Below are 53,640 nucleotides of genomic sequence, written 5' to 3' on the forward strand. Positions count from 1 at the left end.
CCGTGATCGTGGTTCCCGTCGGGCTCAGCGTCAGCGTATGGCTCGACTGTTTGCCGGAAAGAAAGGCGGTATCCCATCCCGCCCCCCCATCCAGAAGATCATCGCCGGCACCGCCCGAAAGGGTGTCCTCGCCGGCGAGGCCGCGCAACGTATCCGCACCATTGTCACGCGTCAGGCTGTCCGCACTTCCGGTCGGTAACCTGACAGGCCCGATCGTGGCCACCTGCGCCGCGCCGAGGGTTTCGAAGAACACGATGCTGCCGTCGGGAAACGCCACCATCGCGCCACGCGCGGTATCGGCGGCCGAGGCGAGCGCGCCGAGGATATCGGCATCCGCGCCATTCAGGCCACCAACGTCGAGGTCATCTTCACCGATCCGGAAATCGGTGATCACATCCGTGCCCCCGTTGGCGACGGTCGGCGCCGGCATGTTTCCGGGATCAAAAACCGCCGTACCTCCACCGGACCCGCCATCGAACCTCACCTCGGCCGGATCGATCATCGCGACCTCTGCGGCCGACAGCGCCTGGAACACCACGATATCGTCATCCAGAAACACGGCGGCGCCATTGCCCGTATCCACCGCTGCGGTAAAGGCGGTTGCGATTTCGCGACCCGTCATGCCGACACCGTCAAGAACCAGACGGTCCGTCGTGACATCGAAGTCCGGGATCAGGACGGGACCACCGCGACTGCCGTCCGCAGATGTTCCCCCGAGGCTGAACCTGTCGCGACCTGCCCCGCCGGTCAGCGTGTCGTTGCCATTACCGCCGACAAGGGTATCGGCACCGCCCGAGCCGTCGAGGCGATCATCGCCGTCATCGCCCATCAGGCTGTCATCGAAAGGCCCGCCTTCAAGCAGGTTGCCGTCGTCGTCCCCGAAAACTGTCGCCATGAAAATCGTCGGCTCCCATCCGTGTTACGCCACCCCGCCGCAAGCATAGCCGGCAAATCCTTAACGAATTGCCCAACATGGCCGGTGACTCACTCACGACAATGCAGGGCGTGCCGGCCGCGACCGCCATTCTTGGCCCGGTAAAGCGCGCGGTCGGCGGCCTCCTTCAGTTCCGCCGCAGGCGCCGCCGGACAATCACCCGACAGGACGGCCCCGATACTCGCCGACACGACACAGGTCTGCCCTTCGAAATCGATCGGTTCCTCAAGCCGGGTGATGAGCCGCGCCGCGATCCGTGCCAGCCGTGTCCGATCCGCCAGGCCGTCGAGAATCAGGATGAACTCGTCGCCGCCCACGCGTGCCACCATGTCATCGCCGCGGGTCTCCTCGACCATGCGCCGCGCAACCTCCTGCAGCACATGATCACCCGCGGCGTGACCCAGCCGGTCATTCACGCCCTTGAACAGATCCAGGTCCAGCGCCAGCAAGGCGAAATCCCGTCCCCCCGCAAGCTGCCGGTACAAAACGCAGTCCAGTGCGCGACGGTTCTTGAGCCCGGTCAGCGTGTCGGTAAAGGCCTGTTCCTCTGCCGCGATCTTGGCCCCCTCGAGACGCAGATTGAGCTTGCGCGACGCCTCCATCGCCGCCGATTTGGCCTCCACCAGATACAACATCTCGATGGTCAGGTCCGTGGCCGCGAAATCGGCGCTGGTAAGGGCGTAGTCGCGCACCGCCTCCACCACCGAGATGCCCAGCGACAGGTCGATCACCGCACCGGCCCCGTCCGGCAGCGGCGCCAATACACCCTTGAGTTGCGTATGCGGACGGTCCCGGAGCCGCAAGTGAAGCTTGCGCCCGGCCGCCGCCATCAGCGCACTCATCGAGCCATCGCCGCGCGGACGGCGCAGTTCCATGACTTCGAGAAACCGCATGCCCTCAAGGCGATGTCCGGGGCGCAGCTTGCACAGCGTCGGACCCGCATGGAGGATATGCCCTGTCGGGCCGAGCCGCGCATGCATCGGGCAAAGCAGATCAAGAAGCGCCGTCACCGCGGAGCCGTCGAGATTCGGCGCGGTAGTCATAACACCGCTCCGCCAAGATCGAAGGCGCGCCCGTCCGAGAAACCGGCCTCCAGGAGACGGATCTCCACAATCTCGTCGGGGCCGCGCGCACCCTTGTGCTCGATGAGCACCAGCGCGCCGTAATCATCTGCCATGGCCCGCAGCAAACCCACCACCACATGGCCGAAGCCGCGCACCTGGCCGCGACAGGCGATACTGAACGCCCCTGCGCCATGTTCGTGGAGGTCCAGTTCCGGCAGGCCGAGGTCGGGCACCGCCAGCCGTGCCCGTTCGGGCAGATCGTCAAGCGACTGCAGGAACTCCTCGAAATCCACGCCGCCGAAACGCAAGAGCCGACGAAGCGTTTCCAGCGCCGGGTGCGACACCAGATAGGTGCCTATATCCTCAAGGATATCAGCCCGCGGCTTGCCAAGGGTCGCGCACAGCGCGTCGAGAACACGCACTGTCGTACCCTCCGGGTAGGTCATCATCGACTCGAATTCGTCGGTGCCGAGCTCCGCGCGGCGGGCCACCTCGGGCCAGGTTTCGGGTCCGTAGGTGTCGCGGGTGAACCGCTCGATCGCCCGGTTTATCAACCCATGCATGGCCCACTCCGCGAAAGTTCGGGGTCAGCCTCGCAGGATCGGGTTAAATTTCAGCGAACGGCCCCGGGTGGAACCAAATCCGGCCAAGCGGCCCGCTCACCGGCCTGTGCGGTCCGGCTTGCGTCCTGTCCGGAGGCCTGTTATGCGGAGCTCATCCGTTGGGGTGCCCCGCTGGGGCTGAGAGGCGACACCGCCAACCCACCGAACCTGATCCGGTCAGTACCGGCGGAGGGAACGGAGCATCCAAAGGGCACGCAGGCGTGCCGCTCTTCCTCCATCGCTGACCCGGCAACGCGAGGAAGATACGATGCAGATTGCGATTCCGCACCCTCATGCGCGCCCCGCGTCCTGCCGGCCTCATCCGATGGACAACCCGACGGAGACGCACCAGGAACCGCAATCCCGAGGAGACCCAGAATGAAACCTTTGGCCCCACTGGCCGCCGCGCTGCTGGCAGCGCTGACCACGTTCAACCCGCTGCCCGCCGCCGCGCAGGACAAGATGACCGTCGTGCTCGACTGGTTCGTGAATCCCAATCACGGCCCCCTGATCATCGCGCAGGAGAAAGGGTATTTCGCCGATGCCGGACTCGAGGTCGAGATCATCGCACCCGCGGACCCGTCCGCGCCCCCGCGCATGGCCGCCGCCGGCAAGGCCGATCTTGCCCTGTCCTACCAGCCACAACTTCACCTGCAAGTGGCCGAGGGGCTGCCGCTCAAACGCGTCGGCACCCTGATTGCCAGCCCGCTGAACTGTCTACTGGTTCTTGAGGACGGACCGATCGAGACAGTGGCCGACCTGAAAGGACACAAGATCGGTTTTTCGGTCGCCGGTGTGGAGGAAGCGTTGCTCTCCAAGCTGCTCGGAGACGCGGACCTGTCGCTCGACGACGTGGAACTGGTCAATGTCAACTGGTCGCTCTCGCCCTCTCTGATGTCAGGGCAGGTCGACGCGGTGATCGGCGCCTACCGCAATTTCGAACTCAACCAGATGGAAATCGAGGGGGTGCCGGGCAATTGCATCTATCTCGAGGAATCCGGTGTGCCCACCTATGACGAACTGATCTATGTCGCCAACCCGGACACCGTGGACCACGACCGGGTGCGCCGCTTCCTGAAAGCAACCGAACTGGCCACCCAATACATCGTCAACCATCCCGATGCGGCCTGGGATATCTTCGCGGCGACCGCGGAGGAATTGCAGGACGACCTCAATGCGAAAAGCTGGACCGACACGATCCCGCGCTTCGCGCTGCGCCCGGCGGCACTCGATTTCGGACGCTATGCCAACTTCGAGGCTTTTCTGCACGAAGCCGGCCTGATCGAAACCGTCCACCCGGTTTCGGACCTCGCGATCGACCCGGCGGCAACGCAATGACACCACCCCCCGCCCTGCGCTTCGAGGGCAGCGCCCGGATCGGCGGCACGCCGGTCTTCGGGCCGATCTCGCTATGCGCCGGGGCGGGGGAATGGACCTGCCTTCTCGGAACCTCCGGGGTTGGCAAGACGACCTTGCTGCGCCTTATCGCCGGCGTCGACGAGGTGACCGAGTTCAGCGGAATGATCCGCGCCTCCGACGGGGTGCCACTGCACGGGCGCCTGGCACTGATGGCCCAGGACGACCTGCTGATGCCGTGGCTCTCGGTCATCGACAACGTGCTGCTCGGCGCCCGCCTGCGCGGTGAGCAGCCCGACCGCACCCGCGCGGCAAAGGTACTGGACCAGACCGGCCTCACCAGGCATGCGGGCAAGAAACCACGGGCACTCTCGGGCGGGCAGCGTCAGCGCGCCGCGCTGGCCCGCACACTCATGGAGGACCGTCCCGTGCTGCTGCTCGACGAGCCCTTCTCGGCACTGGACGCCGTGACACGCGCGCAAATGCAGGATCTCACGGCACGTCTCCTCCGGGGGCGTACGGTTCTGATGGTTACGCATGATCCGGCCGAGGCGGTGCGCCTGGGCGATGCGATCCAGGTTATGGCACCGGACGGCCTGAGCGCCGTCCCGCCGCCATCCGGCCCGGCGCCACGCCCGGCCGACGCCTCCGAAGTGCTCAAGGCGCAGGCCGCCCTGCTCGCGAGTCTGAGGCAGAGCGCATGACCACCGGCAGCACCTTTCCCCGGCAGGCGCGCCGCGCGGCCTGGCTCCTCGGGTCCCTTGTTCTGGCATTGGGACTCTGGCAATCGGTGGTGTGGCTGGCGGTGCCGCCCCCGTACATCCTGCCCGGCCCCGTCGAGGTGGCGGCCGAATTCATCGCCAGCGGCCAGATGATCCTGCGCCACGCCGGCTTCACCCTGACCGAGGTGATCCTGGGGCTGCTGCTGGGCACCGTGCTCGGGGCCGGCTCGGCCGTGGCGCTGGCGGCCTCGCGAGTCGCGCGCGCCCTTTTGCGGCCGATCATGGTCTTCAGCCAGGCCATACCGGTCTTTGTCATCGCCCCGATCCTGATGCTGTGGTTCGGTTACGGCATCTGGCCAAAGGTGATGATGGCCCTGCTGATCATCTATTTTCCCGTCACGTCGGCTTTCTTCGACGCGCTGATGCGCACACCCCAACCCTGGCTGGATCTCGCCCGCGTGATGGGCGCGCACCGCGGCCGGGTCATGCGCCATGTCCGCATTCCCGCTGCTCTTCCCGGTCTCGCCTCGGGCTTGCGGCTGGCCGCCGTCTATGCCCCCATAGGAGTGATCATCAGCGAATGGGTCGGCGCCTCGCGCGGAATCGGCTACCTGGTGCTCTGGGCCAATTCACGCTCGAAGGTGGATCTGATGTTCGCCACGACGATGACCCTGGCGGCCATGACCCTGCTCCTGTATGCCGCCGTGGATGCCGCTTGCCGCCGGTGGCTCGATCGTCCCGGCTCCTGAATACCGGTCTCCATTGGCGGAGCGCGCCAGGGGCGCGCGCAGTCCTGTCTCGTTGCCGGCCTTCGGCCACCGCCTCGGGATGCCTCCGGCGGGAGTATTGCGGGAAAGATGAAGACGGACCGGGGGCCTTCATCTTTCCCTAAATACTCCGGGGGAGGTTGTCGTTGTCCCGCCAATGACGCCGGAAACGGAGGCGACGATCAGCGCCCACGGGGTCTGCGTGGGCCGAACGCAAAACAGACTTGGGTGGCGCAGCCGCGCCTTGAGATCACGCCGAATCTATCCTTCGGGCCGGCGGCGGGCACCGTCATGTACCCTCACGGCACCGTATCAGAAATCGGTCGGCGCCCCGCCTTCGGCCTTGCGGCGGGCCACGAAGTCAGACAGCTCTTCCCGGTTTGTGCTGTCCATCGGCGGCGCCTCGAAGCTGGCAATGATATCCCGGAAGGTCTGGTGCGCGCGCTCGGCGGTCCAGATGCCGCCCGCCGCCTCCCACGCCTCGTAGTTGCGCCAGTCGCTCAGGAAGGGCTGGTAGAACGCCGTGGTGTAGCGGTCCTGCGTATGCTGGATGCCGAAAAAATGGCCCTGCCCGCCAACTTCCTTGATAGCCTGCACGGCGATCTCCTCGGGACCGGTGGCACAGATCGCCGGATCCATGTAGCGCTGGATATGCTGAAGGATCTCGCAATCCATCACGAATTTCTCCGGGCTGGCAATCAGACCGCCCTCCAGCCAACCGGCAGCGTGGTAAACCATGTTCGCCCCCGCCTGGACAGCTGACCAAAGGCTGTTGGACGTTTCCCACATCGCCTGTCCATCGGGCACGTTGGCCGCGCAGACACCCGAGGCCCGCATCGGCAGCTTGTAATACCGTGCCATCTGCCCGGTCATCTGTGTGGCGCGCATGTATTCCGGCGTTCCGAAGGCAGGCGCGCCGGATTTCATGTCCACGTTCGAAGTGAAGGTCCCGATCGCACAGGGGCATCCCGGATTGATCACCTGGGCCAGCACCACTGCGCTGAGCCCTTCGGCGAGCGACTGTGCCACGGCCCCGGCCATGGTCACAGGCGCCATCGCACCCGCAAGGGTGAACGGAGTCACCACGAGGCCCTGGCCACGCCGCGCCAGCCGCATCCAGCCATCCATCATCGGCAGGTCATGCTTCAAGGGCGATGTCGAGTTGATATTGGTGTACATGCGCGGACTGGCATCGAAGTCCTCGTGGCTGAGGCCGCCGGCGATGCGCACCATTTCCATCACGTCCTCGACCCGTTCACGCCCCAGCGAATAGGTATGCGCCACCTTGTCGGTCAGGGTGAGCTTGTCATAAAGCACATCGAGGTGCCGCACACCCGCATGGATGTCCTGCGGCTCCACCGGGTAGCCGCCGACGAAATGGATGCAGTTGAAATACTGGCTGAGCTTGAGGAGGTTGGCACACATCTCGCGGGTGCCGGTCATCTTGCGCCCCAGCGACAGGTCCCAGTAGCTCGGCGGCGAGGAAACATTGCCGAACAGCATCTGCCGCCCGCCCATCGTGACAGCGCGGTCCGGGTTGCGCGGCGTGATCGTCCAGGTTTCCGGCGCCTTGCCGATCATCTCCATCACGAAATCGCGGCCCATGCGGACGTTCTCGCCCTCGATCGTACAGCCACCCGAGCCGCGCAGGATCTCGATTGCCTCCGGATTGAGGAATTCGATCCCGATCTCTTCCAGGATGCGCATGGCGCCGTCATGGACTGCGGCGATCCCGTCCTCGTCGAGCGGCTCGGTCGGGCGGTCCACGTTGACCGGCGGGTTCCAGGGCATCTGCTCGATAACCGCCGTGCCGCGCCGATCGGCGTTTCCGGCGCGCCCGCCGCTTCGTTTCCTGCGTCTGCTTTCCGCGGCCATGCTGTCCTCCCGGTTCACGTCTCCTGCACATGGAAGCACCGGCCACCGGCCCGGGTATGCCACTTTACGACGCGATGTGTCGCATTCCAGATACTGCATGTCGGGTTTCAGGCTCCGCACCGTCATGGCCCCGGGAGCCGCGGTCACATTGCCCGGCGCCGCGCCCGGCGTCCGACCAGCCCCAGATAACCCGCGAGACTGCCCACCACGATCATTCCGCCAAGGATCATCGCCGGGGTCGGCACCTCTCCCAGTCCCAGCCAGACCCAGAACGGGCCGAGGACCGTCTCCAGAAGCATGATCAGGCTGACATTGGAAGCATGCGTATGCCGGGAGGCGAGCGACAGGCCGAAAAAGGAGCATGGCAGGATCACAAGGCCGGTGATCGCGATCGCCCAGACCGTACCTTCGGTCATCGCCGCGGGGCCGGTCACTACCAGGCCGGTTCCCCCCGCCAGGCAGGCCCCGATACCGATCACCAGCAGGATCGGCAGCGTCGGGCGCGCGCGCAGGATCACGAAATTCAGGGCCAGGGCCATGGCCACACCCAGCCCCGCCAGCGCCCCCAGAAGGGTGGCCCGGTCAAAGGTGAGGGTGCCGGCTTCACCACCCAGGACCGCGATGCCGATTCCGCTCAGCACCGCGATAATCGTCACCCATGTTGACGGGCGCGTGGGCTCACCGATGATGATCCTGGCGAAGATCGCAGCGAAGACAGGCACCGTGGCGACACCGAACAGGACTACCGGCACCGGCGCCACGGCGATGCCGGTGGCAAAGAAGGTGGCGTTGAAATACTGGCAGGTCACGATCACCAGCCCGCCCCCCGAGAAGAGCGCCACGAGGTCCGCCCCGCGTTTCCGGCTTGTGGCCGCCCAGGCCAGCAGGAGCACACTGCCCATCAGAAGGCCGCGCCATCCAACCATCTGGTATCCACCCATCCCCGAGGCCCGCATCAGAAGAGCGTCCGGCGTCAGGACCAGGGCCGCCGCGGTGGCCAGGGCAAGACCGAAGAGCGGATGATGCCTCATGCGGCGATCCAGGCGGTCAGGTGCCCGATATCAGGAAAAACGTCATCGGCATGCGGGGCCAGTTCGGCGCGTGCCGCCATACCGGTCAGGACACCGAGCACCTGCATGCCCGCAGCACGCCCGGCAAGAAGGTCATGAGTGCTGTCGCCCACCATGACGATCCGCTCGGGTGCAAGACCAGATTGCGACGCGAAGGCCAGCAGCGGACCGGGATCCGGCTTGGCCCCGTAGCCGCTGTCAAATCCGGCGATGAAATCGAAATGCGTCTCGACACCCGCCACCGAAAGATGCGCGCGGGCGCCGTATTCGGTGTCGTTTGTCATCACGCCAAGGCGCAGTCCGACGGCCTTCAGGCCGCTCAGAAACGGGGCCAGCGGGACCGCGGGGGCCAGGGGCGCCTCGGCCGAACTCAGCATCAGGAAACGCTCGATCTCCTCCACGTTGCGCCCGGGCAGGGCCGCGGCGGCGCATTCGGCCGCCTCGCGGTTGGTTCCCGCGATGACGGGGCTTTCCTTTTCGAACCTCCCCGCATCAAGATCGTAGAGAAGCGCCGAGGCGATGCGCCGCGCCGCGGTTTCGTCATCGCCGGCCAGCTCACGGATCGCCTGAGCGGCCCAGACATTCCAGGTTCCGTGGAAATCAAACAGGGTGCCGTCCTTGTCGAAAATGATCCCGTCGACCCGATTGGCGGACCGGGCAGACGTCGCATGCCTGCCGCCGGTCATGTCCAGTTGACCTGTGTGCCGCCGGGCAGGGCCGCGCGGGCCTGCATCGGAACCTCGGGGGCGAGGCCGGCCCCGGTGCAGAAAGCCATCACCCAGGCGTCGTCCATCATCACGAAGTCCAGCACGGACCCCAGGAATTCAGGGTCCGCGGCACGGTCGCGAAGATCGTTCTCGGAGGCGCCCGTAGCGCCGAGGAAAACCGGCAGAAGAACATCATTGGCAGCCAGCCACCCAAGGCAGGTCAGCGCGACGGTCTCGGCCCGGTCCTGTGTCATGGTCATCTCGGTTAATTCCCGGAAAGGATTTCTTAACCTCTGCCACGGATATTGGCGACAGGCAAAGGGCAAGTCAGAAAGGCGCAAAGCCTATGTCAGGAAGAATTCTGATCGCGGACGATGTCGCCACCAACAGGATAGCCCTCAAGGCGAAGCTGTCGGTGGCCCATTATGACGTGCTGCCGGCCGCTTGCGGGGCAGACGCGATCGCCCGGGCCGAAGCCGAGCACCCCGACCTTATCCTCGCCAGCGCCCGGATGGCCGACATGGACGGGGCCGACCTGATCCGCGCCATACGCTCCCGTCCGGCGCTGGCCGACCTGCCGGTGGTGCTGATTCTTCCCGGGGACACGGCAGCGGCCCGTATCGCCGCGCTGCGTGCAGGGGCCGATGACGCGATCACCAAACCGGTCGGCGACCGGATGCTTCTGGCCCGGCTGCGCGGGCTGCTCCGGCGCCACCGCGGCACCCGGGAACTGCGGATCAACGCCGGGACAAGCGGCACCCCGGGCCTTGCCGAGGCCGCCACCGGATTCGACAGCCGGGGACGGGTCGCGGTAATCGCGGCCGACCAGGACCGTGCGCTGTGCCTTCGCACGCGCCTCAAGCCCCATTGCGGGCACGAGCTGACCACCATCGGCACGCATGATCCGGTGGGGGCGCTGGCATCCGGCCTGCGGGCGGATGTCTTCGTGGTCATGATCGGGGCGGACAAAGCCGGTGACGGGCCGCGCCGGATGGCCGAATTGCGCGCCGCGCCACATGCCGGGCACAGCCGGATCGTCGCGGTCATGCCGCGCGAAACGGAGACGCTTGCCGCCGCGCTCCTCGATACCGGCGCCGACGATGTCGTGACCGCGGGCCTCGACCCGCGGGAAATATCCCTGCGCCTTGGCACCCAGGTCCGACAGAAACTGTCTGCCGACAGGCTGCGCGACCGGCTGAGAGATGATCTGCGCGCCTCGGTCATCGACCCTCTTACCGGGCTTCACAACCGGCGCTATGCCCTGCCCTGTCTCGACCGCATGGTCGAGGCCGCGATGCGCACCCATCGACCGCTGGCGGTCATGGTGGCCGACCTGGATTACTTCAAGCGGGTCAACGACACGCTGGGGCACGCGGCGGGCGATCACGTTCTCAGGAAGGTGGCCGGCCTTCTGGGCGAAAACCTGCGCGAACATGACCTTATCGCGCGCATCGGCGGCGAGGAGTTCCTGATCGCGCTGCCCGAAACAAACCGTGCCCAGGCGCGGCGGATGGCTGGGCGGCTTTGCCGGCTCGTGCGCCGCTCCGGGATCGAGGTGCCAGGCCGCAACGAGCCGGTGCAGATCACCGTCAGCATCGGAGTCACGCTGGCCCGGTCCGATCCCGAAGGCACGCGCCCGAGCGTGGACATGCTTCTGGGGCAGGCGGATCGCGCCCTTTACGCCTCGAAGGCCGATGGCCGCAACACGGTTACCTTCGCCGCCCGCACGGCCGCCTGATCGCTGCGTCACCTGCGGTGGCCGCGGCGCCTTTCCAGATGCGATTCAACGCGGTCGGCAAAGTCCGCTCTTTCCGCGTCGCTCATTCTGGCCAGACGCTCAAGAAGCAGCCGCTGCCCCATCTCCATCCGCTCGCCCAGGATGGCACGGTGACGCGTCAGCCGCGCCCCGACCTTGTCCGGATCGAAGGGAGACGCCCGGAGATCCGCAATAAGGGCCCCGAAATCAGGGCGCTTTCGGGCGCCGCCGTGGTCTCCGTCCCGGAACGCGCGGCGCATCTCCCGTCCGATGGCGCGCCGGTCCTCACGGTCGAGTGCCCGCGTAAGCGGGCCGCCGATGCCGCGCGCATGGTGGGGATGAGCCCCGTGCCCCCATGTGAAATAGGCAGTACCGACAGCGCCAAAGACCAGAAGGTTTACAGCCAGAGAGACTGCCAGAAGCACGCGCATCCACCGCCCGGTGCTGCCCTGCGCGGGTGGGTTGGGATCTGTCATAGCGATGCCTCCCCGATCAGGTCCAGCCCGGTACCGGGCATGATGTCGATCACATGCGCATTTTGCACCTGATCCAGCGAATCCCGCGCCCACGCCTGCAGGTCGCCGGGCGGATCGAAACCGATCCACATCCCGGCCAGGGTCGCCGCGGCCAGCCCCGCGGCCGCCGGCCAGCCACCGAGCGCGTCGAGAAACTGCCGCAGGCGCCCGCTTGAGCGCCGCGCATGTGCCCGCACTCGGAAACCCGCCTGCGTCGCATCGGCGTCCGCGGCGATACGGGCCAGCAGTGCCGCGGAAGGGTCCGGGGTCCGCTCCCGGGCTGCCTCGAAGAAAACGTCCAGGTCGCGTTGATCGTCATTGCCCGCCATCGGTATACCCCAGTTCATCCTTTCTTTGCGTCAGATCCGCCGCCAATGCCCGCTTGCCGCGCGCGATCAGGCTTTCCACGGCCTCGATCCCGGTGTCCATGATCTCGGCGATCTCGGGATTGGCAAGCCCGTCGATATGGCGCAATTCCACGGCCTCCCTTTGCCGCGCCGGCAGCCGCGCCAACGCCGCGCGCAGGGCCTCGGCCCGGGCGTCGTCCTGCATTCTCTCTTCGACACCCGCCGCCGGATCAACCGGTTCGGCGACCGCGCTCAGGGCCACGCCGCGCGTCCGCCGCTGCCGGTCCGTGCACAGGTTGGCCACCACGCGGTACAACCAGGTGCTGACCCGGGCCGAACCGGGCTCCCAGCGGGGGGCCACCTTCCACAGGCGCAACATCGCCTCCTGGGTCACATCCTCGGCCTCCGCCCGGATGCCAAGACGGCGCGTCGCCTGCGCAAGAACCCACGGCGCCAGCCGGGCCATGAGCACCCGCGCAGCAACGGCATCGCCGCCCGCGTACCGCACCAGCAGGGACTCGTCGGAAAGTTCATCCATCGCATCGTACGGCATTTCCATGTCCCGTCGCGGTATCTCCTGCTGGCGTATCTGGCAATGCCACCGCCGGGCCGGTCGCACAGACCCGTCCGGCCGACGGCGCCGGCCCTACTGGGCGCCCTCGGAGCCCTGGTCATTCCAATCATGCTTGCCATGCTGTCCGTGACCGCCATGCCGGCCCTTCATGCCGTGGCGTCCGTGAGACCCTCCGCGCATCGCCTCGAACTCCGCCTGCGTGACGGTTCCGTCCGAGTCCGCATCAAGGCGCCCGAACATCCGGTTACCGGATCGCATCCGCATCTCGTCAAAGCCCAGCTTGCCGTCACCGTCGGCGTCGTGGCGTTCTATCATCCGCGAGGTCCGGCGTTCCATGCGCGCCTGCATCCGGGCGATCATCTCGGACTGTGACAGGGCCCCGTCGCCATCGGTATCCGCGGCGTCGAAACGGGCCCGTGCATGGGCCTTCATCTCCTTGCGGGTGATCCCCCCATCGCCATTGGTGTCCAGGTCCGAGAAGGAATGGCGCGGCCCGTGGCCCATCTTGCCCCCGGCCCCTCCCTGTGCGACCGACCCGGTTGCATTGACCATGAGGATAGCCGCGCTCAACGCGCAGATCAGGCTCGAATTCGTCATCGGGACTCTCCTTTGATATCTTTTCTGTCCAGAACCGGGCCGACTGCCCGTCTTCCACCCGTTTTCACGCGCCACCGGCACGGTTCCGTCGCCGCCGGCCGCAAATTTCCATCCCGCGCGACATGGCGCCGCAAGGCCGCCGCCATATCTTTATATTCACCGGGACATACCCCACACTCACTGCCTGATCCGCAAGAAGGCCACCGAAACATGACCGAAAAAGAACTCCCGGGCCCGCAACATGAGCGCCCCCTCTGGCCGGCCCTGATCAAGGGTTTTCGGCGGCGCTGCCCCAGCTGCGGCAGCGGGCCGATGCTCAAGAACTATCTCAAGGTGCGAGACACCTGCACCGTGTGCCGCGAGGATCTGAGCCACCACCGGGCCGATGACGGGCCGGCCTACCTGACCATCCTGATCGTCGGTCACCTGATGGCACCGCTGCTTCATGTTTTCTTTACCACGTTCCGCCCTGAACCTTTGGTCCTGTTCACCGTTTTCGCTGTTGGCTGTGTCGGCCTGTCGCTATATCTTCTGCCCAGACTGAAAGGGGCGATCGTGGCCTTCCAGTGGGCCCGGCTGATGCACGGCTTCGGCGGCCACGCCTGACATCGCCACAAGCGAAAGAGCACCGAAAACTTGGACAAGTCCGCAATCCGAGACGCCGCTACCGTGATCGCCCTGCGGGATCGCCGCGGTGATCCGCATGTCCTGATGGGTCAGCGTGGCGCCACGGCGGCCTTCATGCCCAACAAGTTCGTTTTCCCCGGTGGCGCAGTCGATGAAGCGGATGCCGGTGTTCCGCTGGCAGATCCGCTGCCGGCGATCTGCGCGGATCGGCTGCTGGAGGATACCACGCGGGATCTGTCTCATGCGCTGGCCGCCGCGGCCATCCGCGAATTATGGGAGGAAACGGGCCTCGTGCTCGGTCGGCCCGGGGCATGGCCCGGTACGCCCCCCGCGGACTGGGCGGATTTCGCCGCGCGCGGCTGCGTCCCCACGGCGTCCGCCCTGCAATTCTTCTTTCGCGCGATAACCCCGCCGGGTCGCCCGCGGCGCTTCGACGCCCGGTTCTTCCTCGTCGACGCCGAGAACGTCGCCGGCGATCCCGACGATTTTTCCGCCGCCTGCGAGGAACTTTCGCACCTGCAATGGGTGCCGCTTGCGCGGGCTCGCGATTTCGATCTCCCCTTCATCACCGAAGTGGTGCTGGCCGAGGTCGCGGCGCGGGTCCACGATCCCGATCCGCCGGCCTCCGTCCCGTTCTTTCGCAACGACGACGAGGCCAGCCTTTTTCTGCGCCTGCGCGGCGACGCGGCGCGGCCGGATGACTGACATCCGGCGATGCCGGCCCCGCGCGAGACTGCCCGCAAGGGCGGACGAGCGGCCCGGTCAGGCCACCGCCACCAGCACCAGGATGCTCAGGCTCACCAGGCCGATTCCCCCGAATTCCCGCCAGGTCATGCGTTCGCGGAAAATCAGGACCGAGGCCATCACCGAGAACACCACCTCGACCTGCCCAACGGCAAAGACGTAGGCGGCGTTCTGCAACGTGAACGCGGTGAACCAGCACAGGCTCCCGCACATGCCGGTAATTCCGATCCACACCGCGGTGCGCCGCGCCGCGAGGACCCGGCCCAGCTGCCCGGTCTCGCGCCATGCCAGCCATGCCCCGAGCCCCAGCGTCTGTGCCACGGTCACCACCGCCAGCGCCACGCCCGCGCGCAAAAGCGGGTCGTCGCTTCCGATCTGCAGGGTCGCGCCGCGATAAGCGACCGCCGAAACCGCGAAGAAAGCCCCCGATGCCAGGCCGAGCGCCGCCGCACGATTGATCAGCCGGCGCACCCACAGGCCCGGACCCGCAGCGTTCTCCGACAGGATCAGCACCCCGACGAGGCCGAGCAAGATCGCACCCAGGCCATGCAGGCTCACGCTGTCGCCCAGCACGATCAGTCCGGCCAGCGCGGTCTGGATCACCTCGGTCTTCTTGAACGTGATGCCGACCGCGAAATTCCGCTGCGCGAAAAGCGCCACCACGCACCATGTGGCAAGGATCTGTGCGAGTCCGCCGCTCAGGGCAAGACCCCAGAATAGCGGCGTAAGCCGGGGTACCACGGCCCCGGAAAAATGGATATGGACAAGGCACAGCGTCACCACGAACGGCGCCGAATAGGCAAAGCGCGCAAAGGTGGCCCCGCCGGCTGACAACGCCGAGGTGCTCAGGTGTTTCTGCAGCATGAACCGCAGCGTCTGGAACGCGGCAGCCGCCACGGAAAGGATGATCCAGGCCTCCATGAGGCCGGTATCGCCGGAATTTACCGGTCAGGCCAGAGCGGATGCGGCACCGGATCCTTGGCATGCAGGAAATGCTTGCGGAAAATCTCGGCATAGGACCGATAGTAGTACCCGTCGTTGCGCCGCAGATAACGTTCCCGGTTTTCCGCGAAAAGCCGTGGCAACCGGTACCACGCGACCTTGGGGTGCATGTGATGCACAACGTGGAGGTTATTGTTCAGAAACAGCAGCGCCAGTGGCCCCCGATCCTCTATCACCACGGTTCGGCCGCTGGCACGTTCATGGGCGCGATGCTCCAGGAAGGTGCGGATCTTCAGGATCGAGAACCCCGCGTAGGCCGCGATGAAATACGCCCAGAACGGCATCGCAGACAGGGCCACCGCTGCCAGCACCAAGCCCGCCGCCGGAACCTGGAGAAGCCATCCGTTCAGCACCGCCCGTTCGCCAACGCGGATCGCGCGCCAGTCGGCAACGATCATCGCGTGCATGCTGATCGCCGGACCCAGCAGCAGCCGCCCGGCCAGCGTGTTGTTGATCCTCAGCAGCCCCTGGATGAAACGCGGCAGCCGGTGCCACACCGCAGGATCCATGTAATTGGATTCCGGGTCGTCATAAGGATCGGTCAGGATCGAATCCTCGTGATGCGCAAGATGCAGATCGCGGAACCGTCGATAGGGCACCATCAGACCCAGGCAGGGAAACACCAGCGCCTCGTTCAGCGTCTCGTTGCGGAAGGGATGTCCGTGCAGCACCTCATGCGTCAGCGAGGAATGCAACGCGATCGCCAGCACCGCCAGCACGATCCCCAGCGGCAGCCAGGCGGCGGCGGCAAATGTCACCGCGACCACCCAGATCCCGTAACAGGCAACCAGCAGGGCCAGCGTGGGCCACTCCGCGTCAGGGCGTGGCAGCTTCGGTTCAGCCATGCGAACGCCCCCAGGTGATCCGCGCCCAGACACGTTCATAGATCACGTAGGTGGTCAGCCCGATCCCCGTGTTGATCAGCGCCATCGTGCCTCCCACAAGCGCCGAACCGGTCATCACGAGCCCCACCAGGCCCATGACAAGCAGCCCGATACCATTCCACAGAAAGGCCTTGACCACAGTGCGTTTCCGCGTCTCCATCCGCATCTCCGTATTGTCCGATTGTGCCTTGCGACAGGTCCCCTGATACTGGGTAAAGCGCGGCCAAGGGATTCCGAATGTAGTTAACATTTCCCCGCAATGATGATATTAATCACCATATGAGGGAAAAAACCGACAAGCGGGATCGTGCCGCGCTGTTCCGCCTCCGGCTGAACGAGGCGATGCGGGAAAAAGAAACCAGCCAAAGCGCGCTGGCGCGCAGCATCGGCGTCGACCGGTCCACCGTGTCACAGCTTCTCAATGGCACCGGTGCAAGGTTGCCCAATGCGCAGGTGGTCGGGGAATGTGCCGGCGCACTGGGAATCTCGGCCGACTGGCTCCTGGGGCTGACCGACCGGCCCGAGACCGCGGCCGACATCCTTGCCAACACTCTGTCACTCACCGAGGCGCCACGCGCGCTGGTCGATGAACAGATCTTCCAGTGGCACAAAGAGGCGGCGGGATACAAGATACGCCACGTTCCCGCCGGCCTGCCCGACATGCTCAAGACACGCGCGATGCTGGAATGGGAATATGCCCCGCATCTCGGCCGCAGCACCCAGCAGGCGATCGGCGCCTCCGAGGATCGTCTCGCATGGATGCGCGACACGCAATCGGATTACGAAATCGCCGTTCCGATATTCGAACTTCATTCCTTCCTGCACGGCGAAGGCTATTACAGCGGCCTGCCGCATGCGGTGCGCGCCGAACAGGTCGAGAACCTGATGACGGTGACCGAGCAACTCTACCCGCGGCTGCGCATCTACCTCTACGATGCGCGGCGGCTCTTTTCGGCGCCGGTGACGATCTTCGGTCCACTCCTGGCCGTGGTTTACATCGGTCAGAACTACATGGCGTTCCGCGATACAGAGCGGGTTCAGGCCCTGACCCAGCATTTCGATTACTTGGTGCGCGAGGCCGCAGTCACCGCCCGCGAACTGCCCGGCCATGTACGCGATATATGGGCATCGGTCGATACCGCCTCCCGCACGGTCCCCGCCGGAACCTGACGGGTCCCGCGGCAGACCGCACGGCGCAGTCCCGCTGCCCCGCCGCGGGGCATGTCACCGCCGCACGGTCAGGGCCATGGCGCGGCAACTCCGCACAGCCCTCATCGAGGCCGGAGCGCCCCGCCCTCCTTCATCTTTCTCCAAATACTCCCGCCGGAGGCATCCGGCGCCGGAACGGCCGGAATCGACGCGGCCATCATCCCGGACCTTCCGGTCAACGCTACTCGAAGAGCTTCTCAAGCTCGTCCAGCGCCCTGTCTTCCAATTCGCGCTTCAGCGCATCCTCGGCCGATTCGCCTTCCTGTTTCTCGATCCCGAACTCCTTCTCGATCTCGCGAATCGCCTTTTCCTCCAGCTTTTTCTTCTCGCCCTCGAAGTTCAGCTCCAGGGCCCTTTCGAGATCCGGCGTGATGCGCGGGTCCGACCAGGATCCGCGGATACGCACCGGAATGGCGAGGCCGCGGCGCGTTTCTCCTTCCAGCAGGGTCGGCGTGAAAAGGTAATCCAGGTCCTGCGCGCCCAGGCCGATGCGCCCCTCGCCCTCGGCGCGTGCCAGCGGCAATACCATCAGTAGATCGTCGTTGAAGGCGTTGCCTTCACGGAGATCGAAAGAGGCGCCGAGACGGTCGAACACGGTGGTGCCCCCGGTTCCGTCACCGGAGCGCATCAGCCGATCAAGATCGAAACCGCTGATCACCCCGCGCCCGGTGCTGACAGAAGCGCTGCCCTGCAGGCTGTTCATGATCGCATCGACGGAATTTCCCACCCCGAGGAAATCCAGCGATGCGTCCCCGGTGGTGGAAAACCGCGTTATACCGGCAGCATCGGTCAGGAAGGGTTCCATCGCGATCCCTGTCGCCGTCATGTCTCCGCCCACCGACAGGCCGCTCCGATTGTTGATCACGAACTGCCCGGTCACCGTGCCGTCATAACCCGAAAGCTCGCGCAGGTCGAAAACGGCACGCGCGTCGTTCAGTGTCATCAGGATCCGGGTCGCCCCGAAACGGAAGGTGCCCATATCAAGGCTTTCGGCGTTGAGGGATACCTCCGCGTCCAGAAGCCCCAGCGCGCTGGCATCGATGGGGGCGGTCGACCAGCCCGCGCTGACCGGATCACCACCGCCCGCGTCACCGTCCCCGCCACCGCTGCCCAGCGCCGAAAGATCCAGCGCGCCGGCCGAAAGCTGTGCGTTCAGCTTGGGCCTCGTCCCGCCCGGCAGGACATCCGCCGCGCCCGAAAAGGTGTTACCATCCAGGACGATGCGTGCGTCCCGCATCGACAGGCGCGGCCCGTCGGTCAGGGTGACCCGGCCCGTCGCGGTCACTGATCGGCCCAACCCCTGCGGAATGTCCGGGGCGCCGGCGCCAAGGGCGGATGCAAAGCGCGCCGTATCTCCGATATCAACGTCCAGATCGCCTTCCAGTTCCGGCTTGGCACCCCCACGCCCCTCGAAGCTCAGGCTGCCGCCGGGCGCCGTGACCGCCATGTTGAAGCCCGACAGCCCCCCTTCGATCACCGTGCCGACGCGCAGGACACGCCCCGAGACACGCACCGCGTCACCGGACGGCCGCAGAACCGCCTCGAAACTCGCCTCGCCCTCGTAATCGGGCCAGCGCAGATCCAGGTCCATGTTCTCCATCACCGTCCGGGTGCCGGCACCGTGATCGGCATAGCTGACCGTCGCGCCGGTGATCAGCGCCCGGTCCAGCGTCAGGGCCAGCGGGTTTTCACCTGCGGCTGTCGCCTCGGACACCTCGTCACCCGCGGTCGACACGCCCTCGACTCCAAGTTCCCAGTTGACCCGCCCGTCGGCGGCACGCTCCAGCCGGATGACCGGGTCGACAGCCTCCAGACCCGTGATGCGCACATCCCCCGACATCAGGGCGACCGGGTCCACACCCACCTTTAGGCTTTCGGCCTCGATCATCGGACCGGCATCCGACCAACCGGCATTGGCCACGCTCAGCGTGCCGGTACTGATGCCAAGCACGGGATAGAGGCTGATGCGCGTATCCCCGGTCATCTCGACCTGACGGCCGGTGGTCCCGGAGATCTGGTCCGCGGCAATCTTCGCGATCCGCTCACCGGGCAGCAAGACCAGCGAAACGCCGGCAATCACCACGATCAGCACCACTATACCCAGGATCCGCAATATCCATTTCATTTCGGTCTCTCCTCACCGGCCACGAGGCGAATGTAGGCCCCTGCCGTGCAACCAACAACAGCTTTTCCCTTCCAGGGCCGCTGTCGCTCGGGTATAGCGCCGCCATGAGCACCAATCCCCCCGATCTGCGCCCCGACCTCGCCCGCGCCCGCCCGTCCGGCGATGCCCCGCGTCCCGGACAACCGACAATCGGCATGGTCAGTCTCGGATGCCCCAAGGCGCTGGTGGACAGCGAACGCATCCTGACCCGGCTGCGCGCCGAAGGCTATGGCATTTCCTCGGCCTACGAAGGCGCCGACGCGGTCATCGTGAACACCTGCGGCTTTCTGGATTCGGCCCGTGCCGAAAGCCTGGAGGCGATTGGCGAGGCGCTCTCAGAGAACGGGCGCGTGATCGTCACCGGCTGCCTCGGCGCCGAGCCTGATTACATCACCGGCGCCCATCCGAAGGTGCTGGCGGTCACCGGCCCGCACCAGTACGAACAGGTGCTCGACGCGGTACATGCCGCCGTGCCGCCCGCCCCGGATCCGTTCATCGACCTGCTGCCCGCCTCGGGTGTGTCGCTGACGCCGCGGCATTACAGCTACCTGAAGATTTCGGAAGGGTGCAATCACAAGTGCCGCTTCTGCATCATTCCCGACATGCGCGGCCGCCTTGCCTCAAGGCCCGCCAACGCGGTGCTGCGCGAGGCAACGAAGCTGGTCGAGGCCGGGGTGCGCGAATTGCTGGTGATCTCGCAGGACACGTCCGCCTATGGCACCGACTGGGACCGCGAGACACGCCTGCAAGGGCGCGGCGAGCAGCCGGTCACACGTCTCGCCCGAGATCTGGGATCACTCGGGGCCTGGGTGCGGTTGCACTATGTCTATCCCTACCCCCATGTCCGTGAGCTGATCCCGCTGATGGCCGAGGGGCTGGTCCTGCCCTATCTCGACATCCCGTTCCAACACGCCCACCCGGACACGCTCAGGCGCATGGCACGACCCGCCGCTGCCGCTCGCACCCTTGACGAGATCGCGGCATGGCGCGCAATCTGCCCCGACATCGCATTGCGCTCGACCTTCATCGTTGGCTATCCTGGCGAGACCGAGGCGGAGTTCAGGACGCTTCTCGACTGGCTTGACGAGGCACGGCTCGATCGCGTCGGATGTTTCAAGTATGAAAATGTCCCCGGCGCACGGTCGAATGCCCTTCCCGATCACGTGCCCGAAGAGGTCAAGCAGGACCGATGGGAGCGGTTCATGGAAAAGGCGCAGGCGATTTCAGTGGAAAAACTGGCCGCCAAGGTCGGATCATTGCAGGAAGTGATCGTCGATGACGTCGATGCCGACGGCATCGCCACCTGCCGCACAAGCGCTGATGCGCCCGAGATCGACGGCTGCCTCTTCATCGACGAGGGCGCGGAGGCACTGTCGCCCGGCGACATCGTCACCGTCGAAGTGGACGAAGCCGGAGAGTACGATCTCTGGGGGGCCCTGCGAAGCTAGGTACGTCCTGGCCGGCCGGCGGCGGCCCCGCCACGTCAGGCAACCTGCGGACATGGGCGACCTTTCGCACCGTGCCCCGAGTGATGTGCACCACCCCCGTTCGAAACATCGTTCTGAACAGGGATCCCCTACTCCGCCTCGCGGTCGCGCTGCGCTTCCAGTTCGCGGAACTTCGCCACGTTGGCATTGTGCCCGGCCAGCGTTTCGGCAAAGGCGTGACCGTCCCGGGGATTGAGGGTCCTGGCCACGAAGAAGATGTAATCGGTCTTTGCCGGGTTCACTGCCGCCTCGATGCTGGCGCGGCCGGGATTGGCGATCGGCGTTGGAGGGAGACCCTGTATGACATAAGTATTCCAAGGGGTTGCGCGCCTCAATTCGCTTTGCAGAAGTCCCCGGCCAAGGGGGCCCTTGCCCTCGGTCACGCCATAGATCACCGTCGGGTCCGTCTGCAGGCGCATTCCTTCTTCCAGGCGGTTCGCGAACACGCTCGCCACCTTGCGCCGCTCTTCGGGCACCCCGGTTTCCTTCTCTATGATCGAGGCCAGGATCAATGCCTCTTCCGGGCTGTCGATCGGCAGGTCATCGGCCCGGCTCTCCCACACTGCAGCCAGTATGAGATTTTGTTTCTCCTGCATTCTCTCTATCAAGCCGGCGCGGTCCGCACCTGCGCGCAACTCGTAACTGCCGGGGGCCAGGCTTCCCTCCGCGGGCACCTCCTGCACCTCGCCGGTCAGCGCATCCACTGCCTTGAGCCCCTCTACGGCCTGCCAGCTTGTCGCACCTTCGGTCAGAACCATCCGATAGCGTGTATCCGATTGCGCCCGAACGGTTTCATACCCTTCCGGCGGTGCCTCCTCAGAGGTGGGATCAAAGGCCAGCTTCTCCTCGTAGCGGCCCGTGGCCGTATCCAGTTCCCGGACCTGAACCTCGATCCGGGCCACCCCGATCCGATAGACGATTTCCGTACCGCAGGTGCTTGCCCCGCCACGGGTAATCAGGTCGGTGATCTCAGCCATACTCGCCGCCGCCGGCAATAGCCAGCTACCGGCCTTCAACTCCGTATCCTTGTTGGTATAGTCGGCACCGATACGGAAAATCGCTGCACTTGTAACCGCCTCTTCGGCCTCGAGCCGGCGGGATATTTCCTGCATCGAGGCGCCCGATTCCACCCTCAGGCAGATCTGTTCCTGCAAGGGGCCTTCGGCATTGTAGGTGTTCTGGCCCCAAAGGATGACCCCTCCAAGCAGAAAGGTCAGAACCACGAGGAATGTCAGCGCGTTGGAGGCAACATGCCGCCACATCAGCGGACCGGCCCCAGACACAGGCAGGCGTTGGTGCCCCCGAAGCCGAAGCTGTTGGACAGGGCCACATCGACCTTGCGCTCGCGGCACGTGTTAGGAACCAGGTCAAGGGGCGTGTCGACCGCCGGGTTGTCAAGGTTGATCGTCGGTGGCACCATCTGGTCGCGCAGCGCCAGGATCGAGAAGATCGCCTCGATCGCGCCGGCCGCGCCCAGAAGATGCCCCGTCGCGGATTTCGTGGAACTCATCGTCGCCGAGGCCGCGGCATCGCCAAGAAGACGTTCGACCGCCTTCAGTTCGATCGTGTCCGCCATGGTCGAGGTCCCGTGGGCATTGATGTAATCCACCTCCGCCGGCGCGATCCCGGCATGCCCGAGCGCCATTTCCATCGCCCGAAGGCCGCCATCGCCGTCTTCGGCAGGGGCCGTGATGTGGTAGGCATCGCCCGACAGGCCATATCCGAGGATTTCGGCATGGATTTTCGCACCACGCGCCTTTGCGTGCTCGTAATCCTCCAGCACGACGATACCCGCACCCTCGCCCATCACGAACCCGTCGCGATCGGTATCATAGGGGCGGCTGGCCGATTTGGGATTGTCCGCATGCTTCGTGGACAGGGCCTTGCAGGCGTTGAACCCGGCGATCCCGATTTCGCAGATCGCCGCCTCGGCACCGCCAGCGACCATCACATCGGCATCGCCGAACATGATGAGCCGCGCGGCATCGCCGATCGCGTGCGCCCCGCTTGCGCAGGCGGTCACCACGGCGTGGTTCGGTCCCTTGAACCCGTAGCGGATTCCGACCTGCCCGCTGATAAGATTGATCAGGGCCCCGGGAATGAAGAACGGTGAGACGCGGCGCGCGCCCTTGTCACGGATGACGAGAGTGGTTTCCTCGATGAGGCGCAGCCCCCCGATACCGGATCCTATCATCACGCCGGTACGCCGCAGGCTTTCCTCATCCTCGGGCATCCAGCCGGCATCCCGCACCGCCTGATCAGCGGCCGCCATCCCATAGAGGATGAAATCATCGACCTTGCGCCGCTCCTTCGCCGACATGTGATCATCGGCATTGAAGGTTCCATCAGTACCGTCACCAAGCGGAACTTCGCAGGCGTATTTCGTGATGACATTGGCGGGATCGAACCGGGTGATCTGCCCGGCACCGGACTGCCCGTCGAGCAGCCGCTTCCAGCTTTCCTCGACCCCGGACGCCAGCGGCGTGACCAGCCCCAGCCCCGTGACAACAACGCGACGCATCATGCTGCCCTTTCTTCTCGTTTCCGGAAGCTCTTAGCGCGCCTCGCCCCCAAGGGGCAAGCCCGCTGCCGTCAGTTCAGGACGGTCGCCCCGCCAAAACACGACAGTTTTACTGGAATTCCGCCGTGGGTTCGGCATCGGGTTGAGCAATGGCAAGTGCCTCTTGCAGATCAATATCCTTGGCCAGCAGGGCGCGCCCTATCAGAGCGCCCGAAATATTGGGTACGTATTTCAGGCGCGCGATGTCATCCTTCACACGCACGGTGCCGCGCGCGATCACCGGATGGCGGGTTTGCGCGGCGATACCCGAGATGACGCCGATGCTGCCTTCCGTATCCTGAATGTCCGCGTCTATGTCGGTCACGATTATACCCGCCAAGGGGGCTGTATCGAACGCCTTTATGTAAGTTTCCGGGGTGAATGCGCTGTGGGTGCGCCACCCCTCTGTCATGACATGCCCCTGAAACACGTCGACGGCAAGCACGATCTGATCCGGGTGCCATTTGGCCATTTCGGCCAGAAAATCGGGATCATGGGCTGCCATGGTACCGATCACGATACGGCCTGCCCCCTTGTCGATCCAGCGTTCCACGCGTTCGCGGGACCGAAAACCGCCGCCAAGCTGCACGGGGATTCCCGCGGCGCGTATGATCTCTGACACGAGTTCATCATTTCCGTCCTCGCCGGCAAGGGCGTTCATGTCGGTAACGTGCATCCACGTCGCCCCGGCCGCCGCGAAGCCGCGCGCCGTTTCCACCGGGTCCACATGCCAGATCACCGGCTCGTCAAGCCGGCCCCGGGTCAGCGACACGCATTTTCCGTCATGCAATTCGAGGGTCGGGTAGACGATCATGGTGCACGCACCTCTTGCTGAAATGACCTCCGCACGGTTTGCGAAGCAAGCTCATGATGTAGTGTAATCCAGCCGCCCGATATCTCCAAATCGGCATCGTGGCGTCTGTTCGCGGCCCTGTAACGGAAAAGGTTCCCGCACCGGGCGCGGGAACCTTTCAGAACGGCCAATCCCGACGGGATGGCGCCTTGTGTTCAGGACGCATCCGAAATGAACTTCACCGCATCGCCGAAGGTCTGGATGTTCTCCGCGGCATCATCGGGAATCTCGATCCCGAACTCCTCCTCGAATGCCATGACCAGCTCGACCGTATCGAGGCTGTCAGCGCCCAGATCGTCGATGAACGAAGCGTTTTCGCCCACCTTGTCCTCTTCCACGCCCAGATGCTCCACAACGATCTTCTTCACGCGGTCTGCGATATCGCTCATGTCGTAATCCTCATTGTCTTACTGGGCACGTTCCGGCCCGTTGTGCCCCCGCCCGAGCCGGGAAGTGGCCTTTTGATTGCCCGGTCGGGCGGTTTTCATTGCCCGCCGAAGACGGATTGCGGGTGCTGATCGCGAGCCCCCGCGCGCAAACTGCGCCGCCTATAGCACATGGCGCGCCTCAGGCAAATGTTTTCACGAAGAGTCGGGCGCTTGCAAGCACGGGCTGGGCCGGCGCCCCGGGAGCCATCAATCGACCGGCTTCACATCCTTGAAATCAATAGGGTTTCCATATTCCCGGAGGCCACTGCCCCGGGTGCTGAAATGCTCGTGGCCCGGGCCGTACGGTCCGGCATGTGCGCCAAGCCTCGCTGGCCCCGGAAGGCACGTGATTCCCCGGATCGTGTCACAGCATTGCCATTCCGCCGTTTACATGCAGCGTGGCTCCGGTGACATATCCTGCCTCGGGGCTGGACAGATAGAGCACAGCCGCCGCGATCTCCTCGGGCGTTCCCATTCGGGCCGCCGGAATCTGGGCGTTGATCTTGTCCTTCTGGTCATCACTCAACTTTTCGGTCATCGCGGTGGCGATGAAGCCCGGCGCCACCGAATTGGCGGTGATGCCGCGGCTTGCCACCTCGTAGGCGATGGACTTGGTCATGCCGACCATCCCCGCCTTGGACGCGGCATAATTGACTTGTCCGGGATTGCCGGTCGTGCCGACGATCGAGCCGATGTTGACGATCCGACCCCAGCGAGCCTTCATCATCGGGCGCATGACGCCACGGCACAGGCGCATCGTGCTCGTCAGGTTCACGTCGATGACGTTCTGCCATTCGTCGTCGGACATCCGCATGAAGATCTGATCACGGGTGATGCCAGCGTTGTTGACCAGGATATCCAAACCGCCCATGGCCTCGATTGCCTGCTTTGGAAGGGCATCGACGGCCTCGGCATCCGCCAGGTCGCACGGCAGGACATGCGTCCGTTCGCCCAGTTCCTCCGCCAGCGCCTGCAACGGCTCCACGCGTGTCCCGCTCAGGCCGACAGTCGCGCCGGCATGGTGCAGAACCCGTGCGATCGCGCCCCCGATGCCGCCGGAGGCACCGGTGATCAGCGCAGATTTTCCCGTCAAATCGAACATTTGAATCCCTTTCCCAGTTTCTGCCGCAATCCAGAACCAACCTTGCAACCGCTCCGATTGGCTCAGGCGGTGACCGTCACCGCGGCGTCCTTGATCTCGTCGGGGGTGCCGACAGCGCGGCAGGCGATCGACCGGTGGATGCGTCGCACCATGCCCGAAAGCGCCTTGCCTGCTCCTATTTCCCAAATCTCGTCAATACCCTGCTGCGCCATGAACAGAACGGACTCGCGCCAACGAACCGATCCTGTGACCTGATCAACCAGAAGCGCCCGGATCGCCGCCGGATCGCTGACTGAGTCCGCAACCACATTGGCCACGACCGGTACGGCTGGCTCCCGGATATCGACCTTGCCCAGGGCCTCGCGCATGGCTTCAGCCGCCGGCTCCATCAACGCGCAGTGGAACGGGGCGCTCACAGGCAGAAGCATCGCGCGCCGGGCACCCCGAGCCTTGGCAATCTCCACAGCGCGCTCCACCGCCGCGCGGTGGCCCGAAACGACTACCTGTGCGGGGTCATTATCATTCGCGGCCTCGCAAATCCCGCCTTGCGCAGCCTCCTGCGCGACGGCGCGGACAGTTTCAAGGTCGAGGCCCAGCACAGCCGCCATCGCACCCTGACCGACTGGCACCGCTTTCTGCATCGCCTGACCGCGCAGCCGCAGCAGCCGCGCCGCGTCAGACACGCTCAGCGCGCCAGCGGCGGCAAGCGCGGAATATTCGCCCAGCGAATGCCCCGCCACGCAGGACGCCGCCTTTATCGTCACGCCTTCCGACCCCAGTGCGCGCATCGCGGCCAGCGACACGGCCATAAGCGCCGGTTGCGCGTTCTGCGTCAGCGTCAGCGTATCCTGATCTCCCTCCCAGATCGCTGTGGACAGACTCTCGCCAAGCGCCTCGTCCACTTCCTGAAAAACTGCCCGGGCTTCGGGGTAGGCGTCCGCGAGATCCTTGCCCATGCCAACGGTCTGCGTCCCCTGCCCCGGAAAAACAAATGCACGGCTCATCGCTCATGCCTCCCTCTCGTTGTCCGCCCCGGATAGCGCGCGAGGCCGGAACAGGCAACGACCTTGATCGTCTTCGCATCATTGCACGGCGCATGTGCGGTGCTGCCTTGTTGTTCTGCCGCTGTCATTGTCTATTTCCCTGACAAAAGTTGATCGATTTTCAGAGCAGGACAGACACATGCCCCTCACCAACACTCCGAAGGCCTATGGCGCGGTGACCAAGACATTTCATTGGCTTACCGCCATATTGATCTTCACGGCCGTACCTTTGGGTTTCTTCGCCAACGATCTTGCGCATCAGGTGCGCGACCCGGCAATCAGCACGACCGACGCGACCGTGGCCCGGGCGGCCTTATTGTTTTCCCTGCACAAAACCGTTGGCGTCACCATTTTTTTCGTGGCGCTTGCCCGTATCATCTGGACCCTCGCGCAGCCGAAACCGGCGCTCCTGAACGGCGACCGGCCCGCGGAGGCCCGGCTTGCCGAAACCGTTCATTGGCTGCTTTACGGTTCGCTTGTCGCGGTACCCATGAGCGGATGGATACACCATGCCTCGACCACCGGTTTCGCCCCGATCTGGTGGCCGTTCGGACAAACCCTGCCCTTCGTGCCTCGTGATGCGACGGTGGCTGAAATATCGGCCACTGTGCATTACGTCCTGCAATGGGTTCTGATCGGCTCTGTAGGTCTGCACGTCGCGGGCGCCCTGAAACACCATGTTCTCGACGGCGATGCGACCCTGCGCCGGATGCTGCCGGGGCACCATCCCGCGGAGCCGACCCGCGATCAGCCCGGACATGCCTTGCCGATTATCGCCGCGTTGGCCGTCTGGACCGCCGCTCTTGGCGGGGCCGCGTCTCTGGGGTGGTTCGCGCAGGACGGTTCGGCACCGGGCACCGCCGCCCTGCAACAGGTCGAGAGCGACTGGCAGGTCGAGACCGGCTCGCTTGAAATCACTGTCACGCAGATGGGTTCGGAGATTACCGGCAGTTTCGCGGACTGGACGGCAGATATCACGTATTCCCGACAGCCGGATCCTGACGGGAAGCACGGTTCGGTGGATGTCACGATCGCCATCGGGTCGTTGTCGCTCGGTTCGGTCACCGATCAGGCAATGGGAAAGGATTTCTTCAATGCAGAGGAATATCCCACCGCGCAATTCGAGGCTGATATTCTGAACGCCGGTGAGGGCAAGATCGCACGCGGCACCCTCACGATCCGCGGACAGACGGTACCGGTGGAAATGCCCTTCACACTCACAATTGACGGTCAGACGGCCGATGCCCGTGGCGGTTTGACAGTGGACCGGCGCAGTTTCCAGATCGGCGAGGGGGTTTCCGATCCGGGATCGCTGGCGTTCGAGGTGGTTATCGCATTCGACCTGACCGCCACCCGGTCCGAAAAATGAAAAAGGCCGCCGGCAGTGTCTACCGGCGGCCAGCGCAATTCGTTTCCGGGGTCTTCACTCGGCCTTTTGGGCTTCGATCGACAGCGTGACCTCGACTTCGTCGCTCACCGCGGGTGCGAATTTGTCAAGGCCGAAATCCGAACGCTTCAGCATGGTCGTCGCGCTGAACCCCGCCCATTCCTTGTTGGCCATCGGATGAGTCCCCGTCTTGTTGAGTTCGGCATCCAGAACCACGGACTTGGTGACACCGTTCACCGTCAAATCCCCCGTGATATTGGCCGTATTGTCCCCGGTCACTTCGATGCCCGTCGAATTGAAAGTGACCATGTCATCTTCACTGGCACCGAAAAAATCGTCCGACATGAAGTGATCGAACCGCTTTTCCCAGCCGGTGTACATCGACATCGTCGGAATCGAGACGGTCACGGAGGAGTCCGCCGGGGCGTCCTGATCGAACATGATCTCGCCTTCGAACCCCGAGAACATGCCCCAGGTCGTCGAGAAGCCCAGATGCGTGTAGGAGAATATCACCTGGCTGTGACTGGGATCGAGAACGTACTTTTCTGGTGCGGCTAGGGCGCCGGTCGCTGCCAGGGTCACCGCGGCAGCAAGAATTGTGCTTTTCATCATGATCTCCGGATAAGTTGAATGAGTTTACGGCCTAGATGATAACGCTCACAACAGCCCGCACAATACCGCAGAACTCAACAAGACTTGTGGCCTCGCGAACACCGGAAGGACCGTGGTCTGTTCGCCTTCATGTCCTGCGCCCGCCAGAGCCCCCCAGCAATACAAGCCCCGCCATTGTCAACAAAAGCGAAAGAAGCATGCCTGCAAGGCTCTTGACGGGGTCATCCGGCATCACGGGAACGATCCACAAAAGGATCGCCGCCAACAATGCCGACACCCCGCCACAGGCCATCGCCAAACCGCGCAAAGGGCAGGCGTTTTCACGTCTTTCCGGTTCCGGCCTGTCGGTCATCGTGGCTGTTCCCTCTGTCGGTCTCGGCCCATGTCCAGATCATGCAGACGGAGGTGGGCGATATTCAGGCGGGGGCGGGGCTGCCGCATGGCACGTATGCAACGCGGAATGTACCTTGCGCGACAAAAGGATCCGTCGTATAGGCGCCTTTCCTTTCGCATGACGTCATGAACCGCGCAGTCTCTCGTGGACGGGTCGCGAAAGGCCAAAATGACCCGCCTTTGAAATGCGCCCGGAAAGAAATGGAGATCGCATGCCGCTTTACGAGCATGTTTTTATCGCGCGCCAGGACCTGTCGAACACGCAGGCCGAGGGGCTCATCGAACACTTTGGCGCCATTCTGTCGGACAATGCCGGCACACTCGTGGACAGCGAGTACTGGGGCGTCAAGACGATGGCCTACAAGATCAACAAGAACCGCAAGGGCCACTATCTCTTCCTGAGGACCGACGCGCCCGCACAGGCCGTACAGGAAATGGAGCGCCTGATGCGCCTTCATGATGACGTGATGCGCGTGATGACCATCAAGGTCGATGCGCATGACGAGGGCCCTTCGGTCCAGATGCAAAAGAAGGAAGAACGCGACACGCGTCGCGAACGTCGTTGATCCAAGCCTGACGAAAGGACACAAACCATGGCCGCAAAACCGTTTTTCCGCCGCCGCAAGGTCTGCCCCTTCTCCGGCGACAATGCACCCAAGATCGACTACAAGGACACCAAGCTGCTGCAGCGCTACATTTCCGAACGCGGAAAAATCGTGCCGTCCCGCATCACCGCCGTGTCCGCCAAGAAGCAGCGGGAGCTGGCCCGGGCAATCAAGCGCGCCCGTTTCCTCGCCCTTCTGCCATATGCCGTGAAGTAAGGAGAGACCGATGCAAGTTATCCTTCTGGAACGCGTGGCGAAACTTGGCCAGATGGGCGAAGTCGTCGACGTAAAGCCGGGCTTCGCACGCAACTACCTTTTGCCCCAGGGCAAGGCGCTGTCGGCCTCGGACCGCAATATCGCCGATTTCGAGGCCCGCAAGGCCCAGCTTGAGGCCCGCAACCTTGAAACCCGCAAGGAAGCCGAGAAACTGGCCGAATCGCTGGACGGCAGAAAATTCGTCCTGATCCGGCAGGCCGCCGACTCCGGAGCTCTTTACGGGTCCGTATCGACCCGGGACGCTGCCGAAGCCGCAACCGAGGACGGATTTTCACTCGACCGCAAGCAGGTGGCCCTGTCGAAACCGATCAAGGAACTGGGCCTGCATGACGTCACCGTCACGCTGCACCCCGAGGTCGAGGCGACGATGACGCTCAACGTGGCCCGCAGCCCCGAAGAGGCCCAGCTTCAGGCATCCGGCAAATCCATCCAGGAACTCGCCGCCGAGGAAGAGGCGGCCGCCGATTACGAGATCGCCGAGCTTTTCGACGATATCGGGTCGGCCGCGTCCGACGACGACGAGTTGGCCGAAGTGGTTGAGGAAGTCCTGCCCGAGGAAGACGACAGCGACAGCTGAAACCGCAGGACTGGAAACGTGAAAGGCCGCGCGGGAAAACGCGCGGCCTTCCTGGTTTCGTCTTTGGGGAACGCATGTCGCGTCACGCCATTCCAAGGGCTTCCTTGTACATCTCCAGCACCGCCTCTTCCTCTGCGATGTCGTCCTTGTCCCGTTTGCGAAGCGCGACGACCTTGCGCATGACCTTGGTGTCGTAGCCACGCGCCTTTGCCTCGGCCATGACCTCCTTCTGTTGGTCGGCCAGTTCCTTCTTTTCGGCCTCAAGCCGTTCGAAACGCTCAATGAACTGGCGAAGCTCGTCGGCGGTAACCCGGTAGTTGTCTGCCGTGTCGGTGTCGCTCATCTTGTACTCTCCGCATCAATCGGGGCCTGACTAGCCCCCGGCGCGTGGACCCGCAAGCCCCGTTCCAACCCATGCCGTGCTTGCGATCAGCCGACACATGTTCTAGGCGACGTCAGCAGGACGGGCGACGAAGCGGAGAAGACGATGGAAATCCTGATCTGGATGGGGGCGAGCGTTTCGCTTGCCGGGTTGGCCGGGCTCGTCTGGTGCATCGTAAAGGTGTGGAAGGCCCGAAAGGCCGGGCTCGCGGATTCAGACCTGCGCGCGGTTCTCCGGAACGTCGTGCCGGTGAACTCCGCCGCTCTTTTCCTGTCCGTGATCGGATTGATGATGGTCGTGATCGGGATCCTGTTACAGTAAAAGTGTCTCAGACCGGCATGTTGTCGAACTGCGCCTCGATCGCCTCGCCAAGGAGGGTTTCGTTCAGATCCCGCAATTCCGGCGGCACCGGTGCCGAGGCCGCCTCAAGTTCATGAATCAGCCTTTCGAGCTCTGGCTGCAAGCCATGGCGCGTACCCGGTTCAGCTGCGTTGATGCGCGCGGTCAGTTCGCTTATGCGCTTTTGTTGGTCAGTCATCGTTTCCTCCCGTGATCATTCCCTGGCAGAGACGGATGTGGGGTCAGACTGCGGCTGCGCAAGTCCGGCACAGGGGTGTCTCGGGCAGCACCTTCAGCCGCTCGACCGAGATTTCTTCACCGCAGCGCGTACAGATGCCATATTCCCCGTCACGCATCCGCTGCAGTGCGGCGCGGATTCGCGCGATCTCGTCCTGTCCTTCCTGGCCCAATTGTTCCAGAACCTCGTCCCCCTCGCGTTCGACTGCAAGCTCCTCCCAGTCCTTGGATTTGGGTTCATCCAACTCGGATTCGATCCTGTGCAGGCGTGTGTCCAGCTCGGCCAGCCGCGCAAGAAGGGCTTTTTTGTAAGGTTCATGTTCCATCAGGTCATTCTCCCAATATGCAGGAATGATGACAGCCCCGAGACCGCAATGCTTTGATCGGAATCAAGTCCGGCAATGTCTTGCGGATAATGAACTGCCGGGTATTACCGCAAGCAGGTTCGGGCAGCAAGTGATCAGGCATCCTGTTGCAGTTTCGCCGGCTGTTCAACACCGGTGCGCCCCGGGCCATCTTCCGCATCGTCAGCCGGACGCTCACCATTGCGCGGCGGCGGCACAGGTTCTTTCACGGGTGCCGGCTGCCCGTGCACACCCGCCGCGGATGAAATGGCCCCGCCCGGGCTGAGTGCATCCGCCCGGTCCGGTTTATCGGCAAGAGACAAGCTCGAAGCGGGAAAACCCGGCTCGACCCTGCCGTCACCAAGGAGGCGGATCGCGCGCATGCCGTTCAGCCGCCCCAGTCGCGCCTTGGCAACAAGATGTTTCTGGGTACTTTCCAGGCGCAATTCCATGCGTTCGGCGGACAGCGGCACCAGATCGCCGACAGCAAGGCGGCAAACGCGCTGAAGCGGCATGCGCACCCGGTCCAGGACGGAGTCCAGCCGCGCGGGCGCAAGCAGCACGGTTTCCGCAAGGGCCGCCCCTTCGGCTGCGGGATCAGGCTCCCGCGCTTCCTGCGAACTGTCCCATCCGATTGGCAGAACAATCTCGAGCGTGCCCGTCTTGGCCCCGTCCGCGATATCGACCTGAAATGATGTTTGATGGAATTCGGGCGCTTCCAGGGCCAGGCACAAGGTGCGCGCATCCTCGATCATCACCCCGAAACGATAGCGTGCGGGCAACGCATCTCGGCATTCGGCCATCTGCCGCTCGTAGCGTTCCAGCATGCCGTCGATCAGCGGCGCGACAATCGCGGCGTCCGTTCTGGTCAGCGGCCGATCCCGGGCCTGCCGCCGCGTGACACTGCCGATTGTCTGGACCTCGATCAGGGCGTTGACGAGCTGCATGTCCAGCCAGGCGGCACCGCGGCGCCCCTCCTCCCCTTCCAGAAGAACAAAGAGGCCACCGGACCCGAAGCGGCTTTCCAGATCGGCAAGAGCGGAGCTGGTTTCACGGATTTCGCCTGTTTCCAATGCGAGTTCCCATATCGCCATGGCGGTGCGGGAAAGCGCCCGGCGCAAAGCCTTCGCCGGCGACATGTCACGCGCGCGCTGTTCGTCCCTGGTTGCGCGCGCCTTTTGTCTGAGCACAGAGTTGGATTGGTCCGATGACATTCTGCCTGACGCTCCGGGTACTTTAAAACCTGTCTCGGCAAACAGACTATCGGCACGGGGTTACCAGACCGTTGATATCATCCCACCAGATCACTGTGCGGCCAGGCGCGCCTCAAGCGGAAGCGATACGCGAAAAGCCGCGCCGCCCTGTCCCGGAAGGTATGTTATCGTGCCACCAAGCCGCGCCATGATCTCGCGGCAGATCGCGAGGCCAAGCCCGGCCCCCGACGCCTTCAGATCACCGACCCGGGAGAATTTTTCAAAGATCACATCCTGATGGTCCATCGCGATGCCGCTTCCGTTGTCGATGAAATCGACGATCAATATGCCATTGTCATTCTTCGCGGAGATCGAAAGTTCGGGCTCCTGCGCGTCACAGTATTTCCGCGCGTTGGTGATCAGGTTGATGAAGACCTGCGCGAGACGATCCAGATCTGTGTGAAGATGTATGTCCTCGGTGGATCTGTCGCGGTGAATCCTGAGCGCCTCGGTCGTGCCGCCAGTCGCGGCCACGGCGCGGTCCAGCATCGCCGAAAGACTGCCATGCTGATTGTTGAGTGTCACCTGGCCGCTTTCCAGGACGCTGAGCATCAGAAGATCGTCGAGCAGGCGGGTAAGGCGAACGGTCTCGTCATGGATGATCGAAGCATACTTGGCCTGGTCGGACGCGCTCAGTTCCTCGGTGTCGCGAAGGATTTCCGAAAATGCCCTGATCGAGGTCATCGGGGTGCGCAATTCATGACTGACCTGGCTGAGAAAAGCATCCTTCTGAACCGAAAGCTGGGTCAGCTTCTGGTTCGCTTCGCGCAGTTGCCGTGCGGTACGCGCCTGTTCCTCGGACTTGGCCTCGAGCCGATTGGAATATTCCATGATCTGGGCAGTTTCATCGGCCACCGCCATCAGATCCTCGACCGAAACCGTGGCGCCGCCCATGATCTGTGAAACCATCGCGTGGGCTGTGGCCGCGCCAACGGATCCGGAAAGTTCGCGCTCGAGGTCCTGAAGGAAGTCCGGAGACGGTTCGGGCAGGTAACCGCCGATACCTTGCCTCCGGGCCGCTGCCGAGAAGAAGGCCTGCGCATCCCTTGCCCCGATGATCCGTTGCGACATAATCAGCAGGTCCTCGCTCTGTGCGAGGCCCCCGGTCCAGCTTCCCCGCGTCCCCGAATGCTGAAACACGTTGACGAACTGCGCCCCTTGCAGACGCTCGATCGGGCGCGGGAAGCTCAACAGTGATACTATTATGAATGCCGCAGTGTTGAGCAGCATGCTCCACATCACGGCATGAACAACCCCGTCCATTCCGGCGGCCCCGAAAAGAGCTTGCGGTCGCAACCAGCTGAATCCGAAAAGGCCGTGATCCAGAACAGTCTGTGGCAGAACCACCGAGGGCCCGAACGACGGCAGGAACAGGCAGTAGAGCCAGATCACGAACCCTGCAAGCAACCCCGCCAGAGCCCCGGCTCGGGTCGCGCCGCGCCAGAACAGCCCGCCCATGAGCGCCGGCAGGAACTGCGCCACGCCGGCGAAGGAGACCAGCCCGATCGCGGCCAGCGCCGTGCCTCCGCCAGACACCCGGAAATAGAGATATCCCAGCACGACAACCCCGGCGATGGACAGTCGCCGGGCCCGCAAGGCGACACTGCGCACATCCCCCGAGACCATGGCCGACCCACCGGTCGCATACAGCCAGATCGGCATCACGATATGGTTGGACACCATCGTGGAAAGCGCGATGGCCGCAACGATCACCATGGACGTGGCCGAAGAGAACCCGCCAAGAAACGAAAGGATCGCCAGCCCGTCCTGACCGGCCAGGAGTGGCAGAGTGAGAACGAACATGTCCGGGTTGGCCGCGCTCGGGAGAAGATCAAGCCCGACCGCGGCGATCGGAACAACGAACAGGCTCATCAGCATCACGTATGCCGGAAAGGCCCATGACGCGGTACGCAGGTGGCGCTCGTCCTCGTTTTCCACAACCATGACCTGAAACATGCGCGGCAGGCAGAGAAACGCCGCCGCCGCCAGCATCGTAAGCCCCACCCAGCGGCTGCCCGGCACCCGCCATTCGGCTATCTCGGACGCATCAATGCGCGCCAGCGTCGCCGAGATCCCGTCACTCATCCCCCAGACAACGAAGGCCCCGACCGCCAGCAGCGCGAACAGCTTGACCACCGCCTCGAGCGCAATGGCCATGACGACACCGTGATGACGCTCGTTCGCGTCAAGGTTTCGGGTGCCGAAGAGAATGGTGAAAAGCGTGAGCCCCACCGCCACCAGAAGCGCGGTGGAATCCCGGTCCGGCACAACGGTGGTGGTCAGGTCGTTGCGGGCGAAGGTGGCGACCGAAAGGGTCACGGATTGAAGTTGCAGGGCGATATAAGGGGTCGTTCCGATCACCGCCAGAAGCGTGACAAAGACGGCCAGGAGGTTGGACTTTCCATAGCGCGAAGAAATCATGTCGGCGATGGAGGTGATACGCTGGCTGCGCCCGATCCGCACCATCTTGCGAAGGGTCCACCACCAACCGATCATCACCAGCGTCGGCCCCAGGTAGATCGTCAGATATTCAAGCCCCGAACGCGCGGCAAAGCCGACGGCGCCGTAGAACGTCCAGGCCGTGCAATATATCGACAGTGAAAGCGTGTAGACAATCGGCGAGCGAAGCCACGTTATGCGCCCTGCGCGCGCCGCACGGTCCGCCGCGAACGCGACCGCAAAAAGCAGCGCAACGTATAGGATGCAGACCACGACAAGAAGATTGAGTGTCGCCATCAGGGTCGCTCCGGCGGGTCGCCCTGATGCGTGTCATCGTCCTGGTCGTCGTCCAGGTGGCGCGATATGACAGCCGAAAGCCCGGCCAGCCCCGCCCACACCACGAAAAGGTAAAGCATTACGCTGCTGGTGCGGGTCGGTGCCTCGGGCGTACCCTGCCAGAGCAACGGAACCGAGAACAGTATCGCGCCCAGGAACGGCAACAAGCGTGCCGCGTCCTTGAGGCGCCTGCGCCGGTATGTCCGGCGCTGAAGAAAGACGGGCCCGGCCTCGCCGCTCATGGCCCGGCCAGCGCCCTTACTGCATGAAGCACGTCCGCGTTGGAGAACGGCTTGGTCATGTATCGGCTGACCCCGGCGCGCTCGGCCATCTCGCGATCCTTGACCTGACCACGCGCCGTGAGCATGAGAACCGAAATCTCCCCATAATCGGGATCGGCACGGATCTGTTCGAGGATCTCGTACCCGCTCTTGCCCGGCAGCATGACGTCGAGAATTATGAGGTCCGGATCGTGTTCACGGACCGCCCGGATCGCGTCATGACCGTTGGAATGAGTTTTCACCTGCCACCCGTCACGGGCAAGAATGAAACTTATTGCCTCGATGATGTTCGGCTCGTCTTCGATAAGAAGAACAGTGTTTCCCATTCAATCGGCCTCCCCTCCGATCAAATGCGCGGGCTGTGCGCCGGACCACTATCGTCAAAGGCACGCTGACTGTCAAAACCCGTCCTGCGTGATCGAAGGCTCGCGTCTTGCCGCGCAATCGCCCCGCGGGCAGATACGGCAACTTGTCCCGACTTCCTCCGGTTCTTGGGCCATGTCGTGGCCCTGACGATCCGGCATGAGAAGCATGTAACTTCTCAGGATCGGGGCAGAATTGTATCGAGCCGCGGCCACGGGTTCGGCCACCGCCACGGCGGTGACCGGTTCCACCGCCCTGCCGGCCTGCCTGATGCGCAGGCAGAACGGAATCTGCGGTTGTGCCAGCGCGCGGAAAAGGGGCCACGCGGGGCACGCACCGGCCATGCGTGACACCGCAAAGTCATCGAAGGGCTTGTGCATGATGAGGGTTCCGGAGGCATCACAGACCAGAAGGCCGGTGGGCCCCGCGGCCTCGGACGGCAGCATCGCAAGGCGCCGCAACATGCAAGGAAGATCCACGCCGAAATGCATGGCCAGTTCCGCCGGGTCGACACCACTGACCGCGATTGCAGAAATCAGTGGCTTCAGGGGCACCCTGCCGGCATCCGCCTGGTACCGGTTGAGAATGTCATGCGCTATCTTGAGCGCCGGTGCGGATTTCAGCAACCTGTCTTTCGCCAGGAGCTGGTCCACCCTTTCTTCATCCTTGCCATCCGGTGCCTCCAGCGATGGAAAGTGGTAGCCGTGCGCGTCCAGGAAGGCGTCCACTTCATCCTGCGGAGACTTTATGTCGGCCTCGGTGCCGGGGGCGGCATCAAGGTAACGCACGAGGGATTCTGCACCTTCCGCCAGCCGCTGACTGTCCTCGTTGATATTGCGGTGGAACCGCGCCTGCCACTCCGCCTCGAGCGACCGCGTGTCGGCGAGGATCGAGGCGGTGGATCGGATCGCGGTCACGACCGACAGAACTTCATGCAGCGACTCGGCCAGATGCGGATCATGCGCCAGACGGTCGGTCAGGGACTCCACGCTGCGCTCGAGTTCCACATTCCGGCGATGAGTGTCGGTCAGCAGCTGCGCCCATCCCGGAAACCGCCCGGCGAATTCCTCGACACTGTCCAGTTCGACACCTCGCGATTCCTGGTCGCCAGCCGCCTCGCGCAACCCCGCGACAAGGGTCGCTTCGGCGCCCTCCGAGATCACCGACGGATCGACATCAAGCACTCCGGCGATGCGGAGCAGAAGCTTGCCGCCGATTCGGCGCCTGTTATGCTCGATCAGATTGAGATACGAGGCCGAAATCCCGACCTCCCGCGCAAGATCGGTCTGCCTCATGCCGGCAAGCTGACGCCGATCCCGGATCCGGCTCCCTGCGATTGAACTCCCGGTCATGAAATTTCCTCTGGGATTCAAGAGGCTTCCGCCACGTCATGGAAAGAATTTTACAAATCCTAACATATCGCTGTTGAGATTTTTACAAAAAAAATCTTCTGCATGAGGTGGTTGTTGAGAATTTTTCTTTCGTCCTGCATGATCCCTTTGCACATCAGTGCGATCTGGAAGGCGCAGAGGAGGCGGCTTCCACGAATTTTTTAACGGGAGGATATCCATGTCCAAAACTAACCTGACCCGCCGCGGCGTGCTCAAGACCAGTGCCATCGCGGGCGCCGGTCTCGCCGTGCCGACAATCTTCACGGCCTCGTCGGCATCGGCCTTCACCAACGAGCCGATGGGAAGCACCGTGACCCTTGGTTTCAACGTGCCGCAATCGGGCCCCTATGCGGATGAGGGCGCCGACGAGCTGCGTGCATACGAACTTGCGGTCGAGCACCTCAATGGTGGTGGCGACGGCGGGATGATGAACACCTTCAGTTCCAAGGAGCTGCAGGGCAACGGCATCCTTGGCAAGAAGGTCGAATACGTCACCGGCGACACGCAGACGAAATCGGACGCCGCTCGCGCCTCGGCCAAGTCGATGATCGAGAAGGACGGCGCCATCATGATCACCGGCGGATCAAGCTCGGGCGTGGCCGTGGCCGTCCAGGCGCTGTGCCAAGAGGCCGGCGTCATCTTCATGGCCGGTCTCACCCACTCGAACGACACCACCGGCAAGGATCGCAAGGCCAACGGCTTCCGCCACTTCTTCAACTCCTACATGTCCGGAGCGGCGCTGGCGCCGGTGCTGGCGGCCGAGTACGGCACCGACCGCAAGGCCTATCACCTGACAGCGGACTACAACTGGGGCTACACCACCGAGGAAGCCGTGCGCGCCTCCACCGAAGCTCTCGGCTGGGAAACCGTGAACGCGGTCAAGACGCCGCTGACGGCCACGGACTTCTCGGCCTACATCACGCCGGTCCTGCAGTCGGGCGCCGACACGCTGGTCCTGAACCACTATGGCGGCAACATGGTGAACTCGCTCACCAACGCCGTGCAGTTCGGCCTGCGCGACAAGCAGGTGAACGGCAAGGATTTCCAGATCGTCGTTCCGCTCTATTCGCGCCTGATGGCGCGTGGCGCCGGCGCCAACGTGAAGGGCATCTTCGGTTCGACCAACTGGCACTGGTCACTTCAGGACGAAGGCTCCAAGGCGTTCGTCAAGTCGTTCGGCGAAAAGTACGGGTTCCCGCCAAGCCAGGCGGCGCACACCACCTATGTGCAGACGCTTCTCTATGCCGACGCCGTGCAGCGCGCGGGCTCCTTCGCGCCCTGTGCCGTGGCCGAGGCGCTGGAAGACTACGAGTTCGACGGCCTGGGCAACGGCCCGACGCTTTATCGCGCCGACGACCACCAGTGCTTCAAGGACGTTCTGGTCGTGAAGGGCAAGGAGAACCCGCAATCCGAGTTCGACCTGCTCGAGATCGTCGAAGTGACCCCGGTGGAACAGGTCACCTATCCGCCGGATCACCCGCAGATGGGCGGTGCCGACGCGACGCTGGGCACCTGCAACAACGGCGCCTGATAGAGCGCCTTTTCACGGGGCGGGCCACCCTGGCCCGCCCCGACATCGCGCCGTCGCGGCGCCTTCCCAAAACTCCGTAGAGGCAGACCGATGGAAGCAATCATCCTGCAAATTCTCAATGGCCTGGACAAGGGCTCGGCCTATGCGCTGATCGCTCTCGGGCTGACCCTGATCTTCGGCACACTGGGCGTTGTGAACTTCGCGCACGGCGCCCTTTTCATGATCGGCGCCTTCTGTGCGGTCACCCTCAGCCGCATCCTCACCGCGTCCCGCACGGTCATCGACGAGACCAAGACCGATTTCCTCGGCAACCCGCTGAAAGTGGATGTCCCGCATGTCTACGACTGGTTCGGGGAAGCGGCAGGCGCGACAATCATCGACTGGGCGGTCCCGCTTTCGATTCTCTTTGCCATTCCGGTCATGATGCTGATCGGCCTGATCATGGAACGCGGCCTGATCAAGCACTTCTACAGCCGCCCCCATGCCGACCAGATCCTCGTGACCTTTGGCCTTGCCATCGTCCTGCAGGAGATCATCAAGTATTTCTATGGCGCCAATCCGATCCCGACGCCGGCTCCGGATGCCTTCCGTGGATCGTTCGATTTCGGCGCCGCCCTCGGCTTCGATCCCAATGTCATCATCTATCCCTACTGGCGGCTGGTCTACTTCGCCTTCGCCGCGGTGATCATCGGAGCGGTCTTTGCCTTCCTCCAGTTCACCACCTTCGGCATGGTCGTCCGCGCCGGCATGGCGGACCGTGAAACCGTCGGACTGCTGGGCATCGACATCGACAAACGCTTCACCCTGATGTTCGGACTCGCCGCAGCGGTGGCGGGGCTTGCCGGTGTCATGTATGCGCCGATCAACTCGCCCAATTATCACATGGGCATGGATTTCCTGGTTCTCAGCTTCGTGGTTGTCGTCGTCGGAGGCATGGGCTCGCTGCCCGGTGCGGTCGCGGCGGGCTTCCTGCTGGGCATTCTCGAAAGCTTCGCGTCGATGGGCGCGGTGCTGGAGGTCCTGCCGGGCATCAACCAGATCATTATATACCTTGTGGCGATCATCATCCTGCTCACCCGTCCGCGGGGGCTGATGGGCCGCAAAGGCGTCATGGAGGAATAAACCATGCTCGGACTGAACAAGAAAGACCTCAAACTGCTGCTGATCGTGGCTGTCCTGGCCATCCTTGCGCCATTCATCCTGAACCCCTTCCCCGAAGACAGCGCGATGGCGCAATTCAACGCCGGGTATCCGGACCTGATGCAACGCTTCGTGATCTTCGGCATCTTCGCCATCGGGTTCAACATCCTGTTCGGTCTGACCGGCTACCTCAGCTTCGGACATGCCGCCTTCCTCGGGGTGGGGTCCTACGCCGCAATCTGGATGATGAAACTGCTGACCATGAACGTGATCCCGGCCATAATGCTGTCGGTCCTTTTCGCCGGTCTCTTCAGCCTGATCGTCGGGTGGATCTCACTGCGCCGATCCGGCATCTACTTCGCCATCCTGACGCTGGCCTTCGCGCAGATGTCCTATTCGCTGGCCTACTCGGTGCTGACACCTATCACCGGCGGAGAAACCGGCCTGCAGCCCAAGGTCACCGATCCGCGAATTCTCGACGGCACGCTGCCGCAGGGTGAAACGGCGCGGGCGAATATCTTCGGCTTGGAGATGAACTCCAGCTACGATCTCATTGTCGGAGGGTGGCTCTTCACCTTCAACGTGGGGTACTACATCGCGGCGATCGCCATGCTGGCAAGCTTCTACGTGGCGATCCGGATCTTCCGTTCACCTTTCGGCACCATGCTTCGCGCAGTGAAGTCGAACCAGACGCGCATGTACTACACTGGTCTCAACGCGAAGCCCTACACGCTGGCGGCCTTCGTGATCTCGGGCATGTATGCCGGTCTTGCCGGAGGGCTTCTGGTCGCGATGGACACGCAGGCGGGCGCCGAGCGGATGTTCTGGACCGCGTCCGGCGAGGTGGTGCTCATGACCATCCTTGGCGGCGCCGGCACGTTGATCGGCCCTGTACTGGGTGCGGGCCTGATCAAGTACATGGAGAACATCCTTTCCAAGATCAACAAGGACATCCTGCACCAGTGGTTCGCGTTCCTGCCCGACGGGCTTGAGGATTTCATCATCACGATCGTATATCCCTTCATCGGGAAGGGCTGGCACCTGACACTGGGCCTGATCTTCATGGGCGTGGTCATCTTCCTGCCCGGCGGTCTGGTTGAAGGGGGACAACGCATCGCGCGTCTCTTCCGCGGCAAGAAGGCCAAGGAGAGCGACTCCGACAAGTCCACCCAATCCACCCCTGCGGAATAAGGAGAAGCACCGATGGGTATTCTCGAAGTCAAGAACGTCAACAAGCGCTTCGGCGGTCTGCAGGCCCTGGGTGACGTCAACCTCAGCGTCGAGGAAGGAAGCGTTCATGCAATCATCGGCCCCAACGGGGCTGGCAAGTCCACGCTCCTCAACTGCCTGATCGGCAAACTCATCCCCGATACCGGCAGCGTGATGTTCGATGGTCAGAGCGTTCTGGGGCGCAAACCCTACGAGATCAACCAGATGGGTATCTCTCGCGTCTTCCAGACGCCGGAAATATTCGGGGATCTCACGGTTCTGGAAAACATGATGATCCCGATCTTCGCCAAGCGTGACGGCGCGTTCCGGATGCATGCCATCGAAAGCACGGAAAGGGAATCCGGGATCATTGAACAGGCCGAACAGATGCTGGAAAGCCTGAACATGGCCGACCAGCGGCACAACCATTCGGCATCGATGTCGCGCGGCAACAAGCGCCGGCTCGAGATCGGGATGTGCCTTGCCCAGAACCCGCGCCTTCTGCTGCTGGACGAGCCGACCGCGGGAATGGCGCGCGCCGATACCAACAATACAATCGACCTTCTGAAGCAGATCAGCGACGATCGCGATATTACCATCGCGATCATCGAGCACGACATGCATGTCGTGTTCAGCCTTGCCAACCGGATCACGGTTCTGGCGCAGGGCACACCGCTGGTCGAGGATACGCCCGACAAGATCAAGGGTCATCCGAAGGTTCGCGAGGCTTACCTCGGCGAAAGTGCCTGACACGGTTCCGCCGGTTCATCGGGCAAGCCCCCGGAAACCGGCGCCACTAAAAGAGGTCCCGGCAAATGTACGGGACGGGAGAGAGAAAAATGAACGTCAAACCGGACTTCTCGAAGGGCAAGAACGTTGCCGAAACAGCCCCGGCCTTCCTGTCGGTCTGGGAACTGCAGGCCTATTACGGCGAGAGTTACATTGTGCAGGGTATCAGTTTCAACGTCCACGAAGGCGAGATCCTCGCACTTCTGGGCCGCAATGGCGCAGGCAAGACGACCACGTTGCGCGCCATCGCGCGCATGGACAATCCGCAAGTGATGCACGGTGAGATCTGGCTCGACCACAAGCCGCTTCACAGGATGAAAAGCCATCAGGCTTCGGTCGCCGGTATCGGGTTGGTGCCCGAAGACCGTTGCATCATCCCCGGGCTGACCGTCGAGGAAAACCTGCAACTCGCACAGATCGCCCCCCCGATGGGCTGGTCACTGGAACGCATCTATGAACTCTTCCCGCGTCTCGCGGAACGCCGCAAGCAGGAAGGCGTCACGCTTTCGGGCGGAGAGCAGCAAATGCTGGCCGTGGCCAGGGCGCTTGCGCGGGACATCAAGGTCCTGCTGCTTGATGAACCCTACGAGGGGCTTGCGCCTGTCATCGTGGACGAGATCGAGAAGACCCTTCGAGTGATCAAGGAACAGGGAATTACCACCGTCATCGTGGAACAGAATGCCGTTCGCGCGCTCGAACTGGCAGACCGCTCGGTCATCCTCGATACGGGCGGCATCGTCTTCGACGGTACCGCAGACGAGGTGCTCGAGAACGAGGAGCTGCGCGCCGAATACCTCGCGATCTGAACCGCATGGCCTGACCGGACCCGCAGTTGCGTGATCAAGGTCAGGCTCCTACCCTGCGACCGCACAAACACGAACAGAGGCCAGAAATGTCCGACAAAACCTATCCGCCATCCGATGAATTCGCCGCCAACGCACATGTCGATGCGGCCACGTACAAGAAGATGTACGCCGCGTCGATCAACGATCCCGAAGCCTTCTGGGCCGAGGAGGGCAAGCGCATCGACTGGATCAAGCCCTACTCGCGGGTCAAGGACGTGAATTTCGACTTCGGCAACGTGTCGATCAAGTGGTTCGAGGACGGAACCCTGAATGTCGCGGCCAATTGTATCGACCGCCACCTGAAGGACCGCGCCGATCAGACGGCCATTATCTGGGAGCCGGACGACCCCTCCGACCCGGCCATGCACATCACCTACAGACAGCTTCACGAGAATACCTGTCGCATGGCCAATGTCCTCAAGGGGATGGGCGTCGACAAGGGGGACCGCGTGGTGCTGTATCTGCCGATGATCCCCGAGGCCGCCTATGCCATGCTGGCCTGTGCACGTATCGGGGCCATCCATTCGATCGTCTTCGCCGGGTTTTCACCCGATGCCTTGGGGGCACGGATAAACGGGTGCGACGCCAAGGTGGTCATCACCGCTGACGAGGCGCCGCGCGGGGGCCGCAAGACAGCGCTCAAGAGCAACACCGATCAGGCCCTTCTTCATGTCGATCACGAGTGCAAATGCCTGGTGGTCAAGCATACGGGTGGACAGACCACTTGGACCGGGAACGATCACGACTACAATGCGCTCGCCGCCGAGGCGTCCGCGGAATGCGATCCCGAGGAGATGGGCGCCGAGGATCCACTGTTCATTCTCTATACCTCAGGGTCAACCGGGCAGCCCAAGGGCGTTGTCCACACGTCCGGCGGCTACCTTGTCTACGCGGCGATGACCCACAAGCTGACCTTCGATTACCATGACGGTGACGTCTTCTGGTGCACTGCGGATGTCGGCTGGGTAACCGGGCATAGCTACATCGTCTACGGGCCGCTCGCCAACGGCGCCACCACGCTGATGTTCGAGGGCGTGCCGACATACCCGGATGCGGGACGTTTCTGGGCGGTTTGCGAAAAGCACAAGGTCAACCAGTTCTATACAGCGCCCACGGCCATCCGTGCGCTGATGGGGCAGGGTGATGAATACGTGACCAGATACGACCTGAGCGACATCAAGGTGCTTGGCACCGTCGGCGAACCGATCAACCCCGAAGCCTGGAACTGGTACAACGATGTTGTCGGCAAGGGGCGCGCGCCCATCGTCGATACCTGGTGGCAGACGGAAACCGGCGGGCATCTCCTCACGCCGCTCCCGGGGGCAACCGCGACCAAGCCCGGCTCCGCCACCAACCCGTTCTTCGGCGTCCAGCCTGCCGTTCTCGAAACCGAGAGCGGAAAGGAAATCGAGACCACGGAGGCCGAGGGCGTGCTGGTGCTCAAGGACAGCTGGCCGGGCCAGATGCGCACTGTCTGGGGCGATCATGCACGTTTCGAATCGACCTATTTCCAGCAATACAAGGGCTACTATTTTTCCGGTGACGGCTGTCGCCGGGATGCGGACGGCTATTACTGGATCACCGGGCGCGTCGATGATGTGATCAATGTCTCGGGGCACCGGATGGGCACGGCGGAAGTCGAAAGCGCGCTTGTCGCCCATGGCAAGGTGGCCGAGGCCGCCGTGGTTGGCTACCCGCACGACATCAAGGGCCAGGGCATCTATGCCTACGTGACGTTGATGAACGGTGTCGACCCTTCCGAGGAGCTTCGCAAGGAGCTGGAAAAATGGGTCCGCACCGAGATCGGGCCGATCGCCAAACCCGACCTGATCCAGTGGGCGCCCGGCCTGCCCAAGACGCGCTCGGGCAAGATCATGCGCCGTATTCTGCGAAAGATCGCCGAGAACGACTACGGAAGCCTGGGCGACACCTCGACACTCGCCGATCCGGGCGTTGTGGACGAATTGATCGAGAACCGCATGAATCACGGCTGATCGCGACTGGCCACATCAGTCCTGTCACGGGAGAACAAGGCCGACCTTTCCGGTCGGCCTTTTTTCTTGAAGTCGCGGACATGGATATTACCCGGAATGGTTACGCCGCGGGCAAGGCGGGGATGCGCGCCTGTCAGCCGCGGCCGCGATAGGGTGGTACACCCTGATCGGGAATCCAGACGCCTTCGGGCATCGGACCGGTCTGGTAAAAGACGTCGATCGGGATACCGCCACGCGGATACCAGTAACCTCCAATCCGCAGCCATGCAGGTTCCAGAAAATCCGCCAGCCGGCGGGCGATTGTAATGGTGCAGTCCTCGTGAAAGGCGCCATGATTGCGGAAGGCGCCAAGAAACAGCTTCAGCGACTTGGACTCGACCAGCCAGTCGCCCGGCACGTAATCAATGACCAGATGGGCGAAATCGGGCTGCCCGGTCATCGGGCATAGCGAAGTGAACTCGGGCGCGATGAACCGGACATTGTAGGCCACGTCCGCCTGCGGGTTCGGAACGCGTTCCAGCTCGGCCTCATCGGGGCTTTGCGGAAGCCGCAACTCTCCACCCAACTGCTTGAGGTTACTGTAAATATTTTCTTCACTCATGTTTTCCTCCGTTCATACCCCACGCTTGTTGCCCCACAGCATGACGTGAAGCTGCGGCAGCACGCGGGCCTCGAACCACCGATCGCCGGTAACACGCTCGACCAGCCATCGCATGCGCGCATCCACACCGTCCTGATCCACCGTCGCGGCATCGTCCTCCGGGGGCGGTGGCGTGTGGTTGCCGGGCTGAAGGTAGACCGGCAATTGCGGATAGCGGGCAGCAACGTCCCGCGCATAGGCGTAGTCTGCCTCGTCGAACACCACGATCTTGAGAACTGTTTGCGCCCCTTGTGCCGCATCCACGCAACCTCTGAGCAACGCCCAGTCGGTGTCCATCCCGCTTGACGGCGGCTTCGGGCTGAGCACCAGCATGTCGAGATTGGCAAACCAGTCCCGCGCGACTGTCCCCTGGGTTTCCAGAGCGAAGCGGTAACCACGCGCGCGGCCCATCCCGATCAGACGCCCCAGCGGCTGGATCGCCGGGTTTCCCCCGGAAAGCGATACCATCAGGGGCCGTGCGCCGGAAAGAGCCTCGATCCTGGTCATCACCTCGGACGCCGACATCGCTGCCCACGTGTCGCGGTAGGAGCTGTCGACAGCGTGCAGGCTGTCGCACCAACTGCAACGGAAATCGCATCCCCCGGTGCGCACGAAAACCGTCGGCACCCCGATCAACGCGCCTTCACCCTGAATCGTCGGGCCGAACACTTCGGCGACACGGATCGTTCCTTCGCTGGTCACGGGCGATATTCCGCCCATGTCTTCGGCGTTTCGCTGACCCGAACCGCCGACACCTCGGGCCATCGGACGCGCGCCCAGTCGAAGAAATACTTTGCCAGACGTTCGGCTGTCACCATGTCGTCGCCCAGCACATCATTCAGATGCCGGTGATCCAGCTCGTCATCAATATGACTTTTGAACGCGGCGAGGTCGAGGTAATCGCGAACAAAACCGTGCTCGTTCAGCGCGTCACCGCGCAACTCCAGAACCACGATGTAATTGTGCCCGTGCAAACGCGCGCATTGGTGCTCGGGCGGCAGGCCATGAAGCTGATGCGAGGCCGAAAAATGAAATTCCTTGGTGATCGTGAACATCACGCATCCGCCTTTCCCGTGACACCGCGCCAAAAATCGGGATCCGCATACTCGGTGGGATCGGGCAGGCCGGCAAGGTCGAACGCTTCGCGCCGTTCGACGCAGGTGCCACAACGCCCGCAATGGATGGCCCCGCCCTTGTAGCACGACCAGGTCCGCGCGAACGGCACTCCGTTCCGCGCCCCGTCCGTGACGATATCAGCTTTGGAAACATCCACATAGGGCGTATACAACCGCGGTTGGGTCAACCCTTCCAGCGCCCTGTCCTGCATCGTCTGGAAGGCGTCGATGAAAGCGGGGCGGCAATCGGGATAAATGAAGTGATCGCCACCATGCACGGCCGCGCCGACGGCCTCGGCCTCCCGCGCCGCGGCGATGCCGAAAGCGATGGCCAACATGATCGCATTGCGGTTGGGCACCACGGTGACCTTCATGCTTTCCTCTTCGTAATGGCCGTCGGGCACCTCCCGGTCATCGGTCAGGGCCGAGCCGCTCAGCGCCTTTCCAACGCCGCTGATATCAACGATCTCGTGAGTCACGCCAAGCCTGCGCGCGCAATCGGCGGCGAAATCAAGTTCCTTGCGATGCCGCTGTCCGTAATCGAATGAAAGCATCGCCTGCAGGCGCTGTTCAGCCGCGACCTTGTGGGCCAGCGACACCGAATCAAGCCCGCCGGAGCAGATGACGATGGTATCCATAACTGAGTCCTTGTTTTGAGCGGGTAGGCTGCGACCGCTGGGCAGGCATCTAGAGGTTTTGCCCCACAGAAACAAGGTATGGTTTACCAACGGCGCTCCTTGACCCTTGGTCTCGGCAGTTGCGGCTGTTGCCGGATCATTGGCCAATGCCGCGCAGGTGCCTTGGGTGGAGACCGTCGACATGGATGTTCGCGGACGAGGCACCCCCGGAACCGTCGGCTTTCCGAGTTCAGTCACTTGGCCCACCTTGGGCAACACGACGACGCTCCCTTGATGCGAAAACCCTCCGACCCGCGATTCCATGAAAGTACCTTGCACCGGAGAGGGATACCCGCCCCAAGGTGGGGATGGGCGCGTGACCCTCTCAGGACTTTTTCCTTTGGAAGCAAAATATTATAGGATTTTACTCCGGTGCACTTCGCCTCCAACATGTCCTGCGCCGTCATTCTGGCGCGTTCGGGAAGCAGCGCACCGGTGAACAACTGCGCGGGCACCAAGGCCGCCGGCAGCGCGACAAGCCTGAGTGGTTTCAAATGGCCCGTCCGTGGGCACCCGATCGCACACCCTGAACATGCATGGCCGAACCGGGGACAAATCTCGCAGGTTTCGTGCCCATTCTCGCCGGCGATCGGCAAGACGAGGTCAGCCCCGGATGCACCGCGAGCCCGAATCCCGGCGCAATTTGCTTGGACCGGCGCAGAGGGCGCGTCATAACGGGGCATGGATATCGGAACGCTCGCCTTCGATCACGCGCCGGTCGGGCTGGCCGTGCTCGAACACCGGATCATCCGCGTCTGCAACCGGCAATTCGCCGCGATCTTCGGCGGGGAACCGGGGGACTATGCCGGGGTGCCGTTGGCGCGGTTCTACCCCTCGATCGAGGATTACCGCCGGATCGGCTCGGACGCGCTCGCCGTCATGCGGCGCACAGGGCGCTACGCCGACGAACGGGTCATGAAACGCCATGACGGGGCGCTTTTCTGGTGCCGGGTACGGGGCCAGTCCCTGACACCGGAAGACCCATTCAGGCGCGGTGTGTGGTCCTTTGCGGACTTGTCACAGGAACGCCCGCTGGTGGCGCTCACGCAGCGCGAGCGTGAGGTGGCGATCCTGACCTGCCGCGGCCTGACCTCGAAGGAGATCGGCCTGGAACTGGGGCTGAGCTACCGCACGGTCGAGGTTTACCGGGCGCGGCTGCTGGAGAAGTTCGAGGCGCGCAAGCTGGCGGAACTTGTGGCCAAGCTTTCCGGCATGCCCCTTCTGGATTGACTCTTTGACGTACGGCAGGGTTTCCGCGCCCCGGCCCTCGCAATCGTGACGCACAGGCCCCATCTATCCGTGAAAAGGCTTCTTTTCTCCCCGTGCAGCATGGCATATAAGCAGCGAAAACGCGTGCGCGGGCCAAGGAATGACGGAGCCGCCACAATCGGTCGAGGAACCTGATGACGAACAAATCCCACGATGACGACGTATCTTTCATCAAGGCGCTGGCGGAGCTGCTGAACGACAACGACCTTACCGAGCTTCAGGTCAAGCGCGATTATGGCGCCGATGACAGCCTGAATGTCCGCGTCAGTCGCCGTCAGGAGCCTGCACCCTCGATGATGCCGGCCCCCGCACCGGCCGCGGCGCCCGCCCCTGCGCAATCACCGGTGCCAGCGCCCGCCGCCTCGGCCGCCGCGGACTCGCCGGCCGAAGACCCGGCCAGCCATCCCGGCGCGGTGCTGTCGCCTATGGTAGGCACCATTTACATGCAGGCCGAACCGGGTGCCCCCAGCTTCGTGGGAATCGGCGATCAGGTGTCGGAAGGGGACACACTGCTTATCGTGGAAGCGATGAAAACCATGAACCACATCCCGGCGCCGCGTCCGGGAACGGTCAAGCGTATCCTCGTCGAGGACGGTGCGGCCGTCGAGTTCGGCGCGCCCTTGATGATCATCGAGTAAGGCGCGCGCATGTTCGACAAGATACTGGTAGCGAACCGAGGCGAAATCGCCCTGCGAGTCATTCGTGCCGCGCGGGAAATGGGAATCCAGACCGTCGCGGTGCACTCCACCGCTGACGCAGATGCGATGCATGTGCGCATGGCCGATGAATCGGTCTGCATCGGGCCGCCGCCCTCGACCGAGAGTTACCTGTCCATCCCGTCGATCATCGCGGCGTGCGAAGTGACGGGCGCGCAGGCGATTCACCCCGGTTACGGTTTTCTGAGCGAGAACGCCAATTTCGTGCAGATAGTGGAGGATCATGACCTGACCTTCATCGGCCCCACAGCCGAACATATCCGCGTCATGGGCGACAAGATCACCGCCAAGGACACCATGAAAGCCCTTGGTGTACCCTGTGTTCCGGGTAGCGAGGGCGGCGTGGCCAGCCTGGACGAGGCGAAAAAACTGGGCGAGGAAATCGGGTATCCGGTCATCATCAAGGCCACCGCGGGCGGTGGCGGACGCGGGATGAAGGTTGCGCGCAATGCCTCGGAAATGGAAAGCGCCTACATGACCGCGCGGTCCGAAGGCAAGGCCGCCTTCGGAAACCCGGATGTCTATATCGAGAAATACCTGTCCACCCCCCGCCATATCGAGATCCAGGTGTTTGGCGACGGCAAGGGCCGGGCCGTGCATCTGGGCGAGCGGGACTGCTCACTTCAACGGCGTCACCAAAAGGTGTTCGAAGAGGCTCCGGGCCCCTGCATTACCGAAGAGGAGCGGGCGAGGATCGGCAAGGTTTGCGCCGATGCGGTGGCCAAGATCGACTATGCCGGTGCCGGCACGATCGAGTTTCTTTACGAGAATGGCGAGTTTTTCTTCATCGAGATGAATACCCGTCTGCAGGTCGAACATCCGGTGACCGAGGCGATATTCGGTGTCGACCTGGTGCAGGAGCAGATCCGCGTGGCCGAAGGATTGCCGATGTCATTCACGCAGGACGACCTGAAGATCATCGGCCACGCAATCGAGGTGCGGATAACGGCCGAGAAACTGCCGGATTTCGCCCCGAGGCCGGGGCGGATCACGCAGTTCCATGCCCCTGGCGGCCTCGGCGTCCGCATGGATTCGGCGCTTTATGACGGGTACTCGATACCACCCTATTACGACAGCCTGATTGCCAAGCTGATCGTGCATGGTCAGGACCGGCGCGGGGCGCTGACCCGGCTCAACAGGGCCCTGGGAGAGCTGATCGTGGATGGTATCGACACGACGGTGCCGCTTTTCCACGCGCTTCTGCAGGAAGAGGCGATCCAGACAGGGAATTACAATATTCACTGGCTGGAACACTGGCTGGAGACCAACCTTCAGGCCTGAGCGGGGTGCAGTCGAGATGACGGATCCCGCCGACCGCACTGTGACACCCGAACTGTTGCTGCAGGCCTATGCGGCCGGCATTTTTCCAATGTCGGAAACCCGTGACGACCCCGCGATATTCTGGGTCGACCCGATGCGCCGCGGAATAATCCCTCTGGACGGATTCCATATCTCGCGGTCACTGGCGCGCCGCATGCGCCGCGGCGGCTACGAGGTTACGCTGAATCACGATTTCATCGGTGTCATGGATGCCTGCGCGGACAGGGAAGAAACCTGGATCAACGCCGAAATCCGACGCCTGTGCATCGCGCTGCACGAAACGGGCCACGCGCATTCACTGGAGATATGGCAGGACGGCACCCTGACGGGCGGTGTGTACGGTCTGTGCCTTGGCGGCGCCTTCTTCGGCGAAAGCATGTTTTCACACCACACCGACGCCTCGAAACTGGCCCTCGCGCACTTGGTCGATCATCTGCGCCGCTGCGGTTTCGTGCTGTTCGACACGCAGTTCATCACCCCGCACCTGGCCTCTCTTGGCGCCATCGAGGTGGATCGTGCCGACTATCGCGGGCGTTTGGCGCAGGCGCTCCGGGTCGAGGCCGATATGCGGCGCTACTCGGTCTGTTCGGATGGCGCCGCGGTCTGGCATCGCAACACCCAGACATCGTAACGGGGATGCTCGAGCGCGTTAAGCGCCGGGGAAGACGCGATCATCCAGCCCGCAAACACGGGCCGCTCTGCATCCCGGGGGGTGATGGTGAGAAACGCGAAGGCATCCGCCGCCGGATCTCCGGACGGGTAACGGCATTCCCCGAGCGCGATCCGAAGGTGCCCGAATTCGGCAGTACCGCCATTCTTCAACGTGATGTTTTCGACGTCGCCACTGACCTTTTCGAGGCCACGAAGCACCGCTCCGGTGCCGAGATCGACCTCTTGCGCGGTTCCCGACGTGGCCACCATGCCCAACAGAAGCGCAACCTGGGCATGCGCCTTCATTCCCCGGCCTCTTCACCGTCTCCGGCAACGAACTTGGCCAGCAGCGAAATCAGGCTGACCGATCCTTGGGTGAATTCGATTTCCGCGCCGGGTTCCAGGTAGAACGGCGACCCGCCTGGCAACAGTTCGACAAAATTGCCGCCCAAAAGACCTTCGGAGGCGATCGAAACCGCGCTGTCTTCGGGAACCTGAATACCCTCCGTCACCGTGAAGACGGTGTGGGCGCGGTAGGTTTGCGGATCAAGTTCAAGATCGGTTACACGCCCCACCTTGACCCCGGCCATGCGCACATCCGTGCCGATATCGACGCCATTTGCGCTTCTGAAGCTGGCATTGAGTTCATACCCCGGATCGGCACCGACGGTCCCCGTCGCCTGTGCCGCATACACAAGAAATCCTGCCGCCACGGCAACAACCATGCCGCCAACGACAATCTCTGTCTTGCTTTCCGACATTCCAGGCCCCTATTCCGGCGACCACGCCTCATAATCGCGGCGCGGCGTGGGTTCGGTGCGGCGGATCGAGCCCGCGGGCGCATAGGCCAGGGCGGTACCGGTGAGGTTCTCCTCATGCGGTTTCTCCCATGCCTTGTGCGGCAACGGCTTGTCGGTCGGCGGTTCATCATAGGTGTGATGCAGCCAGCCGTGCCAATCCGGGCTGACGCGGCTTGCCTCGGCTTCGCCATTATAGATCACCCAGCGGCGCTTGTCCTCGCGGTCACGGAAAAACACGTTGCCCTGATCGTCCTCGCCCACGCGCACACCCTTGCGCCAGGTGTGAATCTGGGTGTTCAAAGTCTGGCCGTGCCACCATGTGACCGCGCGCAGCAGGGTGTTGAGAATGCCCATCGGAACCTCCGCCTGTCCTTCTCTCCCGTATGGCGCATAAGCGCGCAAAGGTCCAGCCCGCGCAGACCCGGCAGGACGCGTGGCGGTCATTTGCGTGGGGCCAGGGCCGTCACCTCGATCTCGATCCGGTACTTGGCTTCGATGAGTCCGCATTCTATCATCGTCGCGGCCGGTGGAGCGTCGCCAAATGCCGCGCGCAGTTCGGGCCAGCAAGCCGGAAAGTCGGCGCGGTCCGGAAGGTAGTACGTCACCCGCACCACGTCGGCCAAGGTCGCGCCGGCCTCGGCCAGGGCAGCTCTTATCTTCTCAAGGGCTGCACGGCACTGCAATGGCGCACTCTCGCCTTCGCCAACCGTACCGGCGACATGCACGAAACCGCCCGCCAC

General features: G+C 63.5%; 62 protein-coding genes and 1 riboswitch (1 of these 63 only partly in view). Of the genes, 23 read left to right on the top strand and 39 right to left on the bottom strand.

Translation table 11 applies throughout. The features are described from left to right. From DQW77_RS18735 to DQW77_RS07295, 3 genes are all read right to left on the bottom strand, one after another. Nucleotides 1-895, bottom strand: an 895-nt coding sequence (locus tag DQW77_RS18735; protein ID WP_404947928.1) for a calcium-binding protein, incomplete at its 3' end; no start/stop codon positions are given. Between the two features lie 89 nt (nucleotides 896-984). Next, complete coding sequence (locus tag DQW77_RS07290) at nucleotides 985-1,977, bottom strand: GGDEF domain-containing protein (RefSeq protein WP_113257552.1); 993 nt, start codon at nucleotides 1,975-1,977, stop codon at nucleotides 985-987. Beyond that, a complete protein-coding gene (locus tag DQW77_RS07295; RefSeq protein WP_113257553.1) occupies nucleotides 1,974-2,561 on the bottom strand; it encodes a heme NO-binding domain-containing protein in 588 nt (195 codons plus the stop codon). The genes DQW77_RS07290 and DQW77_RS07295 overlap by 4 nt, the downstream gene beginning before the upstream one ends. Nucleotides 2,562-2,710: 149 nt before the next feature. Beyond that, nucleotides 2,711-2,812, top strand: a riboswitch (TPP riboswitch). 250 nt (nucleotides 2,813-3,062) lie between these two features. Between DQW77_RS07295 and DQW77_RS07300 the strand changes: the two genes are divergently transcribed. Genes DQW77_RS07300 through DQW77_RS07310 form a run of 3 tightly spaced genes read left to right on the top strand, consistent with a single transcriptional unit; the run spans nucleotide 3,063 to nucleotide 5,427 of the window. Beyond that, nucleotides 3,063-3,938 (top strand): ABC transporter substrate-binding protein, encoded by an 876-nt coding sequence (locus tag DQW77_RS07300; protein WP_404947929.1) that lies wholly within the window; start codon nucleotides 3,063-3,065, stop codon nucleotides 3,936-3,938. Further along, nucleotides 3,935-4,660: an ABC transporter ATP-binding protein gene (locus DQW77_RS07305; RefSeq protein ID WP_113257555.1), complete on the top strand. Its 726-nt coding sequence runs from the start codon at nucleotides 3,935-3,937 to the stop codon at nucleotides 4,658-4,660. The genes DQW77_RS07300 and DQW77_RS07305 overlap by 4 nt, the downstream gene beginning before the upstream one ends. Then, complete coding sequence (locus DQW77_RS07310) at nucleotides 4,657-5,427, top strand: ABC transporter permease (protein ID WP_113257556.1); 771 nt, start codon at nucleotides 4,657-4,659, stop codon at nucleotides 5,425-5,427. Before DQW77_RS07305 ends, DQW77_RS07310 begins: the two co-directional genes overlap by 4 nt. A 330-nt stretch (nucleotides 5,428-5,757) precedes the next feature. Here the strand turns inward: DQW77_RS07310 and DQW77_RS07315 are convergent, their stop codons facing one another. From DQW77_RS07315 to DQW77_RS07330, 4 genes are all read right to left on the bottom strand, one after another. Next, a complete protein-coding gene (locus DQW77_RS07315) occupies nucleotides 5,758-7,320 on the bottom strand; it encodes a trimethylamine methyltransferase family protein (protein ID WP_113257631.1) in 1,563 nt (520 codons plus the stop codon). 143 nt (nucleotides 7,321-7,463) lie between these two features. After that, entirely contained in the window at nucleotides 7,464-8,351 is an 888-nt protein-coding gene (locus tag DQW77_RS07320) for a DMT family transporter (RefSeq protein ID WP_113257557.1), read from the bottom strand. Further along, complete coding sequence (locus DQW77_RS07325) at nucleotides 8,348-9,076, bottom strand: HAD family hydrolase (RefSeq protein WP_113257558.1); 729 nt, start codon at nucleotides 9,074-9,076, stop codon at nucleotides 8,348-8,350. Before DQW77_RS07325 ends, DQW77_RS07320 begins: the two co-directional genes overlap by 4 nt. Continuing rightward, nucleotides 9,073-9,357: a DUF3572 domain-containing protein gene (locus tag DQW77_RS07330; RefSeq protein ID WP_113257559.1), complete on the bottom strand. Its 285-nt coding sequence runs from the start codon at nucleotides 9,355-9,357 to the stop codon at nucleotides 9,073-9,075. Before DQW77_RS07330 ends, DQW77_RS07325 begins: the two co-directional genes overlap by 4 nt. 86 nt (nucleotides 9,358-9,443) lie before the next feature. Here DQW77_RS07330 and DQW77_RS07335 point away from each other — a divergent pair, with 86 nt between their 5' ends. Further along, a complete protein-coding gene (locus DQW77_RS07335; protein ID WP_113257560.1) occupies nucleotides 9,444-10,835 on the top strand; it encodes a diguanylate cyclase in 1,392 nt (463 codons plus the stop codon). An 8-nt stretch (nucleotides 10,836-10,843) separates the two neighbouring features. Here the strand turns inward: DQW77_RS07335 and DQW77_RS07340 are convergent, their stop codons facing one another. The 4 genes from DQW77_RS07340 to DQW77_RS07355 all read right to left on the bottom strand — a co-directional run bounded on the left by DQW77_RS07340 (nucleotide 10,844) and on the right by DQW77_RS07355 (nucleotide 12,886). After that, nucleotides 10,844-11,329 carry a periplasmic heavy metal sensor gene (locus tag DQW77_RS07340; protein ID WP_113257561.1) on the bottom strand — a complete coding sequence of 162 codons (486 nt, stop codon included), beginning with the start codon at nucleotides 11,327-11,329 and terminating at the stop codon, nucleotides 10,844-10,846. Further along, a complete protein-coding gene (locus tag DQW77_RS07345; protein ID WP_113257562.1) occupies nucleotides 11,326-11,697 on the bottom strand; it encodes a hypothetical protein in 372 nt (123 codons plus the stop codon). Before DQW77_RS07345 ends, DQW77_RS07340 begins: the two co-directional genes overlap by 4 nt. Continuing rightward, complete coding sequence (locus DQW77_RS07350; protein WP_113257563.1) at nucleotides 11,684-12,274, bottom strand: RNA polymerase sigma factor; 591 nt, start codon at nucleotides 12,272-12,274, stop codon at nucleotides 11,684-11,686. The genes DQW77_RS07345 and DQW77_RS07350 overlap by 14 nt, the downstream gene beginning before the upstream one ends. Nucleotides 12,275-12,361: 87 nt before the next feature. Next, nucleotides 12,362-12,886 carry an EF-hand domain-containing protein gene (locus tag DQW77_RS07355; protein WP_113257564.1) on the bottom strand — a complete coding sequence of 175 codons (525 nt, stop codon included), beginning with the start codon at nucleotides 12,884-12,886 and terminating at the stop codon, nucleotides 12,362-12,364. Between the two features lie 210 nt (nucleotides 12,887-13,096). Between DQW77_RS07355 and DQW77_RS07360 the strand changes: the two genes are divergently transcribed. Both DQW77_RS07360 and DQW77_RS07365 read left to right on the top strand, forming a co-directional pair. Then, a complete protein-coding gene (locus tag DQW77_RS07360; protein WP_113257565.1) occupies nucleotides 13,097-13,492 on the top strand; it encodes a DUF983 domain-containing protein in 396 nt (131 codons plus the stop codon). Nucleotides 13,493-13,522: 30 nt separating this feature from the next. Next, nucleotides 13,523-14,218: an NUDIX domain-containing protein gene (locus DQW77_RS07365; protein ID WP_113257566.1), complete on the top strand. Its 696-nt coding sequence runs from the start codon at nucleotides 13,523-13,525 to the stop codon at nucleotides 14,216-14,218. A 57-nt stretch (nucleotides 14,219-14,275) separates the two neighbouring features. Here DQW77_RS07365 and DQW77_RS07370 read toward each other — a convergent pair whose 3' ends face one another. The 3 genes from DQW77_RS07370 to DQW77_RS07380 are packed head-to-tail and all read right to left on the bottom strand — an operon-like array spanning nucleotide 14,276 to nucleotide 16,303. After that, nucleotides 14,276-15,178 carry an EamA family transporter gene (locus DQW77_RS07370; protein ID WP_113257567.1) on the bottom strand — a complete coding sequence of 301 codons (903 nt, stop codon included), beginning with the start codon at nucleotides 15,176-15,178 and terminating at the stop codon, nucleotides 14,276-14,278. A gap of 20 nt (nucleotides 15,179-15,198) precedes the next feature. Next, the gene (locus DQW77_RS07375) at nucleotides 15,199-16,104 is read right to left on the bottom strand and encodes a fatty acid desaturase (protein WP_113257568.1); all 906 of its coding nucleotides are present in this window, start codon (nucleotides 16,102-16,104) and stop codon (nucleotides 15,199-15,201) included. Further along, entirely contained in the window at nucleotides 16,097-16,303 is a 207-nt protein-coding gene (locus DQW77_RS07380; RefSeq protein ID WP_113257569.1) for a DUF2061 domain-containing protein, read from the bottom strand. Before DQW77_RS07380 ends, DQW77_RS07375 begins: the two co-directional genes overlap by 8 nt. Nucleotides 16,304-16,422: 119 nt before the next feature. Between DQW77_RS07380 and DQW77_RS07385 the strand changes: the two genes are divergently transcribed. Next, on the top strand, nucleotides 16,423-17,313 hold the full coding sequence (locus DQW77_RS07385; RefSeq protein WP_113257570.1) for a helix-turn-helix domain-containing protein: 891 nt from the start codon (nucleotides 16,423-16,425) through the stop codon (nucleotides 17,311-17,313). Nucleotides 17,314-17,533: 220 nt separating this feature from the next. Here the strand turns inward: DQW77_RS07385 and DQW77_RS07390 are convergent, their stop codons facing one another. Continuing rightward, entirely contained in the window at nucleotides 17,534-19,477 is a 1,944-nt protein-coding gene (locus tag DQW77_RS07390; RefSeq protein ID WP_113257571.1) for an AsmA family protein, read from the bottom strand. Nucleotides 19,478-19,581: 104 nt separating this feature from the next. Between DQW77_RS07390 and rimO the strand changes: the two genes are divergently transcribed. Further along, nucleotides 19,582-20,964 (top strand): 30S ribosomal protein S12 methylthiotransferase RimO, encoded by a 1,383-nt coding sequence (gene rimO / locus DQW77_RS07395; RefSeq protein WP_113257572.1) that lies wholly within the window; start codon nucleotides 19,582-19,584, stop codon nucleotides 20,962-20,964. Nucleotides 20,965-21,092: 128 nt separating this feature from the next. On the opposite strand, the gene mltG is transcribed toward rimO, so the two are convergent. From mltG to fabD, 6 genes are all read right to left on the bottom strand, one after another. After that, entirely contained in the window at nucleotides 21,093-22,265 is a 1,173-nt protein-coding gene (gene mltG, locus DQW77_RS07400) for an endolytic transglycosylase MltG (protein ID WP_113257573.1), read from the bottom strand. Then, nucleotides 22,265-23,524 (bottom strand): beta-ketoacyl-ACP synthase II, encoded by a 1,260-nt coding sequence (gene fabF / locus DQW77_RS07405; protein ID WP_113257632.1) that lies wholly within the window; start codon nucleotides 23,522-23,524, stop codon nucleotides 22,265-22,267. The genes mltG and fabF overlap by 1 nt, the downstream gene beginning before the upstream one ends. Before the next feature lie 109 nt (nucleotides 23,525-23,633). Continuing rightward, complete coding sequence (locus DQW77_RS07410) at nucleotides 23,634-24,377, bottom strand: HisA/HisF-related TIM barrel protein (RefSeq protein WP_113257574.1); 744 nt, start codon at nucleotides 24,375-24,377, stop codon at nucleotides 23,634-23,636. Between the two features lie 194 nt (nucleotides 24,378-24,571). Then, a complete protein-coding gene (locus DQW77_RS07415) occupies nucleotides 24,572-24,805 on the bottom strand; it encodes an acyl carrier protein (protein ID WP_113257575.1) in 234 nt (77 codons plus the stop codon). A 403-nt stretch (nucleotides 24,806-25,208) separates the two neighbouring features. Next, nucleotides 25,209-25,946 carry a 3-oxoacyl-[acyl-carrier-protein] reductase gene (gene fabG, locus DQW77_RS07420; RefSeq protein WP_113257576.1) on the bottom strand — a complete coding sequence of 246 codons (738 nt, stop codon included), beginning with the start codon at nucleotides 25,944-25,946 and terminating at the stop codon, nucleotides 25,209-25,211. A 62-nt stretch (nucleotides 25,947-26,008) separates the two neighbouring features. Further along, a complete protein-coding gene (gene fabD / locus DQW77_RS07425; RefSeq protein ID WP_113257577.1) occupies nucleotides 26,009-26,950 on the bottom strand; it encodes an ACP S-malonyltransferase in 942 nt (313 codons plus the stop codon). A gap of 178 nt (nucleotides 26,951-27,128) precedes the next feature. Between fabD and DQW77_RS07430 the strand changes: the two genes are divergently transcribed. Beyond that, the gene (locus DQW77_RS07430) at nucleotides 27,129-28,358 is read left to right on the top strand and encodes a cytochrome b/b6 domain-containing protein (RefSeq protein ID WP_113257578.1); all 1,230 of its coding nucleotides are present in this window, start codon (nucleotides 27,129-27,131) and stop codon (nucleotides 28,356-28,358) included. Between the two features lie 54 nt (nucleotides 28,359-28,412). Here the strand turns inward: DQW77_RS07430 and DQW77_RS07435 are convergent, their stop codons facing one another. Then, nucleotides 28,413-28,985 (bottom strand): YceI family protein, encoded by a 573-nt coding sequence (locus DQW77_RS07435; protein WP_113257633.1) that lies wholly within the window; start codon nucleotides 28,983-28,985, stop codon nucleotides 28,413-28,415. Nucleotides 28,986-29,115: 130 nt separating this feature from the next. Further along, a complete protein-coding gene (locus DQW77_RS07440; protein WP_113257579.1) occupies nucleotides 29,116-29,340 on the bottom strand; it encodes a hypothetical protein in 225 nt (74 codons plus the stop codon). Between the two features lie 253 nt (nucleotides 29,341-29,593). Here DQW77_RS07440 and rpsF point away from each other — a divergent pair, with 253 nt between their 5' ends. From rpsF to rplI, 3 genes are read left to right on the top strand one after another with little or no spacing between them, the layout of a single operon-like run. Then, the gene (gene rpsF / locus DQW77_RS07445) at nucleotides 29,594-29,947 is read left to right on the top strand and encodes a 30S ribosomal protein S6 (RefSeq protein WP_113257580.1); all 354 of its coding nucleotides are present in this window, start codon (nucleotides 29,594-29,596) and stop codon (nucleotides 29,945-29,947) included. Nucleotides 29,948-29,974: 27 nt separating this feature from the next. Then, nucleotides 29,975-30,202 (top strand): 30S ribosomal protein S18, encoded by a 228-nt coding sequence (rpsR, locus tag DQW77_RS07450; RefSeq protein ID WP_008328567.1) that lies wholly within the window; start codon nucleotides 29,975-29,977, stop codon nucleotides 30,200-30,202. Nucleotides 30,203-30,212: 10 nt separating this feature from the next. Beyond that, a complete protein-coding gene (gene rplI / locus DQW77_RS07455; RefSeq protein ID WP_113257581.1) occupies nucleotides 30,213-30,839 on the top strand; it encodes a 50S ribosomal protein L9 in 627 nt (208 codons plus the stop codon). Nucleotides 30,840-30,921: 82 nt separating this feature from the next. On the opposite strand, the gene DQW77_RS07460 is transcribed toward rplI, so the two are convergent. Continuing rightward, nucleotides 30,922-31,182 (bottom strand): DUF2312 domain-containing protein, encoded by a 261-nt coding sequence (locus DQW77_RS07460; protein ID WP_113257582.1) that lies wholly within the window; start codon nucleotides 31,180-31,182, stop codon nucleotides 30,922-30,924. A gap of 144 nt (nucleotides 31,183-31,326) precedes the next feature. On the opposite strand from DQW77_RS07460, the gene DQW77_RS07465 reads away from it, so the two are divergent. Further along, nucleotides 31,327-31,542 (top strand): hypothetical protein, encoded by a 216-nt coding sequence (locus tag DQW77_RS07465; RefSeq protein ID WP_113257583.1) that lies wholly within the window; start codon nucleotides 31,327-31,329, stop codon nucleotides 31,540-31,542. Between the two features lie 7 nt (nucleotides 31,543-31,549). Here DQW77_RS07465 and DQW77_RS07470 read toward each other — a convergent pair whose 3' ends face one another. From DQW77_RS07470 to DQW77_RS07500, 7 genes are all read right to left on the bottom strand, one after another. Then, a complete protein-coding gene (locus DQW77_RS07470; protein ID WP_113257584.1) occupies nucleotides 31,550-31,759 on the bottom strand; it encodes a hypothetical protein in 210 nt (69 codons plus the stop codon). A gap of 43 nt (nucleotides 31,760-31,802) precedes the next feature. Further along, nucleotides 31,803-32,123, bottom strand: a complete 321-nt coding sequence (locus DQW77_RS07475) for a TraR/DksA C4-type zinc finger protein (protein ID WP_113257585.1) — start codon at nucleotides 32,121-32,123, stop codon at nucleotides 31,803-31,805. A 134-nt stretch (nucleotides 32,124-32,257) separates the two neighbouring features. Beyond that, nucleotides 32,258-33,355, bottom strand: coding sequence for a FliM/FliN family flagellar motor switch protein (locus DQW77_RS07480; RefSeq protein ID WP_113257586.1), 1,098 nt, complete (start codon nucleotides 33,353-33,355; stop codon nucleotides 32,258-32,260). Nucleotides 33,356-33,445: 90 nt separating this feature from the next. Then, on the bottom strand, nucleotides 33,446-36,130 hold the full coding sequence (locus DQW77_RS07485; RefSeq protein ID WP_113257587.1) for an ATP-binding protein: 2,685 nt from the start codon (nucleotides 36,128-36,130) through the stop codon (nucleotides 33,446-33,448). After that, on the bottom strand, nucleotides 36,130-36,411 hold the full coding sequence (locus DQW77_RS07490; RefSeq protein WP_113257588.1) for a hypothetical protein: 282 nt from the start codon (nucleotides 36,409-36,411) through the stop codon (nucleotides 36,130-36,132). The genes DQW77_RS07485 and DQW77_RS07490 overlap by 1 nt, the downstream gene beginning before the upstream one ends. Next, nucleotides 36,408-36,776 (bottom strand): response regulator transcription factor, encoded by a 369-nt coding sequence (locus DQW77_RS07495; protein ID WP_113257589.1) that lies wholly within the window; start codon nucleotides 36,774-36,776, stop codon nucleotides 36,408-36,410. The genes DQW77_RS07490 and DQW77_RS07495 overlap by 4 nt, the downstream gene beginning before the upstream one ends. Nucleotides 36,777-36,848: 72 nt before the next feature. Next, entirely contained in the window at nucleotides 36,849-38,165 is a 1,317-nt protein-coding gene (locus DQW77_RS07500; RefSeq protein WP_113257590.1) for a helix-turn-helix transcriptional regulator, read from the bottom strand. A 217-nt stretch (nucleotides 38,166-38,382) separates the two neighbouring features. Here DQW77_RS07500 and DQW77_RS07505 point away from each other — a divergent pair, with 217 nt between their 5' ends. The 6 genes from DQW77_RS07505 (at nucleotide 38,383) to acs (ending at nucleotide 45,712) form a co-directional block, all read left to right on the top strand. Beyond that, entirely contained in the window at nucleotides 38,383-39,735 is a 1,353-nt protein-coding gene (locus DQW77_RS07505; RefSeq protein ID WP_113257591.1) for a substrate-binding protein, read from the top strand. A 90-nt stretch (nucleotides 39,736-39,825) separates the two neighbouring features. After that, the gene (locus tag DQW77_RS07510; RefSeq protein ID WP_113257592.1) at nucleotides 39,826-40,857 is read left to right on the top strand and encodes a branched-chain amino acid ABC transporter permease; all 1,032 of its coding nucleotides are present in this window, start codon (nucleotides 39,826-39,828) and stop codon (nucleotides 40,855-40,857) included. A gap of 3 nt (nucleotides 40,858-40,860) precedes the next feature. Beyond that, nucleotides 40,861-42,066, top strand: a complete 1,206-nt coding sequence (locus DQW77_RS07515) for a branched-chain amino acid ABC transporter permease (RefSeq protein WP_113257593.1) — start codon at nucleotides 40,861-40,863, stop codon at nucleotides 42,064-42,066. Nucleotides 42,067-42,078: 12 nt separating this feature from the next. After that, the gene (locus DQW77_RS07520) at nucleotides 42,079-42,834 is read left to right on the top strand and encodes an ABC transporter ATP-binding protein (RefSeq protein WP_113257594.1); all 756 of its coding nucleotides are present in this window, start codon (nucleotides 42,079-42,081) and stop codon (nucleotides 42,832-42,834) included. A gap of 89 nt (nucleotides 42,835-42,923) precedes the next feature. Further along, nucleotides 42,924-43,679, top strand: a complete 756-nt coding sequence (locus DQW77_RS07525; RefSeq protein WP_113257595.1) for an ABC transporter ATP-binding protein — start codon at nucleotides 42,924-42,926, stop codon at nucleotides 43,677-43,679. An 86-nt stretch (nucleotides 43,680-43,765) separates the two neighbouring features. Next, nucleotides 43,766-45,712 (top strand): acetate--CoA ligase, encoded by a 1,947-nt coding sequence (gene acs, locus DQW77_RS07530; protein ID WP_113257596.1) that lies wholly within the window; start codon nucleotides 43,766-43,768, stop codon nucleotides 45,710-45,712. A gap of 133 nt (nucleotides 45,713-45,845) precedes the next feature. Here acs and queF read toward each other — a convergent pair whose 3' ends face one another. From queF to queC, 4 genes are read right to left on the bottom strand one after another with little or no spacing between them, the layout of a single operon-like run. Further along, complete coding sequence (gene queF, locus DQW77_RS07535) at nucleotides 45,846-46,313, bottom strand: preQ(1) synthase (protein ID WP_113257597.1); 468 nt, start codon at nucleotides 46,311-46,313, stop codon at nucleotides 45,846-45,848. Nucleotides 46,314-46,325: 12 nt separating this feature from the next. After that, nucleotides 46,326-47,072 (bottom strand): 7-carboxy-7-deazaguanine synthase QueE, encoded by a 747-nt coding sequence (gene queE, locus DQW77_RS07540; RefSeq protein WP_113257598.1) that lies wholly within the window; start codon nucleotides 47,070-47,072, stop codon nucleotides 46,326-46,328. After that, on the bottom strand, nucleotides 47,051-47,407 hold the full coding sequence (gene queD / locus DQW77_RS07545) for a 6-carboxytetrahydropterin synthase QueD (RefSeq protein WP_113257599.1): 357 nt from the start codon (nucleotides 47,405-47,407) through the stop codon (nucleotides 47,051-47,053). The genes queE and queD overlap by 22 nt, the downstream gene beginning before the upstream one ends. Further along, the gene (gene queC / locus DQW77_RS07550; protein ID WP_113257600.1) at nucleotides 47,407-48,105 is read right to left on the bottom strand and encodes a 7-cyano-7-deazaguanine synthase QueC; all 699 of its coding nucleotides are present in this window, start codon (nucleotides 48,103-48,105) and stop codon (nucleotides 47,407-47,409) included. The genes queD and queC overlap by 1 nt, the downstream gene beginning before the upstream one ends. Nucleotides 48,106-48,825: 720 nt before the next feature. Here queC and DQW77_RS07555 point away from each other — a divergent pair. The 4 genes from DQW77_RS07555 (at nucleotide 48,826) to aat (ending at nucleotide 52,080) form a co-directional block, all read left to right on the top strand. Then, on the top strand, nucleotides 48,826-49,374 hold the full coding sequence (locus tag DQW77_RS07555; protein WP_181711213.1) for a PAS and helix-turn-helix domain-containing protein: 549 nt from the start codon (nucleotides 48,826-48,828) through the stop codon (nucleotides 49,372-49,374). 173 nt (nucleotides 49,375-49,547) lie between these two features. Continuing rightward, on the top strand, nucleotides 49,548-50,051 hold the full coding sequence (gene accB / locus DQW77_RS07560; protein WP_113257601.1) for an acetyl-CoA carboxylase biotin carboxyl carrier protein: 504 nt from the start codon (nucleotides 49,548-49,550) through the stop codon (nucleotides 50,049-50,051). Between the two features lie 9 nt (nucleotides 50,052-50,060). Next, on the top strand, nucleotides 50,061-51,410 hold the full coding sequence (accC, locus tag DQW77_RS07565) for an acetyl-CoA carboxylase biotin carboxylase subunit (protein WP_113257602.1): 1,350 nt from the start codon (nucleotides 50,061-50,063) through the stop codon (nucleotides 51,408-51,410). A 16-nt stretch (nucleotides 51,411-51,426) separates the two neighbouring features. After that, a complete protein-coding gene (aat, locus tag DQW77_RS07570) occupies nucleotides 51,427-52,080 on the top strand; it encodes a leucyl/phenylalanyl-tRNA--protein transferase (RefSeq protein ID WP_113257603.1) in 654 nt (217 codons plus the stop codon). Here aat and DQW77_RS07575 read toward each other — a convergent pair. The 4 genes from DQW77_RS07575 to DQW77_RS07590 form a co-directional block, all read right to left on the bottom strand. After that, entirely contained in the window at nucleotides 52,023-52,406 is a 384-nt protein-coding gene (locus DQW77_RS07575) for a DUF2155 domain-containing protein (RefSeq protein ID WP_113257604.1), read from the bottom strand. The genes aat and DQW77_RS07575 overlap by 58 nt on opposite strands. Then, complete coding sequence (gene mlaD, locus DQW77_RS07580; protein ID WP_113257605.1) at nucleotides 52,403-52,861, bottom strand: outer membrane lipid asymmetry maintenance protein MlaD; 459 nt, start codon at nucleotides 52,859-52,861, stop codon at nucleotides 52,403-52,405. Before mlaD ends, DQW77_RS07575 begins: the two co-directional genes overlap by 4 nt. Nucleotides 52,862-52,870: 9 nt before the next feature. Next, nucleotides 52,871-53,254, bottom strand: a complete 384-nt coding sequence (locus DQW77_RS07585) for an NADH:ubiquinone oxidoreductase subunit NDUFA12 (RefSeq protein WP_113257606.1) — start codon at nucleotides 53,252-53,254, stop codon at nucleotides 52,871-52,873. 86 nt (nucleotides 53,255-53,340) lie between these two features. Next, a protein-coding gene (locus DQW77_RS07590) for a RidA family protein (protein WP_113257607.1) crosses the window boundary here: on the bottom strand, nucleotides 53,341-53,640 show its 3' portion. Its footprint extends 60 nt past the window's final position; 300 of the gene's 360 nt are visible here — the last part of the coding sequence; its start codon lies off the right edge, out of view; it ends in the stop codon at nucleotides 53,341-53,343.

The sequence above is a fragment of the Roseovarius sp. TE539 genome (assembly GCF_003298505.1).
Lineage (GTDB): Bacteria > Pseudomonadota > Alphaproteobacteria > Rhodobacterales > Rhodobacteraceae > Roseovarius.

Excerpts from the sequence above, each read along its gene's own strand:
- DQW77_RS07495 (WP_113257589.1), bottom strand. The coding sequence starts at position 36,776 with ATGGGAAACACTGTTCTTCTTATCGAAGACGAGCCGAACATCATCGAG.
- accB (WP_113257601.1), top strand. The coding sequence starts at position 49,548 with ATGACGAACAAATCCCACGATGACGACGTATCTTTCATCAAGGCGCTG.
- DQW77_RS07505 (WP_113257591.1), top strand. The coding sequence starts at position 38,383 with ATGTCCAAAACTAACCTGACCCGCCGCGGCGTGCTCAAGACCAGTGCC.
- rpsF (WP_113257580.1), top strand. The coding sequence starts at position 29,594 with ATGCCGCTTTACGAGCATGTTTTTATCGCGCGCCAGGACCTGTCGAAC.
- DQW77_RS07320 (WP_113257557.1), bottom strand. The coding sequence starts at position 8,351 with ATGAGGCATCATCCGCTCTTCGGTCTTGCCCTGGCCACCGCGGCGGCC.
- DQW77_RS07360 (WP_113257565.1), top strand. The coding sequence starts at position 13,097 with ATGACCGAAAAAGAACTCCCGGGCCCGCAACATGAGCGCCCCCTCTGG.
- DQW77_RS07345 (WP_113257562.1), bottom strand. The coding sequence starts at position 11,697 with ATGGCGGGCAATGACGATCAACGCGACCTGGACGTTTTCTTCGAGGCA.
- rpsR (WP_008328567.1), top strand. The coding sequence starts at position 29,975 with ATGGCCGCAAAACCGTTTTTCCGCCGCCGCAAGGTCTGCCCCTTCTCC.
- DQW77_RS07475 (WP_113257585.1), bottom strand. The coding sequence starts at position 32,123 with ATGGAACATGAACCTTACAAAAAAGCCCTTCTTGCGCGGCTGGCCGAG.
- DQW77_RS07325 (WP_113257558.1), bottom strand. The coding sequence starts at position 9,076 with ATGACCGGCGGCAGGCATGCGACGTCTGCCCGGTCCGCCAATCGGGTC.
- DQW77_RS07555 (WP_181711213.1), top strand. The coding sequence starts at position 48,826 with ATGGATATCGGAACGCTCGCCTTCGATCACGCGCCGGTCGGGCTGGCC.
- rimO (WP_113257572.1), top strand. The coding sequence starts at position 19,582 with ATGAGCACCAATCCCCCCGATCTGCGCCCCGACCTCGCCCGCGCCCGC.
- mlaD (WP_113257605.1), bottom strand. The coding sequence starts at position 52,861 with ATGTCGGAAAGCAAGACAGAGATTGTCGTTGGCGGCATGGTTGTTGCC.
- DQW77_RS07410 (WP_113257574.1), bottom strand. The coding sequence starts at position 24,377 with ATGATCGTCTACCCGACCCTCGAATTGCATGACGGAAAATGCGTGTCG.
- DQW77_RS07435 (WP_113257633.1), bottom strand. The coding sequence starts at position 28,985 with ATGAAAAGCACAATTCTTGCTGCCGCGGTGACCCTGGCAGCGACCGGC.
- DQW77_RS07585 (WP_113257606.1), bottom strand. The coding sequence starts at position 53,254 with ATGGGCATTCTCAACACCCTGCTGCGCGCGGTCACATGGTGGCACGGC.
- DQW77_RS07355 (WP_113257564.1), bottom strand. The coding sequence starts at position 12,886 with ATGACGAATTCGAGCCTGATCTGCGCGTTGAGCGCGGCTATCCTCATG.
- rplI (WP_113257581.1), top strand. The coding sequence starts at position 30,213 with ATGCAAGTTATCCTTCTGGAACGCGTGGCGAAACTTGGCCAGATGGGC.
- queC (WP_113257600.1), bottom strand. The coding sequence starts at position 48,105 with ATGGATACCATCGTCATCTGCTCCGGCGGGCTTGATTCGGTGTCGCTG.
- DQW77_RS07330 (WP_113257559.1), bottom strand. The coding sequence starts at position 9,357 with ATGACCATGACACAGGACCGGGCCGAGACCGTCGCGCTGACCTGCCTT.
- DQW77_RS07415 (WP_113257575.1), bottom strand. The coding sequence starts at position 24,805 with ATGAGCGATATCGCAGACCGCGTGAAGAAGATCGTTGTGGAGCATCTG.
- DQW77_RS07480 (WP_113257586.1), bottom strand. The coding sequence starts at position 33,355 with ATGTCATCGGACCAATCCAACTCTGTGCTCAGACAAAAGGCGCGCGCA.
- DQW77_RS07315 (WP_113257631.1), bottom strand. The coding sequence starts at position 7,320 with ATGGCCGCGGAAAGCAGACGCAGGAAACGAAGCGGCGGGCGCGCCGGA.
- DQW77_RS07515 (WP_113257593.1), top strand. The coding sequence starts at position 40,861 with ATGCTCGGACTGAACAAGAAAGACCTCAAACTGCTGCTGATCGTGGCT.
- acs (WP_113257596.1), top strand. The coding sequence starts at position 43,766 with ATGTCCGACAAAACCTATCCGCCATCCGATGAATTCGCCGCCAACGCA.
- DQW77_RS07575 (WP_113257604.1), bottom strand. The coding sequence starts at position 52,406 with ATGAAGGCGCATGCCCAGGTTGCGCTTCTGTTGGGCATGGTGGCCACG.
- DQW77_RS07525 (WP_113257595.1), top strand. The coding sequence starts at position 42,924 with ATGAACGTCAAACCGGACTTCTCGAAGGGCAAGAACGTTGCCGAAACA.
- DQW77_RS07370 (WP_113257567.1), bottom strand. The coding sequence starts at position 15,178 with ATGGAGGCCTGGATCATCCTTTCCGTGGCGGCTGCCGCGTTCCAGACG.
- DQW77_RS07390 (WP_113257571.1), bottom strand. The coding sequence starts at position 19,477 with ATGAAATGGATATTGCGGATCCTGGGTATAGTGGTGCTGATCGTGGTG.
- DQW77_RS07340 (WP_113257561.1), bottom strand. The coding sequence starts at position 11,329 with ATGACAGATCCCAACCCACCCGCGCAGGGCAGCACCGGGCGGTGGATG.
- DQW77_RS07375 (WP_113257568.1), bottom strand. The coding sequence starts at position 16,104 with ATGGCTGAACCGAAGCTGCCACGCCCTGACGCGGAGTGGCCCACGCTG.
- DQW77_RS07350 (WP_113257563.1), bottom strand. The coding sequence starts at position 12,274 with ATGGAAATGCCGTACGATGCGATGGATGAACTTTCCGACGAGTCCCTG.
- accC (WP_113257602.1), top strand. The coding sequence starts at position 50,061 with ATGTTCGACAAGATACTGGTAGCGAACCGAGGCGAAATCGCCCTGCGA.
- queD (WP_113257599.1), bottom strand. The coding sequence starts at position 47,407 with ATGTTCACGATCACCAAGGAATTTCATTTTTCGGCCTCGCATCAGCTT.
- queF (WP_113257597.1), bottom strand. The coding sequence starts at position 46,313 with ATGAGTGAAGAAAATATTTACAGTAACCTCAAGCAGTTGGGTGGAGAG.
- aat (WP_113257603.1), top strand. The coding sequence starts at position 51,427 with ATGACGGATCCCGCCGACCGCACTGTGACACCCGAACTGTTGCTGCAG.
- DQW77_RS07380 (WP_113257569.1), bottom strand. The coding sequence starts at position 16,303 with ATGGAGACGCGGAAACGCACTGTGGTCAAGGCCTTTCTGTGGAATGGT.
- DQW77_RS07465 (WP_113257583.1), top strand. The coding sequence starts at position 31,327 with ATGGAAATCCTGATCTGGATGGGGGCGAGCGTTTCGCTTGCCGGGTTG.
- mltG (WP_113257573.1), bottom strand. The coding sequence starts at position 22,265 with ATGTGGCGGCATGTTGCCTCCAACGCGCTGACATTCCTCGTGGTTCTG.
- DQW77_RS07335 (WP_113257560.1), top strand. The coding sequence starts at position 9,444 with ATGTCAGGAAGAATTCTGATCGCGGACGATGTCGCCACCAACAGGATA.
- DQW77_RS07305 (WP_113257555.1), top strand. The coding sequence starts at position 3,935 with ATGACACCACCCCCCGCCCTGCGCTTCGAGGGCAGCGCCCGGATCGGC.
- queE (WP_113257598.1), bottom strand. The coding sequence starts at position 47,072 with ATGGGCGGAATATCGCCCGTGACCAGCGAAGGAACGATCCGTGTCGCC.
- DQW77_RS07470 (WP_113257584.1), bottom strand. The coding sequence starts at position 31,759 with ATGACTGACCAACAAAAGCGCATAAGCGAACTGACCGCGCGCATCAAC.
- DQW77_RS07300 (WP_404947929.1), top strand. The coding sequence starts at position 3,063 with ATGACCGTCGTGCTCGACTGGTTCGTGAATCCCAATCACGGCCCCCTG.
- DQW77_RS07310 (WP_113257556.1), top strand. The coding sequence starts at position 4,657 with ATGACCACCGGCAGCACCTTTCCCCGGCAGGCGCGCCGCGCGGCCTGG.
- DQW77_RS07460 (WP_113257582.1), bottom strand. The coding sequence starts at position 31,182 with ATGAGCGACACCGACACGGCAGACAACTACCGGGTTACCGCCGACGAG.
- fabG (WP_113257576.1), bottom strand. The coding sequence starts at position 25,946 with ATGTTCGATTTGACGGGAAAATCTGCGCTGATCACCGGTGCCTCCGGC.
- DQW77_RS07520 (WP_113257594.1), top strand. The coding sequence starts at position 42,079 with ATGGGTATTCTCGAAGTCAAGAACGTCAACAAGCGCTTCGGCGGTCTG.
- DQW77_RS07440 (WP_113257579.1), bottom strand. The coding sequence starts at position 29,340 with ATGACCGACAGGCCGGAACCGGAAAGACGTGAAAACGCCTGCCCTTTG.
- DQW77_RS07510 (WP_113257592.1), top strand. The coding sequence starts at position 39,826 with ATGGAAGCAATCATCCTGCAAATTCTCAATGGCCTGGACAAGGGCTCG.
- DQW77_RS07430 (WP_113257578.1), top strand. The coding sequence starts at position 27,129 with ATGCCCCTCACCAACACTCCGAAGGCCTATGGCGCGGTGACCAAGACA.
- fabD (WP_113257577.1), bottom strand. The coding sequence starts at position 26,950 with ATGAGCCGTGCATTTGTTTTTCCGGGGCAGGGGACGCAGACCGTTGGC.
- DQW77_RS07290 (WP_113257552.1), bottom strand. The coding sequence starts at position 1,977 with ATGACTACCGCGCCGAATCTCGACGGCTCCGCGGTGACGGCGCTTCTT.
- DQW77_RS07485 (WP_113257587.1), bottom strand. The coding sequence starts at position 36,130 with ATGGCGACACTCAATCTTCTTGTCGTGGTCTGCATCCTATACGTTGCG.
- fabF (WP_113257632.1), bottom strand. The coding sequence starts at position 23,524 with ATGCGTCGCGTTGTTGTCACGGGGCTGGGGCTGGTCACGCCGCTGGCG.
- DQW77_RS07490 (WP_113257588.1), bottom strand. The coding sequence starts at position 36,411 with ATGAGCGGCGAGGCCGGGCCCGTCTTTCTTCAGCGCCGGACATACCGG.
- DQW77_RS07385 (WP_113257570.1), top strand. The coding sequence starts at position 16,423 with ATGAGGGAAAAAACCGACAAGCGGGATCGTGCCGCGCTGTTCCGCCTC.
- DQW77_RS07500 (WP_113257590.1), bottom strand. The coding sequence starts at position 38,165 with ATGACCGGGAGTTCAATCGCAGGGAGCCGGATCCGGGATCGGCGTCAG.
- DQW77_RS07295 (WP_113257553.1), bottom strand. The coding sequence starts at position 2,561 with ATGCATGGGTTGATAAACCGGGCGATCGAGCGGTTCACCCGCGACACC.